Annotated in this window: 39 protein-coding genes and 10 pseudogenes (2 of these 49 running past the window's edge); 24 read left to right on the top strand and 25 right to left on the bottom strand. The window is 69.3% G+C overall.

Features of this window, described 5'->3' with window-relative positions:
- The 7 genes and pseudogenes from OG456_RS04225 to OG456_RS04200 form a co-directional block, all read left to right on the top strand.
- Nucleotides 1–3,608, top strand: the 3' portion of a protein-coding gene (locus tag OG456_RS04225; protein ID WP_266557311.1) for a S8 family serine peptidase. 253 nt of this gene lie to the left of the window's left edge; only the last 3,608 of its 3,861 coding nucleotides appear in the window; the start codon falls outside the window, past its left edge; it ends in the stop codon at nucleotides 3,606–3,608.
- Between the two features lie 937 nt (nucleotides 3,609–4,545).
- A pseudogene (locus tag OG456_RS50420) lies at nucleotides 4,546–5,019 on the top strand (TauD/TfdA dioxygenase family protein); the annotation flags it as partial.
- A gap of 115 nt (nucleotides 5,020–5,134) precedes the next feature.
- Nucleotides 5,135–5,497: a TauD/TfdA family dioxygenase gene (locus OG456_RS50415; protein WP_323136292.1), complete on the top strand. Its 363-nt coding sequence runs from the start codon at nucleotides 5,135–5,137 to the stop codon at nucleotides 5,495–5,497.
- A 24-nt stretch (nucleotides 5,498–5,521) separates the two neighbouring features.
- Nucleotides 5,522–6,168, top strand: a pseudogene (locus OG456_RS04215) (transposase); the annotation flags it as partial.
- Between the two features lie 119 nt (nucleotides 6,169–6,287).
- Nucleotides 6,288–7,502: an ISAs1 family transposase gene (locus OG456_RS04210; RefSeq protein ID WP_266557274.1), complete on the top strand. Its 1,215-nt coding sequence runs from the start codon at nucleotides 6,288–6,290 to the stop codon at nucleotides 7,500–7,502.
- A 6-nt stretch (nucleotides 7,503–7,508) separates the two neighbouring features.
- Nucleotides 7,509–8,054: pseudogene (locus OG456_RS04205) on the top strand (IS3 family transposase); the annotation flags it as partial.
- A 131-nt stretch (nucleotides 8,055–8,185) separates the two neighbouring features.
- The gene (locus OG456_RS04200; protein ID WP_266557309.1) at nucleotides 8,186–8,740 is read left to right on the top strand and encodes a TetR/AcrR family transcriptional regulator; all 555 of its coding nucleotides are present in this window, start codon (nucleotides 8,186–8,188) and stop codon (nucleotides 8,738–8,740) included.
- Between the two features lie 144 nt (nucleotides 8,741–8,884).
- On the opposite strand, the gene OG456_RS04195 is transcribed toward OG456_RS04200, so the two are convergent.
- Complete coding sequence (locus tag OG456_RS04195; RefSeq protein WP_266557307.1) at nucleotides 8,885–9,871, bottom strand: integrase core domain-containing protein; 987 nt, start codon at nucleotides 9,869–9,871, stop codon at nucleotides 8,885–8,887.
- A gap of 88 nt (nucleotides 9,872–9,959) precedes the next feature.
- Here OG456_RS04195 and OG456_RS04190 point away from each other — a divergent pair, with 88 nt between their 5' ends.
- Complete coding sequence (locus tag OG456_RS04190; RefSeq protein ID WP_266557305.1) at nucleotides 9,960–11,306, top strand: IS701 family transposase; 1,347 nt, start codon at nucleotides 9,960–9,962, stop codon at nucleotides 11,304–11,306.
- A gap of 182 nt (nucleotides 11,307–11,488) precedes the next feature.
- Here the strand turns inward: OG456_RS04190 and OG456_RS04185 are convergent, their stop codons facing one another.
- Both OG456_RS04185 and OG456_RS04180 read right to left on the bottom strand, forming a co-directional pair.
- The gene (locus OG456_RS04185; RefSeq protein WP_266557303.1) at nucleotides 11,489–11,770 is read right to left on the bottom strand and encodes a hypothetical protein; all 282 of its coding nucleotides are present in this window, start codon (nucleotides 11,768–11,770) and stop codon (nucleotides 11,489–11,491) included.
- A gap of 507 nt (nucleotides 11,771–12,277) precedes the next feature.
- A complete protein-coding gene (locus OG456_RS04180; protein WP_266557302.1) occupies nucleotides 12,278–15,136 on the bottom strand; it encodes a family 43 glycosylhydrolase in 2,859 nt (952 codons plus the stop codon).
- 604 nt (nucleotides 15,137–15,740) lie between these two features.
- Between OG456_RS04180 and OG456_RS04175 the strand changes: the two genes are divergently transcribed.
- Nucleotides 15,741–16,772 (top strand): glycoside hydrolase family 5 protein, encoded by a 1,032-nt coding sequence (locus tag OG456_RS04175; protein WP_266557300.1) that lies wholly within the window; start codon nucleotides 15,741–15,743, stop codon nucleotides 16,770–16,772.
- 152 nt (nucleotides 16,773–16,924) lie between these two features.
- On the opposite strand, the pseudogene OG456_RS04170 reads toward OG456_RS04175, so the two are convergent.
- From OG456_RS04170 to OG456_RS04160, 3 genes and pseudogenes are all read right to left on the bottom strand, one after another.
- A pseudogene (locus OG456_RS04170) lies at nucleotides 16,925–17,861 on the bottom strand (integrase core domain-containing protein).
- A gap of 124 nt (nucleotides 17,862–17,985) precedes the next feature.
- Entirely contained in the window at nucleotides 17,986–18,651 is a 666-nt protein-coding gene (locus OG456_RS04165; protein ID WP_266557298.1) for a TetR/AcrR family transcriptional regulator, read from the bottom strand.
- A 16-nt stretch (nucleotides 18,652–18,667) separates the two neighbouring features.
- Nucleotides 18,668–19,321 (bottom strand): annotated as a pseudogene (locus tag OG456_RS04160) (SDR family oxidoreductase); the annotation flags it as partial.
- A 218-nt stretch (nucleotides 19,322–19,539) separates the two neighbouring features.
- On the opposite strand from OG456_RS04160, the gene OG456_RS04155 reads away from it, so the two are divergent.
- Complete coding sequence (locus tag OG456_RS04155; RefSeq protein ID WP_266557296.1) at nucleotides 19,540–20,487, top strand: NADP-dependent oxidoreductase; 948 nt, start codon at nucleotides 19,540–19,542, stop codon at nucleotides 20,485–20,487.
- Nucleotides 20,488–21,121: 634 nt separating this feature from the next.
- Here OG456_RS04155 and OG456_RS04150 read toward each other — a convergent pair.
- Nucleotides 21,122–21,577 carry a MarR family winged helix-turn-helix transcriptional regulator gene (locus OG456_RS04150; protein WP_116507027.1) on the bottom strand — a complete coding sequence of 152 codons (456 nt, stop codon included), beginning with the start codon at nucleotides 21,575–21,577 and terminating at the stop codon, nucleotides 21,122–21,124.
- Between the two features lie 72 nt (nucleotides 21,578–21,649).
- On the opposite strand from OG456_RS04150, the gene OG456_RS04145 reads away from it, so the two are divergent.
- Nucleotides 21,650–22,441, top strand: a complete 792-nt coding sequence (locus OG456_RS04145; RefSeq protein WP_266557293.1) for an SDR family oxidoreductase — start codon at nucleotides 21,650–21,652, stop codon at nucleotides 22,439–22,441.
- A 12-nt stretch (nucleotides 22,442–22,453) separates the two neighbouring features.
- A pseudogene (locus OG456_RS04140) lies at nucleotides 22,454–22,702 on the top strand (integrase core domain-containing protein); the annotation flags it as partial.
- 351 nt (nucleotides 22,703–23,053) lie between these two features.
- Here the strand turns inward: OG456_RS04140 and OG456_RS04135 are convergent.
- The 6 genes and pseudogenes from OG456_RS04135 to OG456_RS04110 form a co-directional block, all read right to left on the bottom strand.
- Nucleotides 23,054–23,497: a PaaI family thioesterase gene (locus OG456_RS04135; RefSeq protein WP_266557291.1), complete on the bottom strand. Its 444-nt coding sequence runs from the start codon at nucleotides 23,495–23,497 to the stop codon at nucleotides 23,054–23,056.
- Entirely contained in the window at nucleotides 23,494–23,979 is a 486-nt protein-coding gene (locus OG456_RS04130) for a molybdopterin-dependent oxidoreductase (protein ID WP_266557289.1), read from the bottom strand. The genes OG456_RS04135 and OG456_RS04130 overlap by 4 nt, the downstream gene beginning before the upstream one ends.
- Before the next feature lie 96 nt (nucleotides 23,980–24,075).
- Nucleotides 24,076–24,747, bottom strand: coding sequence for an enoyl-CoA hydratase-related protein (locus OG456_RS04125; protein ID WP_266557287.1), 672 nt, complete (start codon nucleotides 24,745–24,747; stop codon nucleotides 24,076–24,078).
- Between the two features lie 47 nt (nucleotides 24,748–24,794).
- The gene (locus OG456_RS04120) at nucleotides 24,795–25,406 is read right to left on the bottom strand and encodes a TetR/AcrR family transcriptional regulator (RefSeq protein WP_266557285.1); all 612 of its coding nucleotides are present in this window, start codon (nucleotides 25,404–25,406) and stop codon (nucleotides 24,795–24,797) included.
- Nucleotides 25,407–25,700: 294 nt separating this feature from the next.
- Nucleotides 25,701–26,180: a hypothetical protein gene (locus OG456_RS04115; protein WP_266569563.1), complete on the bottom strand. Its 480-nt coding sequence runs from the start codon at nucleotides 26,178–26,180 to the stop codon at nucleotides 25,701–25,703.
- Nucleotides 26,181–26,280: 100 nt separating this feature from the next.
- Nucleotides 26,281–26,543: pseudogene (locus tag OG456_RS04110) on the bottom strand (hypothetical protein); the annotation flags it as partial.
- Between the two features lie 202 nt (nucleotides 26,544–26,745).
- Here OG456_RS04110 and OG456_RS04105 point away from each other — a divergent pair.
- From OG456_RS04105 to OG456_RS04085, 5 genes are all read left to right on the top strand, one after another.
- Complete coding sequence (locus OG456_RS04105) at nucleotides 26,746–27,012, top strand: hypothetical protein (protein WP_266569562.1); 267 nt, start codon at nucleotides 26,746–26,748, stop codon at nucleotides 27,010–27,012.
- A gap of 244 nt (nucleotides 27,013–27,256) precedes the next feature.
- A complete protein-coding gene (locus OG456_RS04100) occupies nucleotides 27,257–30,970 on the top strand; it encodes a S8 family serine peptidase (protein ID WP_266557283.1) in 3,714 nt (1,237 codons plus the stop codon).
- A 92-nt stretch (nucleotides 30,971–31,062) separates the two neighbouring features.
- Nucleotides 31,063–31,362 (top strand): DUF488 domain-containing protein, encoded by a 300-nt coding sequence (locus OG456_RS04095; RefSeq protein ID WP_266569028.1) that lies wholly within the window; start codon nucleotides 31,063–31,065, stop codon nucleotides 31,360–31,362.
- Nucleotides 31,363–31,502: 140 nt separating this feature from the next.
- A complete protein-coding gene (locus OG456_RS04090) occupies nucleotides 31,503–31,670 on the top strand; it encodes a VOC family protein (protein WP_266557281.1) in 168 nt (55 codons plus the stop codon).
- A gap of 193 nt (nucleotides 31,671–31,863) precedes the next feature.
- Nucleotides 31,864–32,862, top strand: a complete 999-nt coding sequence (locus tag OG456_RS04085) for a helix-turn-helix domain-containing protein (protein WP_266557279.1) — start codon at nucleotides 31,864–31,866, stop codon at nucleotides 32,860–32,862.
- Nucleotides 32,863–33,007: 145 nt separating this feature from the next.
- Here the strand turns inward: OG456_RS04085 and OG456_RS04080 are convergent, their stop codons facing one another.
- The 8 genes and pseudogenes from OG456_RS04080 to OG456_RS04045 form a co-directional block, all read right to left on the bottom strand.
- Nucleotides 33,008–36,385, bottom strand: coding sequence for a S8 family serine peptidase (locus tag OG456_RS04080; protein WP_266557278.1), 3,378 nt, complete (start codon nucleotides 36,383–36,385; stop codon nucleotides 33,008–33,010).
- A 484-nt stretch (nucleotides 36,386–36,869) separates the two neighbouring features.
- Nucleotides 36,870–37,352, bottom strand: coding sequence for a hypothetical protein (locus OG456_RS04075; RefSeq protein WP_266557276.1), 483 nt, complete (start codon nucleotides 37,350–37,352; stop codon nucleotides 36,870–36,872).
- Between the two features lie 439 nt (nucleotides 37,353–37,791).
- Nucleotides 37,792–38,019 (bottom strand): annotated as a pseudogene (locus tag OG456_RS04070) (transposase); the annotation flags it as partial.
- A 141-nt stretch (nucleotides 38,020–38,160) separates the two neighbouring features.
- Nucleotides 38,161–38,471 (bottom strand): annotated as a pseudogene (locus OG456_RS04065) (DUF5996 family protein); the annotation flags it as partial.
- 327 nt (nucleotides 38,472–38,798) lie between these two features.
- Nucleotides 38,799–40,013 (bottom strand): ISAs1 family transposase, encoded by a 1,215-nt coding sequence (locus OG456_RS04060; RefSeq protein WP_266557274.1) that lies wholly within the window; start codon nucleotides 40,011–40,013, stop codon nucleotides 38,799–38,801.
- A gap of 269 nt (nucleotides 40,014–40,282) precedes the next feature.
- Nucleotides 40,283–41,140, bottom strand: coding sequence for an MBL fold metallo-hydrolase (locus tag OG456_RS04055; protein ID WP_266557272.1), 858 nt, complete (start codon nucleotides 41,138–41,140; stop codon nucleotides 40,283–40,285).
- A gap of 785 nt (nucleotides 41,141–41,925) precedes the next feature.
- On the bottom strand, nucleotides 41,926–42,531 hold the full coding sequence (locus OG456_RS04050; protein ID WP_266557270.1) for a CGNR zinc finger domain-containing protein: 606 nt from the start codon (nucleotides 42,529–42,531) through the stop codon (nucleotides 41,926–41,928).
- Between the two features lie 724 nt (nucleotides 42,532–43,255).
- On the bottom strand, nucleotides 43,256–43,723 hold the full coding sequence (locus OG456_RS04045; RefSeq protein WP_266557268.1) for a helix-turn-helix domain-containing protein: 468 nt from the start codon (nucleotides 43,721–43,723) through the stop codon (nucleotides 43,256–43,258).
- Between the two features lie 298 nt (nucleotides 43,724–44,021).
- Between OG456_RS04045 and OG456_RS04040 the strand changes: the two genes are divergently transcribed.
- The 7 genes and pseudogenes from OG456_RS04040 to OG456_RS04010 all read left to right on the top strand — a co-directional run bounded on the left by OG456_RS04040 (nucleotide 44,022) and on the right by OG456_RS04010 (nucleotide 51,431).
- On the top strand, nucleotides 44,022–44,447 hold the full coding sequence (locus OG456_RS04040; protein ID WP_266557266.1) for a nuclear transport factor 2 family protein: 426 nt from the start codon (nucleotides 44,022–44,024) through the stop codon (nucleotides 44,445–44,447).
- A 321-nt stretch (nucleotides 44,448–44,768) separates the two neighbouring features.
- Nucleotides 44,769–45,503 (top strand): flavin reductase family protein, encoded by a 735-nt coding sequence (locus OG456_RS04035; protein ID WP_266557264.1) that lies wholly within the window; start codon nucleotides 44,769–44,771, stop codon nucleotides 45,501–45,503.
- 149 nt (nucleotides 45,504–45,652) lie between these two features.
- Complete coding sequence (locus OG456_RS04030; protein WP_266557262.1) at nucleotides 45,653–46,054, top strand: tautomerase family protein; 402 nt, start codon at nucleotides 45,653–45,655, stop codon at nucleotides 46,052–46,054.
- A 476-nt stretch (nucleotides 46,055–46,530) separates the two neighbouring features.
- Nucleotides 46,531–47,718: an NADP-dependent malic enzyme gene (locus OG456_RS04025; RefSeq protein ID WP_266557260.1), complete on the top strand. Its 1,188-nt coding sequence runs from the start codon at nucleotides 46,531–46,533 to the stop codon at nucleotides 47,716–47,718.
- A 217-nt stretch (nucleotides 47,719–47,935) separates the two neighbouring features.
- Nucleotides 47,936–49,144, top strand: a complete 1,209-nt coding sequence (locus OG456_RS04020) for an alpha/beta fold hydrolase (protein ID WP_266557258.1) — start codon at nucleotides 47,936–47,938, stop codon at nucleotides 49,142–49,144.
- A 19-nt stretch (nucleotides 49,145–49,163) separates the two neighbouring features.
- Nucleotides 49,164–50,063: pseudogene (locus OG456_RS04015) on the top strand (alpha/beta hydrolase); the annotation flags it as partial.
- Between the two features lie 627 nt (nucleotides 50,064–50,690).
- Entirely contained in the window at nucleotides 50,691–51,431 is a 741-nt protein-coding gene (locus OG456_RS04010; protein ID WP_266557256.1) for a hypothetical protein, read from the top strand.
- Between the two features lie 245 nt (nucleotides 51,432–51,676).
- On the opposite strand, the gene OG456_RS04005 is transcribed toward OG456_RS04010, so the two are convergent.
- The 4 genes from OG456_RS04005 to OG456_RS03990 all read right to left on the bottom strand — a co-directional run.
- Nucleotides 51,677–51,799, bottom strand: coding sequence for a hypothetical protein (locus OG456_RS04005; RefSeq protein WP_266557254.1), 123 nt, complete (start codon nucleotides 51,797–51,799; stop codon nucleotides 51,677–51,679).
- 100 nt (nucleotides 51,800–51,899) lie between these two features.
- Entirely contained in the window at nucleotides 51,900–53,108 is a 1,209-nt protein-coding gene (locus tag OG456_RS04000; RefSeq protein ID WP_266557252.1) for a cytochrome P450, read from the bottom strand.
- A 39-nt stretch (nucleotides 53,109–53,147) separates the two neighbouring features.
- Complete coding sequence (locus tag OG456_RS03995) at nucleotides 53,148–54,767, bottom strand: FAD-dependent oxidoreductase (protein ID WP_266557250.1); 1,620 nt, start codon at nucleotides 54,765–54,767, stop codon at nucleotides 53,148–53,150.
- Nucleotides 54,768–55,642: 875 nt separating this feature from the next.
- Nucleotides 55,643–57,671 carry the 3' portion of a SpoIIE family protein phosphatase gene (locus tag OG456_RS03990; RefSeq protein ID WP_266557248.1) on the bottom strand. It continues 329 nt past the right edge of the window, so the window shows 2,029 of its 2,358 coding nt (coding positions 330–2,358); its start codon lies off the right edge, out of view; it ends in the stop codon at nucleotides 55,643–55,645.

Here is a 57,671-nt window from a genome sequence, read left to right as displayed (position 1 = left end):
TCCAGCTCATCAGCGGCCGGAACGGCGACATGTACGTCTATCCCGAGGACGCGCTGACCGCTATCGCCGCCGGCACCGTGGACCCCGAGTTGTTCAACGTCACCCAGATGCTCAAGGACGGGAACGGCGACGCCAAGGGCGCTCAACTGCCCGCTATCGTCAAGTTCCAGGGCAAGCCGACCCCGGCCGCGTTGAACCAGGACGCCAAGCGTCTGCCGAGCGCTCGCACCCAGAGGGTCATGCCCAAGCTGGGCATGACCTCGGTGGACATCGACAAGTCCAGGGCGAAGAAGTTCTGGCAAGCCGTCAAGCCGGTGCGAAGGGCCGGCGGGGCCAAGAGGGGAGCCCCGGCAGTGGTGCCCGGAAGCGCCGGAGTGGCCAAGGTCTGGTACGACGCAAAGGCGAAAGTCTCGCTCGACCAGAGCGTGCCCCAGATCGGCGCGCCGCAGGCTTGGGCCGAAGGTTACAACGGCAAGGGGGTGAAGGTCGCCGTCCTGGACACCGGGGTCGACCTGACCAACGCCGATGTCGCGCCGAGCATCACGGCCAGCGAGAGCTTCGTGGCCGGGCAGACCGTCCAGGACGGTTTCGGCCACGGCACCCACGTCGCGGACATCATCGCGGGCAACGGCGCCAACTCCGACGGCAAGTACAAGGGCGTGGCCCCCGGCGCCGACCTGCTCATCGGCAAGGTGCTCAACAACTCCGGCAAGGGCACTGACGCCGACATCATCGCCGGAATGGACTGGGCGGTCGCGCAGGGCGCCAACATCGTCAGCATGAGCCTCGGAGGCACCGCCCGCCCGGGCGGGGACGTACTCAGCCAGGCCGTCGACTCGCTCAGCGCCTCCTCCCACACCCTGTTCGCCATCGCCGCCGGCAACACCGGGCCCGGCACGTCGACCCTCGGCACCCCCGGCATCGCGGACTCCGCGCTCACGGTCGGCGCCGTGGACCGGTCCGATGCGCTGGCGGACTTCTCCAGCCGAGGTCCGCGGCTGGGAGACAACGTCATCAAGCCGGACATCACCGCACCGGGAGTGGACATCGTCGCCGCCCGCGCAGCCGGCACCACTATGGGCACCCCGGTGAACCAGTACTACACCTCGGCAAGCGGCACCTCCATGGCCACACCGCACGTCGCCGGCGCAGCGGCGATCCTGGCCCAGCGCCATCCCGACTGGACCGGCAAGCAGCTGAAGGACTCCCTGACCGCCCATTCCAAGGCCTCCGCCTCCTACACCCCCTTCCAGCAGGGCTACGGCCGGGTCGACGTCCCCGCAGCAGTGGACTCCCAGCTCGGGCTTTCGGGCCGGGCCGACTTCGGCCTGATCGCCTGGCAGAAAGACACGTACTCCCCGCAGACCCGCACCCTGACCTTCCACAACTCCGGTTCCGCCGAAACCACGTTGAACGTCGCCACCACGATCGAGGACAGCAGCGGAGCGGCCCCGGCCGACGGCGCCATGACACTGTCGGGCGCAAACCTCAGCGGCGGCAAGCTCACCGTGCCGGCCGGCGGCAGCGCCGACGTCACCGTGACCCTCGACCCCAACGGGCTGGCCCCGAAGCAGTACTCCGGATCCATCACCGCCACCGCCGGCAGCGGCGAGACGGTACACACCCCGGTCGCCTTCAAGATGGACGTCGAGCACCACGATGTCACCGTCAACATCAAGGACCGCTTCGGCAATGCCCCGTCCATTGCCAGCCTGACCATCCACGGCATCGACAACGACAGCTGGCAGCACGTGTACGTGTACGGCGGCCAGACGAGCACGACGTTCGCGATGCCGGTGGGTCGCTACTCCATCGAGGGCGCGGTGTACACCGCTGTTCCCGGCGAACCCACGCGCGCCTACGCGGAGGACCTTTTCGCCCTGCCCAACATCGACGTCGCCCACCAGGACCAGACTCAGACGGTCGACGGCACTACCGCGACCGAGGCCACCGTCAAGGTCACCGGCGAGAAGCGGCCGCTGGAGCGGTCCTCGTACATGACGATGATCTCCCGCGACGACGGGGCCGGGGGCCACGGGAACTTCTTCGGCTCGGCCGGCCTGCTCAACGGGGCCGAGAGGGGGGTCGGAGCCATCCCCAGCCAGACGGCCACGACCGGCACGCTGCGGACGTACACCTACCTCACCGAGCGCCAGCCGCTGCTCCAGGTGTCGGTCACCAGCCCCGAGCGGTCCAGCATCCCCGTGGCCGGATCGGCCCTCAGCCCGCGCTTCGAGGGTACGAAGAAGGTGCAGCTGGTCGACGCCGGCACCGGCACAGCCGAGGACTTCGCCAAGATCCACGCAGCCGGCAAGGCAGTCCTCATCTCCGCCGCCGACCTCGATGCCGTAGACGCCCAGGTCACACGTGCCGCAGCCGCAGGGGCAGTCACCGTGCTCGTGGCACCCACCAAGGCGAATCCGTTGGGCGGCGGATCGATCGCCGCGGACCTGCCCATTCCCGTCACCGACACCAGCTTCGACAGCGGCCGCGCCCTGCTCGCGATGCTCGCCAAGGGCAAGGTCACCGTCACGCTGACCGGCGTCCTCGAATCCGGCTACACGTACTCCACGCAGTTCGCCTCGGACGGCCGCATTCCCGCCAGCCTGGCCAAGACCGTGAGCACCAGGGACTTCGTGAAGGTCCGGAGCACCTACCACGCCGACCGGATCCGGCACCTGGGCTACGAGACGCTCAATGTCTGGAGCCCTCACCAGCCGACATCGCTCAAGGCCTCGCAGTACGTCTCCATGGGCGGCAGCATGGACGACTACGTGCTGGCGAGCCCCGAGCTGGCCTACGCGCAGACCGTCAACCCCAGCATCCTGTCCTCCGCGTTCATGACCGAACCCGCCGTCACCTACCCCACGCCGGGCAGGTCCTACCGGAAGGACTGGCTCGCCGCGCCGATGCACCCGTCGGTGGACGATCCTGCGGTCTGCGCCTTCTGCCGCAGCAACCTCTGGGTGCGGACCACGAGTTCCGCCGGTGGCGACGCCGAACCCGCACACCAGCTCGTCAACGGGCCGACCGCTGCCTGGACCTTCTTCCGCGATGGCCGGCAGATCACCGACACCAGCCAGTTGATGGTCCCGCAGAAGGCCCCGTACACCTTCGTCCAGGACGTGTCCCGTCCCACGGACCACCCAGGCGTCACCCTGGGCGGCAAGGTCCACACCGAGTGGAACTTCACCTCGGCCGCCCCGACCACGATGGACGTCAAGGACTGCGACACGGGCGTGCTGCCCGAAGCAACGCTGTGCGAGTCCATGCCAGTGGTGACGATCGGCTACCGCATGCCGCTCGACGTCCTCAACCAGGCACCCGCCGGCCAGGCGTTCGTCTTCACCGTCGACGGTGGCCGGGCCAAGGGCTGGAGCGGTGGCAACACCGCCATGGCCGGGGCCAAGGTCTCGGTTTCGTACGACGAGGGCGCCAGCTGGAAGCCCACCACCGTCCTGCGCAAGGGCAGCCGCTCCTTCCAGGTCGTGGTCAAGCACCCCGAACTGGCGAAGACCAGCGGGTACGTAACCCTCAAGACCGAGGTCTGGGACTCCGCGGGTGACCGCACCGTTCAGACCATCACCCGGGCGTACGCCCTCAAGTAGGGCTCACCCGACACACCGGCACAGCCGCAACCCGCAAAGTGCCCGGCGGCGGAGGTCTGTCCGACCTCCGCCGCCAGCGGCTGCCCGTCCTGGTCGCCCGCCCGAACCGCACGCGCCGCGGACGGGACACCGCGAGTCCGCCGGCGGACTTCTGGAGGGCGGGACAGCCGACCACTGGCGCCCTGGTCCTGCCGGGTGAGCGGCCGGTGCCCATCGTCCCTGCCCCGCGCGCCGGCAGATGCGCTTCCCGCGCCCGGCAGCGCCTGGACATGCCAGGGGCGCTGTTGCTGGGCATCGCGCTCGGCGCTGCCCTGACCGGGGTCGGGCGGAGTTCCTCCGTCGGCTGGACCGCTGGGGAGGTGCCCTCGTCGCTCGCCGCGGCGATGCTTCTCGGCGTGGTCTTCGTGCGCCGGGAACGGTGCCTGGCGCGGTCCGGTGTCGAGCCTGCCGTGGACCTGGGGCTGCTGACCTCGCCGGGCATGCGCACCACTCTGCCGCTCGCCGTGCTCGGGTCGGCGGTGGTCGCCGCCGTGGGGCTCCTGCTGCCGCAGATGGTCCAGGGCGAGCAGCACATCGGGGCGCTTGCCTCAGCGCTGTGGACCTTTCCCCTCGGCGTGTCCGCTCTGGTCGGCGGGCCGCTCGGCGGCATCGCGCGATACCTCCGGGCCTGCCACCCCCGCCACGTTCAGCCTCGCCTACCTGGCCCGCACAGCCTGCGGCGCACTCGCATTCACCACGGCCGCGCTGATGCGCCACGGCCGAACTCCGGCGACCGGCGGCACCGGTGCGCCGGCGCCCCGCCAAGACCTCGCCTCTCCCGCCACGCACGCCCCCTCGCCCACCACGAAGGAGACCCCCGCATGACCACCACACCCTCCGGCTCCGCTCCACCGCCGCGGTGCCCGATCCCGACGAATTCCCCGTCCACACCGTCAGCATGCCCCCGGCCTCACGGAAGTTCCGCCCGGGTGGAGCCGGCAGCACCCCGCACACGTACGGACACATCTGTCTCACTCCGCAGACCCGGGTGATCGGCGCTCAGGTGGATGGACTCGATCCGACCGCACATCTGGACGCCGTGACACGCGCCGAACTGCGGCAGGTGCTGCTGGAACGGAACGTGCTGTTCTTCAGCGGACTGAAGCTGACGGCCAGCCAGCAGCGTGTGTTCGCCGCCGTCTTCGGCACACCGGAACGCGACCACCGGTTCTTGCCCAACGTGGGCGACCCTCATGTCGTGCGTCTCGCGCACGACGCGCGGAACCCCGGCACCGAGAACATCCGGCACAGCGACATGACCTTCTCGCCGCAGCCGCCCCTGGGCTCCGTGCTGCGCGCGGTGGGGGTACTCGCGACCGGTGGTGACACCCTGTGGGCCGACATGGCCGCCGCCTACGACGGGCTGCCCGACACCGTACGGCGGCAGATCGCGGACCTGCGTGCCGTGCACGAGATCCCGCAGGGCCCCCGGCGATGTCGGCGCCGCACGGGCCAGGCTGCGACCGGTCGAGCACCCGGTGGTGCGAATGCACCCGGAGACCAGACGTCAACTCCTCCACGTCAACCGGGGCTTCACCTCTCGGATCGTGGGCCTCTCCACGCAGGCAAGCCGGAAACTGCTCGACTTCCTCACCCGCCAAGCCGACCACCCCGAATACCAAGTACGCCTGCACTGGGAACCGGGGACGGTAGCTGTCTGGGACAACCGGGCCACCCAGCACTACGCGGTGTCCGACTACTTCCCCGACCACCGGGTCATGGAACGCGTCACGTTGGTGGGCGATTCGCCCCGCTTGACGATTCGCGACGATGCCGGCACGAGGGTGCGGGTGAAGCATGATGTTGGGCGTTTCCCCTTGAGCGTGGACACCCTGATCATTGGATCGTGATGATCCATAGGACAGGAGTTCCCGTTGGGGACGTCGAAGTACTCGCCTGAGTTCCGGGCCGATGCCGTCGCGCTGTACCACTCGAGCCCGGGTGGGACGTACGCGTCGGTGGCCAAGGACCTGGGCATCAACCACGAGACGCTGCGCACGTGGGTGCGGGATGCCGGGCAGGCCGCCCGGCCCGGGGCGGTGGAGGCCACCGCGATGGAGAAGGAGAACCGGCAGCTGCGGGCGCGGGTGAAGGAACTCGAGCTCGAGCGGGAGATCCTGCGGAGGGCCGCGAAGTATTTTGCGGCGGAGACCAGCTGGTGAGCAGCCGCTTCCAGTTCGTCGAGGATCACCGTGGCGCCTTCGGCGTCAAGCGGCTGTGCCGGATACTCGCGGTCTCGCGGTCCGGCTTCTACCAGTGGCTGGCTGGCGCATCGGCGCGGGCCGGCCGGGCGAGGGCGGATGCCGAGCTCGCCGAGCACATCAACCGGATCCATCAGGAATCGGACGGCACCTATGGGGTTCCGCGCGTCACCGCCGAGCTGAAGGATGCCGGGAGGCCGGTCAATCACAAGCGGGTCGAGCGCGTCATGCGCAAGTTCCACATCGTCGGGCTGCACCTGCGCAAGAAGGTCCGCACCACCATTCCCGAGCCGTCGGCGACACCGGTGCCGGACCTGCTCCCAGGGCGGCTTCAAGTTCCGTGGTTGTGCTGGTTGTTGCTGTGAGGGGTGGGTAGCGGTGCAGGCGCGGGCTTCGTGATCATTAGGGTGTCTACGCCTCGTGATCATGAGAAGGTCCCGTGCCTGCTGCTGCATCCTCCCCGATCCCTGCCGTACTTGTGAAGCTGGGTCCGCTGGAACCCGGCCAGGTCGCTGATCTGCGCCCCTACTTCGACTCCATCCCCGACCCGCGCTCGCGGCGGGGCCGGTGGTACTCGCTGACGGCGATCTTGATGGTGTGTGCCTGTGCGGTCGTCTCGGGCGCCAGGAGCATCGACGAGCTCGCCGAATGGGGCGCCCGGGCCTCGGGTGGGCTGCTGGCCGCCCTCGGTGTACGCCGCCATCCACTGCGGTGGCGGCGTACACCGTCGCCGGCGACGATCGGGCGGGTGCTGATCGCCGTCGACGGCGATGCCCTGGACGCCGCGGTGGGCGCCTACCTCACCGACCGGCACCGCACCGTCGTGTCCACCGCGCACCGGCGGGCCATCGCGGTGGACGGCAAGACGCTCAAGGGCTCAGCGCGTTTGGACGTGACCCGCCGTCACCTGCTGTCGGCGGTCAGCCACACCACCGTCGTGACACTCGCGCAGGCCGAGGTCGGCGCGAAGACCAACGAAACCACGCACTTTAAGCCGCTGCTGGCACCGCTGGACCTGGCCGGCACTCTCGTCACCTTCGATGCGCTGCACTCGGTCAAGGCGAACATCACCTGGCTGGTCGAGACGAAGAAGGCCCACTACATCGCCGTGATCAAGACCAACCAGCCCACCGCCCACAGCCAGCTCGCCACGCTGCCGTGGCGTGACATCGCCGTCCAGCACACCCACTCCGAGGTCGGGCACGGCCGGCGCGAGTCCCGTTCGATCAAGACCTGCGGCATCGCGGACGAACTCGGTGGCATCGCCTTTCCGCACGCGAAGCTCGCCATCCGCGTCCACCGCCGCCGCCGGCCGACCGGCAGCCGCGAGAGTCGCGAGAGCGTCTACGCCGTGACCAGCCTCGAAGCCCACCAGACCAGCCCCGCGGACCTCGCCGCCGCGATTCGCGGGCACTGGGGAGTGGAAAACTCCAGCCACCACATCAGAGACGTCACCTTCGCCGAGGACGCCTCCACCGTCCACACCGGGGCCGCACCCCGAGCCATGGCCACCTTCCGCAACCTGGCCATCGGCGTGCTGAAGACCCTCGGCGCCGAGAACATCGCCAAAACCACCCGGGCGATCCGCGACGAACCACGACGGGCACTCCCGATCCTGGGCATCATCAACAACCAGGACACCCACGGAACTTGATCAAGCCCTGACCTGCTCCAGCGGGACTTTGCTGCCCAGGTGCCGAACACCAAGTACGTGGGCGACATCACCTATCTCCCGATCGGCAACGGCCAATTTCTTTATCTGGCAACGGTGTTGGACCTGTGCTCGAAACGCCTGGCGGGCTGGTCGATCGCCGACCACATGCGGACCTCGCTGGTCACCGACGCGCTCAGGGCCGCCGCGAGGGCCCGCGGCGGGGACGGTCTGCGCGGGGCGATATTTCACAGCGACAACGGGGCGCAATATGTGTCGAAGGAGTTCGCCCAGGTCTGCTCGGAGCTGGGCGTGACCAGATCGCGCGGCGCGGTCGGCACGAGTGCGGACAACGCCGCCGCGGAGAGTCTGAACGCGACTATGAAGCGCGAGACGCTACAGGGGCGGAAGCGGTGGAACGGGGCGCGTGAGGCCCGCCTCGCGGTCTTCCGCTGGGCGACCCGCTACAACACCCGCCGACGGCACTCCCGCCTCGGCCAGATCAGCCCGATCACCTACGAGCATCGATCAACTACGCTGGCCACCGCCGCATGACAACCGGTGTCCACGATCACGGGGAAGGCCCCGTTTTCCATCACTGATGGAAACGTGGAAGTGCCCTGCTCTGCTGGAGTCATGGCCACCGATTCCACCCGGGCGGCACTGCGCGACGCCGCCGAGCGCCCTTGCCTCGCACCTCGGGCTACGAGCGTGTCCGTCCGTGCGGTCAAGGCCGCGGCAGGGATGAATCCGGCCGCCGCCCATACCGCTTCGGCACCAAGGAAGACCTGGTCGCCGCGCTGCTGCACAGCAGACTCGGTCCGTTGTGGGCGAAACCGCCGGCGAAGGTGGAACGGCGGGCGGCTGAGAGTCGCCCGCCGGGCATCGACGAGCTGGTCGACGTATCGGTGCGACCGCTCGACGAGCCGGCTGGGAATCCGCGGGGCCGGTTGCTCGTGCATCTGCTCACACGAATCGTGCTGCGCCGTCGCGAGCTGCCCTTCGACGCGCGCCGGTTCGGGTGCGCCCCGTGGCGCGAGCTGCTGAGCGCCGCACGGCCCGAGCTGTCCCAACGGGAGGTCGGCCACTGCTGGCACATGACGTTCGGCGTGCTGCTCCAGGTCTACGGGGCGCCGCAAGCGGCCACCGCCGAGCTGGGCAGCACGCCTCGCCCACCGGCGGAATCGGTTGTTTCCTTCATCGCCACCGGCCTGAAAGCTCGCCCGTCAAACGACAGTTGAGGAGTTGCCCACCCGTGAGCACCGCAGACTCAGCTCGTAGCGCAGCAGACCGGAACGCCACCACCGGCGCCCCCGATCAGATCCCCGACCTGCTGGGCCCGGCCTGGTTCGGTCTGTGGGTGCCGAAAAGGTCATCCGAGCGGGTCAGGCTGCATGGTGGTATTCGTGGAGCATTCCGCTGAGGCGGTCGCGTCTGCGTATGTTCAGGTGGGCGATCTGGCCCGGATTGGTGACCGGCTCCGGGTGTGAGCGTAGAGGTGATCCTTGGCCGAGTGCACGATGCGGGCGGTGGTTGTTGTAGTGGTCTTCGAACTCTCGGAGGGCGCGGAGGAGATGGTGTGGGTTCCAGATCAGTGTGCGGTCGAGTAGTTCGCGGCGGCAGGTGCGTACCCAACGTTCCATGATCGCGTTCATCCGGGGCATGCGGATGCCGGTGAGCACCACTTTGATTCCGGTATCCGCGAGGATCGCGTCGAACAGTCGGGGATACATGCCGTCCCGGTCCCGGATCAGGAATCGCGCATGATGACCGGCGTCCTCCAGGTCTATGACGAGGTTTCGTGCGGCTTGCGTGACCCAGGCGGCGGTCGGGTGCGCGGTGGCGCCCAGGATCCGGATCCGACGACTGGCGTGCTCGATCACCGCGAGCACATGCAGCCGGGTACCGGTAAGCGTGACGGTCTCGAAGAAGTCGCACGCGAGGAGAGCATCCGCCTGTGCGTGCAGGAAGTCAGCCCAAGTTGTGGTGGAGCGCTGCGGAGCCGGATCGATTCCGGCGGCGCGCAGGATCTCCCAGACGGTGGAGGCCGCGATCTTGATGCCGAGCATGGCGAGTTCGCCGTGGATCCGTCGGTAACCCCAGTTCGGGTTCTCTTTCGCGAAGCGCAATACCAGTTGCCGGATGGAGCGCACGGTCCTTGGCCGGCCGGTGCGCTTCGGGCGTGAGCGGGCTGCGTGCCGACACTTTGTCAGGTCGCGGTGCCAGCGCAGCACCGTGTCCGGCCGAACCAGCAGCCGCATCCTGCTCAGGGCATGTCTGGGCAGACGATGGAGCAGGGCGGCGAGGAACGCACGGTCCTCGGGATCGAAGTTCGGTCGGGCTGTACCGAGCTGCCGTTCAAGGACTGTCACGGCAGCTGTAGTTCCGGCGTCTGTGCTGGTCAGTGCCTCGCAGGGGCGGGTGAGGACATGAGTACGGCCACCGCGATCATGAACGTTTGTGACGACGTATCAGGACGCGGTGGCCGTGGAAGCCACGATAGCCGAGCAGGTGTGGAGCGAGACGTTCGGGAGGGCCATGGGGGCGGTCGCGGGCTGCTTCGCGCGGCGTGAGGCGCGGGCGACGGCGGCGGAGTTGGTCGTGGGGCTGCTGCTGGAGGTGGACACGCGCAGCTGCTGGACGCTCGGGCAGGCGCTGGGGCACCCGGGCCCGCACCGGCTGCAGCATCTGCTGTCACGCGCCCGCTTTGACCACGAACGGGCCCGGGCAGAGATCGCCCGCCTGGTGGCCGATGAACTCGCCGGGCAGGACGTGATGTTGGTGGTGGACGAGACGGGCGATGCAAAGTCCTCCACGGACTGCGTGGGGGCGGGGCGGCAGTACTCGGGTGCGATCGGCGGTGTCGGTCTGTGTCAGGTGGCGGTGCATCTGGCGGCGGTCACGGCGACAGTGAAGGTGATCATCGATCGGGCCCTGTATCTCCCGGCGGACTGGGCCGCGGACGAGGAACGCCGCGAGGTGACCGGGGTGCCGGAGGAGATCGGGTTCGCGACGAAACCGCAGCAGGCGCTGGCCATGGTCACCGACGCACTCGCCACGGGGATCGAGGCACGCTGGTTCGCGGGCGACGAGGTGTACTGCGGACGCGAACTGCGCCAGGGGGTACGGGCGTTGGGACTCGGCTACACGGTTGGCATCGCCGCCACGTGCCAGGTCACCGACGGAGCGGGCCGCCGGTGGGAGGCCCGCAAACTGATCAACAAGGTGCGGCCCGGACAGTGGATGCGCCGGCAGACCGGACACGGCACCAAGGGCACCCGCGAGTACGACTGGGCCTGGCTCGACGTCCGCCACGACGACGCTCCCGACGAGAACGAGAACCGGGCGGGGACGAGCGTTCTGGTCGCGCGTCGGCACCGCTACACCGGCGAGGTGTCCTACTTCCGCTGCTGGGCTCCCGGTGACGTCTCGCTCGGCACGCTCGTGGAAGTGATCTCCCGCAGGTGGCGGATCGAGGAGACCTTCCAACTCGCCAAGGGCTTCACCGGACTCGACCAGGGTCAAGTGACCTGCTGGAACTCCTGGATGCGCTGGTCACTGTTCTCCCTGATCGCCGCCGCTGTCCTCGCCCTTACGGCCGCCACCGTCCACGAGGCCACCGAGGAGCGGCCCGAGCTTGTCCCGCTGACCTGCCCCGAACTCATCCGTCTCCTGCGGGCCCTCACACTGCCCCCACCAGTCCGCGATCGCGATCACGTCCTGTACTGGACCGCCTGGCGCCGCCACCACCAAGCCATCGCGACAGCCTGCCACCAGCAACGACACCGTCATCACGACCAGCCGTGATCAAGAACTACAGCTGCCGTGACTGTGAGCTGGTGCCGCAGAGCGAGAATCTCCACGTCCTTGTCTCGATCGCTCAACGGCAACAGCCGCAGCGCGGCGAAAGCGTTCGTGACGGCCAGATAGGCCAGGCGTAGTAACACGATCGAACATCATGCCGGAGCTGAGCTGGCGGGAGCGGTCGATCAGCCCTCCGGGACCCGATTGTCCAGCCAGGCCCTTTCGCCAGCGCGGATGGACTTATCGGCACGCACAACGTCGAAGGGCAGACGGTGCAGCAGCGAAGCCAGGAAGGCCCTGTCGCTCGCAGTGAACCGCGCTCTGATGTTGCTTAGTTGACGTTCCAGCACAGTGATTTGATGGCGCAGGGCGAGGATCTCCGCGTCTTTGTCTCGATCGCACATCGGCAGCAGGCGCAGTACCGCGAACGCGTTCGTCACACCCAGGTAAGCCAGTGGAAGCAGCACGGTTGATCATCATGCCGCGGCGACCTCCAACTGCGCGAGAGTGCCGACTTGAGCAACCGAGGTCGACATCGGCGAAACCGGGCACACTCGCCCTCACCAGTGCGGATGAGATATTCGGCAAGCGCAGGGCCAGGTGGGCGCGGTAGGAGGTGGGTCCCCGTTGCGCATCACCTCACGCGTGACCGTCGAGGCGTCTGGCGATCTCCGTGTAGGCAAAGGCCGTCGGCCAGTCCCAGCGTAATCTGCTGGCGCGGCGATCGCGTTGCCGGAGAGGCGAATTGACGCCTTGATGGACCAGGGCAGTCGTAAGCGGCCTCGATCAGGAGCCTCGAACTGCGCGGTTCGGGCGCGTAGTTCCGCAAGATGCACTGTGATTAGTGCAGAAATCCCTCAACTGGGGTCAACGGGGGCGCCAACCGGCAAGGGGTCACCTCAGGTGACCCCTTGCGACCAGGCATGAGCCCACACCCCGGCGACCGTCCCCTCGGGGCGGGCGCCGGGCCGGCTTTACGGGATACGCTGCGGCCGCACTCCTTCCAGCGTGGGCGTGACGGGGCGCATCAGCCCGTCCGCCCCGAACGTCACCTTGTCGATGGTCGTCTCACGGCGCGTGCCGTCACCGTCGGGGATCGCGAAGCGGTGGTAGGCGATGTACCAGTCGTCGGTCCCGGGTACCTGGAGCAGGGAGTTGTGCCCGGTGCCGAGGATCCCCTGGGCCGGGTCCTTCTCCAAGACCACACCGCGGTAGGTGAACGGCCCGTTCGGGGAGTCGGAAGTGGCGTATCCCACGCGGTAGTTCTCGCTTCCGGTGTCGTCGATCGAGTATGTCAGGTGGTACACGTCCCCCCGCCGGACGACGAATGTGCCCTCGCGGAAATCCTCAAGTCCCTTGATCTGCTGCATCTTTGACGAGTCGAAGGACACCATGTCGTCATTGAGCGGGACCACCCACGCCGAACCGTTACCCCAGTACAGATACGCCTGCCCGTCCTCGTCAGTGAAGGCGGCCGGGTCGATGGCCTGCCCGGCGCCGTCCGGGTTGGCCGCGATCAGGACCTTGCCGGAGTCCGTGAACGGCCCGGTGGGTGAGTCGGCGGTCGCGACACCGATCTTCGCCTCGGCACAGTAGTAGAAGAAGTACTTCCCGTCCTTCTCGGCGATGGTGGGCGCCCAGGCGCGCGCATCCGCCCAGCCCACGTCCTTCCCGAGATCCAGGATGACGCCCTCGTCCTTCCAGTCGACAAGGTTCTGCGACGACCAGACGCTGAAGGTAGTGCCGCTCCAGCCGGCGAACCCGTCGGTGGTCGCGTAGATGTAGTACGTCCCGCCGAACGCGACGATGTTGGGATCGGCGTAGAGCCCCGGCAGCACCGGCGTACGCATCTCCACCGCGGATACCTTCCACGCGCGCTGCGCGCCCGCCGCCGAGGTGACGGTGTACGTCACCGGCTTGCGCAGATCCATCCGCTTCCCGCTCGCCGGGCTGATCCGCGCACCGGGCGCGAGCGTGAACTTGGGCCTCAGCCGCCGCAGGTCAGTCCCCGGCATGACCGGCAGGACGACGGTGGCGCCCTCCCCCTCGATGACGGCGGGAACCTTGAGCTCCTTCACCTCCACGCCACGGACGCGGGTCGCGTTGGCGGGCAGCGCGGCGATCTCGTCGTCCGACAGGGCCCGGTTGTACAGCCGGACGTCCCGCAGCCGCCCCTTGAGGGTGTGGTCGGAGGTGTACTGCGATCGGCCGAGGTAGTTGGCCGTGGTGCGACCGCCGCCGATGTCCGAGGGCATGAGGGTGATCGCGGTGTTGCGCGCGACGACAACGCCGTCGAGGTACAGCAGAGCGGTGTCCCCGTCGACGGTGTACGTGACGTTGGCCCAACGCTCGTGCTCCAGGCCGCTGTTGGCGTTCGTCTCCTGTTCCTTGCTCCAGTTGCCGTCGGACAGGGCGGCCCGGAACCCGCTGCTGGTGCTGCCGCCGGTCGCGAAGAGATAGCCGTTGCCGTAGCCGGTGGCGGAGGCGGTGTTCCCGAACCCGTAGAGGAAGTAGGGCGTCGCCTGATCGCTGTCCACCCACACATCGGCGGCCACGGTGACGGCGTCCACCCCGGACAGCATGTTGTCGGGCAGCTTGATGTGCCCGCTCGCGCCGCCGAGTACGAGAGCCCCCTCGGCCCAGCTGATGTCCCCGGTGGCGGTGCCGTGACAGCCGTGCCCGGAGGTGTCGTCGGCGCTGGTGTCCAGCGGCCAGTGGGCGACGAGCCCATCCGCGTCGGCCAGGACAGGGGCGACGCCCCACTTGGCGTTGACCCGGTCGAACTCGTCCTTCGTCACCGGAAGCACGGTGCCGTGCCGAGGGGCCGAGGGCAGCCGGTACTCGGCCGACTTGGTCCACACCCCTCCGGCCAGGTCCGTCGACTCGAAGGGCATGTAGCCGCTCGCGGTGTAGTCATCGACGAACAGGTACCACTTCTCCTCCGTGTTGGACTTGAAGACGAGCGGCCCCTCGCCCTGCGTCATGGCCCCGCTGCCGATGCACTCGGACACCGTGTCCCAGTCCGTGTCGAGCAGATCGGTCGCTTTCTCCTCCAGGATGAACTTCCCGCACGAGGACTGCTCCGCCGACCGCTCATCCTTCGTGAACCGGTAGTACGTCCCGTCGTGCGCGATCACCGTCGAGTCGATCACCGAGTACCCGGGGTCGTTCCACACCTTGGCCTCGCTGAACGTCACGAAGTCCGTGGTCGTCGCGTACAGCATCCGGTTGTAGGTGTCCCCGGTGTGCTCCGTGTCGTCATCGGCGTACAGCTTCGACGCCCAGAAGACGACGTACGCACCGACCTCCTCACTCCAATAGGCCTCGGGCGCCCAGGTGTTGCCCGCCGTCGCCGGAGACACCTGCACCAAACGCTCCTGGGACCAGTTCACCAGGTCCGTCGACTCCCACACCATGATCGACCGGGAGCCGTGCCGCTGGACGTAGTCCCAGCCGGCCCCGCCGTAGATCTTCAGGTCGGTGGCGATGAGAAAGAACGTGTCCCCTTCGGGCGACCGGATGACGAAGGGATCGCGTACGCCCTTGTCGCCGAGGGCGGAGGTCAGCACGGGCTCACCACCGTTCAACTCCCGCCAGTGAAGCGGGTCGTCGCCGCGGCTGAGTGCGAAACGGATCTGCTCGCCGTCGGCGGTGCCCTCACCGGTGAAGTAGACGAAGAGGTAGCCCTCGTAGGCGGCGGCGCTCTTGTCCCCCGCACGGGCGGGGGTCGGGGCGGCAAGCGTCGCGGCCCCCAGAGTGAGAGCTCCGGCGACGAGAAGGTGCCGCCGCGACAGGTTGGCAGCGGGCAGACGGGATGTTCCGTTACGGGGCATACGTACTGGTCCTCGGGGTGCGGGGGGAGCCCGTGAGGGCAGAGCTCGTGGGGGGTGGCGGTGGTGTCGGCGTTGGCCAGTGAAGAAGCCCTCAGGGGCCCGGTCAAGGTCCTGGACACGGATTGGTCCGAAAACTCGAAGGCCGATCGATATACCGAACGGCAAACAGTGGAAAGTCATCGATAAGGGACGCCTTCCGGTGGGTCTACGGGGTCAGCCCGCCCCGCGTCATCTCCATGATCTCCTCGCCGCTCAGCCCGAGTTGGCGCCCCTCTGACACGAGTGCCCGCACCTTCACTGCGAGCCGGACCAACCCCCCGGTCCCGTCCCCCGGCGGGCAGCGCGACGCCAAGCCGCCCGCGCGTCACGAGTAACGAGCGGTTCTCAACGGTCCGCCTTGCGCGAGACCTTGACGGCAGAGGGGCCGGATGTGACGATTCCGGCGCTGCGATGTTTGCGTAAACATCGGCAGCGGCCGGGTCTGCCCGCAACGCCGGGCCCACGCCTGTCCCAGCGTGTGTACGCGCGTTTCCCGCGCCCAACCCGGCGATGCGGCACCGCTGTTCACCGAGTCGCTCTCTCCTGAAGGGGAATATCCGTGCGCATGGCCCGAACCCGTCGTATCTCCTCCGCCGTGGCTGTCGCGGCGGCCGCTCTCGGCGTCGCCGCTCTCTCCGCCGGACCCGCCACCGCGGCCCCGCGAGCGGACACCACCCAGTTCAAGGGCGTCAACTGGGCCGACCCCCGGGACAACTTCGCCGACGACGAGCTCCAGCTCTCCGGCCTGTTGACCACCGACAGCTACCGCGAGACGTACAGCAAGGCGAAGCGGATCATCTCGGCTTTCCGCGCCAACCTCGGGGCCAACACCGTCCGGCTTCCCATCAACCCGTACACGGTGAACGGCAGTTACTGGGACTCCTACCAGGGGGTCATCGACGCGGCCTCCGACCAGGGCTTCAAAGTGATCGTTTCCTACTGGGAGGGAACGGGCGAGCGCAAGGACGGCCTGATCGACGACACCACCACCTACTGGCCCATGTGGAACAGAGTCGTCGACACGTACAAGAACAACCCGCGGGTCTACTTCGAGCCCATGAACGAGCCGCACGGCTACACCGAGACTGAGTGGGCCGACCTGGCCGCGAAGTGGCTGGACACCTACTCCTCCGTCCCGCGCGACCGGGTCTTCGTCAGCGGCGCCGGCTACAACGACCACGTCACCTCCGTCTGCGCCGACCCGCGCCTGGCCGGCACCTATCTGTCGCTGCACCACTACGGCTTCTGGAAGTCGTACGCCACCTACGACCAGTGGGTCGCCGACCTCAAGGAACGCATCGGCGACTGCGCCGGCCGGACGGTCGCGGACGAGTTCGGCTCCCCGATGACCACCGGCCTCGACTACAACGTGCCGACCCCGGACGACAACTTCGTCAACTACCTCCAGGCCGTCACCGACACCTTCCGCGAGCTGAAGATGGGCTCCGTCTACTGGCCCGGCCTGCGCAGCGACGACACGTACTCGCTGCAGACCCTGACCGGCACCGAGGACCGCCCCTGGCTGGCCACCACCAATCAGTCGGGTGCGGACAGGCTCGCCTGGGCGTGGGGGCGCGGCGAGGCGGTCGGGGACTGAGGGTCGCGTGCGAGCGGGGCGGGCCTCGTCGGCCCGCGCCGCTCCCCGCGCCGCCCCAGACGGTGGAGGCGGCGACTTGGATGCCGAGGGTGGCGAGTTCGCCGTGCACCCTGCGGTAGCCCTGCGCTTGCCGGAAACCTCATCCATCGAGGTCAGGCGGCGTGGTGGTACGCGTGGAGGATGCCGCCCAGGCGATCGCGTCTTCGTATGTCGAGGCGATTGAGCTCCTCCGGATCGGCGACCGTCACGGGCAGGGGACGTAGCGGGCGGGCGTTCGCAAGGCCCTGATGAGGCCGATCGGAGTTGTAGAACTGTTCGAACTCGCGCAAGGCGTGGAGCAGGTGCCGCTGATTCCAGATCAACGTGTGGTCCAGCAGCTCGCGCCGGCAGGTCTGCACCCACCTCTCCATGACTGAGTTCATCCGTGGTATCCGGACGCCGTTGAGGACGCTCTCGATCCCCGCATCTCGCAGGACGGCGTCGAACAGCTCGGGGAACTTGCCGTCCCGGTCTCGGATCAGGAACTTGGCCTTGGATCTGGCGTCTTCGAGGTCCATGACCAGGTTTTTTTGCGGCCTGCGTCATCCAGGGAGCGGTCGGGTGCGCGGTCGCGCCCAGGATCCGGATCCGTCGGGTGCTGTGCTCGATCACCGCGAACACGTACATCCGCGCTCCGGACAGGGTGACCGTCTCGAAGAAGTCGCACGCCAGCACGGCCTCGGCCTGGGAGCGCAGGAAGCCTGCCCAGGTACTGGAGTTCCGTTCGGGCGCTGGGTTGATCCCGGCCTCCTTGAGGATCTCCCAGACGGTGGAGGCGGCCACCTTCACGCCGAGGATGAGCAGTTCGCCGTGGAGGCGCCGGTAGCCCCAGTTGGGATTCTCCCGGGCGAGGCGCAGGACCAGAGCGCGGATGGAGTGCACGGTGCGCGGCCGGCCTGGTCGCTTCGGGCGCGACGCGGCAGCGTGGCGGCGTGTGACCAGGTTGCGGTGCCAGCGCAGCAGCGTGTCCGGCCGGACCAGCAGTCGCAGCCTGTGCAGCACATCCCGCGGAGGCCCTGAAACGGCACATGGTCGCGCGGCTTGTCGTATGTCTGTGAGGGGGAAGAAATTTTCCCCGGCACGCAATGCACCGGGGATCCGGTTGATCCCTCAGTGAGAAGGAAAAGCGCAGAACGGCGAAGCAAAAGCACGGGGCGCTGCATTCCCGCAGGGCTCAGCCCTCGGAGGCGTTCCACAGCTCGCTGAGTTCTGCCCAGTCTGGAGCCGGGCTCAGCAACGCGGTGGGCCCGTCGGTGGTCGACGTGCGCAGCCCGGCGAGGATCAGGTCCAGGTACCGCAGGTGGAGCGTGGTGGCGCGTTCGTCGGTGACGGGGATCCGCGCGGTGAGGTGTTCGAGCAGCAAGGGGACGTCGGCGGAAGTGAAGTCGGCGCGCAGTACGCCCGCGCGGTGCGCGCCGTCCACCAAGTCGTCGAGGGCGGTCCGGAGCCGGCTGGAGGCGGCCACGATCTCATCGGTGGCCGGCAGTCGGCCGCCCACCAGCGGGAGCAGCGGACCGACTGCACCCTGGGCCGAGAGCGCGTTCCGCAGGAAGCGGGCGAAGGCCGCCCAAGGGTCCGGCTCCTCGGCGAAGGCTGTGCGGGCCTGGGCGACGAGCTGTTCCATCCCCATGACGCGCATCCGCTGGGCCAGCAGCTCCTTGCTGGGATAGCGGCGGTAGAGGCTGCCCATGCCGATGCCGGCCCGGCGGGCGATCTCCGAGACGGGGGCGTCCCAGCCGAGCTCGGCGAAGACTTCGCGCGCAGCCTGCATGAGGCGGGCATCGTTGCGGTCCGCCTCCCGCCGGCGGCCGCGCGGTCTGCCGGTCTGCGTGTCACCCATGGACAGGTATTTTCCCCTACCGGCGTGCCACGCCGTACCCACCGTCGACGGTGAGCACCTCGCCAGTGACGAAGGCGGCTTGCTCACCGACGAGCATCGCGATCGCCCGGGCCACGTCCTCCGGTTCCGCGACCCGCCCCAGGGGGGTGTTCGCAGCCAGTCGCTGTTGGAATTCCTGCGGTATACGCGCGCTGCTCTCGGTGCGGACGTAGCCGGGTGCCACGACGTTGACGGTGATGCCTAGCGGGCCTACCTCGTGGGCGACGAAGCGGGCGAAGGTGTTCAGGGCGGCCTTGGCGGTGCCGTGGGCGGCCATGCCCGGGGCGGGCGGACCGTCGGCCACGGCGCTGGAGACATACACGATCCGGCCCCGCCCTTGGGCGCCCATGAGTTCCAGTGTCTGTTGGGTGAGCGTGTAGACGGATGCCAGCTCGTCCGTCACCTTCGTCCTGAAGTCGTCCCAGGCGAGGGCTTGAACCGGGGTGGGAATGAAGCGGGCACCGGCGTTGCAGACAAGAACGTCCAAGCGCCCGTCGACCGCGGAGCGCTCCAGCAGTTCGGCAGCCTGGGTGGGGTCGTACACGTCGGCCTGTACGGCGAAGGCTTCCCCGCCGTCGGCCTCGATGAGTTTGACCACCTGGTCGGCGGACTCGCGGCGGGAGAAGTAGTTGACGGCTACGCGCTAGCCGCGAGCCGCCAGTTCCCGTGACGTGGCAGCGCCGATTCCCCGGCTGCCGCCGGTCACCAGGGCCGTGGGTTTGGTCATGGCGTTCATATGTCCTCCCGCGTCGGGTGATCGGCTGCCCAACTTATCGGAGCGGAGCGCTCCGCTCAAAAAAGTCACCGCAATGGGGAATCGGGCCTTCCGGCACCGCGTTCTCCCCTGACATGAGCGAAGTAGTAGTAGCGCGTGCTTACGGTGGTCCCGAGGCGCTGTCGGTGATCGATGTCGCCGTAGTGGAGCCCGGGCCGGGTCAGGTGCGCATCGAGGTCCGCGCCGTCGGCGTCAACCCTTTCGACCACAAGATGTACAGCGGCGCCTTCGGACCCGATCCGGCGAACCTGCCGATGCGGCTCGGTGCCGAAGCGGCCGGTGTGGTGACCGCTGTCGGTGCCGACGCGACCGGTCCCGCCGGTCCGATCCAGATCGGCGACGAGGTGATCGCGTACCGAGCGCCCGGCGCGTACGCCGCCGAACTCATCGTCCCGGCCTCGTCGGTGGTGCCCAAGCCCGCCGCTCTCTCCTGGGAGCAGGCCGGAGGACTGATGGTCACGGGCGTCACCGCTGTGCACGTTCTCGAAGCGATCGGCCTACGTGAGAACGACTCGGTGCTGGTCCATGGCGCGGCGGGTGGCGTCGGCCTGATGGCCGTGCAACTGGCCGTCGAGCGCGGAGCCAGGGTGCTGGGAACGGCGAGCCCGGCCAAGCACGACGTACTGCGCGACCTGGGGGCGATTCCGATCGCGTACGGGCCGGGTCTGGCGGACCGGGTGCGCGCGGCGGCACCGCAGGGAGTCGACGCGGCTGCCGACCTGGTGGGCACCGACGAGGCGGTGGACGTCTCGGTGGAGCTGGTGGCGGACCGGTCCCGCATCGCGACCGTCGCAGCGTTCGAACGCGGGGCCCGAGCCGGCATCAGGCTCCTGGGCGGCGGGCCCGGCGCGGACCCCGGCACGGAAGTCCGCGCCGCTGCGCGCCTGCAGCTCACCGAAGCCGCGGGGGCCGGGCGACTGCGCGTCCTGATCGCCGCCAGCCATCCGTTGCGCGAAGCCGCCGCCGCGCATCGGCAGATCATGACCGGGCATACGACGGGGAAGATCGTCCTCGTCCCGTGACCGGGCCCCTGACTGCACCGGCAACTTCGTTCGGATGGCCGTGGCCGGCCGACGCACGAGTCCTGACGCTGGTGTGCCCGTGACGGCATGACGCAGTGAGAAGAGAGGAGGGAGCGTCCGAGGCGGAAGCGGAGGGCGAAGAAGCTCTGCCCCGTTGCTCGCGCTGGTGGGGGCCGCTGGAAGCTGCGGCACCCACCTGCTTCAGGCGGCAGGGCGCGCCTTGATCCGACCCCGATAGCCCAGGAGGGCGACCTCCTGGGCTATCGCGTGTGCACTCAGGCCGGGATCTCGAAGATCGGGCACTTTCCGCCTGCCGCCCCGGCACGGCATCCGTACGCGCCGCGCGCCGCAAACGGGCGACCTACGTCCCGGCGCCGTTCAGGATCTCTGCCGCCCTGCACGGACCGACCGTGCAGGGACGAGATCGCCGTGCCGATGTCGACCTTGAGGCGAGGGCGGTGGACTGGTCCTCGAGCGAGTGGTCGCTGCTTTCGCTGCGGGCCGACCGGTGCCGCGGTCGGCTGGAACCCCGCTGGCGGCGGCATACGATGCGCCGAGACCGCCGGGGGAGCGGGCGGCGTGCGCCGTGCCTAGGCCACCGACGCGCCAGCCTGTCCTTGACCGGCCGACGAGCTCAGGCGTTGCGCACCGTCTTGCTCACCTGGTCGAGCAGCGTCCGTAGCTGCGCGCTCTGGTCCGGTCCCAGGCCCTCGGTGATGTGACGCTCTACGTCGGCGATTACCTGGTCGGCCGCGCGCAGCGCCTCCCGCCCGGCGTCGGTGAGGTGCAGTTCCTGCACGTGCCGGTGGCGCGGGTGCTCGCGCCTCTCCAACTGGCCGCGGCCCTCCAGGCGTGCCACGAGGGAGGCGACGGCCTGAGGGGTGACGTTGAGGCGGCGGGCCAACTCGGCGCCGGCCAGCCCTGGTTCGCTGTGCACCGACATCAGCAGGGTGTAGTGCGCGGCGGCCATGCCCAGCGGACGTAGCCGCTGTTCCTTGAGCGTCTGCACCGCCAGTTCCGCGCGGCGCAATGCCCAGGTCACCCGGTCAAGCGCGCCGAGCCCCACAGGCTCCTCGTCATCACGTATCACCTGCCAAGGGTACGACACTTCATAACCATCAAGCGTTTGACGCTAAGCTAACGGTTGAGGCATGCTCGGCGTATGACTCGCACGATCGCTCTCATCACCGGAGCTTCCTCCGGCATCGGCGCCGAATACGCCCGTCTGCTGGCGGATGACCACGACCTCGTCCTGGTGGCGCGCCGCGCGGACCGGCTCGGCGACTTCGCAGAGGAGCTCCGCGCCCGGGGCGCCGCCGTGGAGGTACTGCCCGCCGATCTCGGCACCCACGAGGGCATCACCGCTGTCACCGGCCGTCTCGCCGCGGGGGACGTGCGCCTGCTGGTCAGCAACGCCGGCGCCGGCGGCTACGCCCCGCTCGTCGACGTCGACCCCGCCGACATCGACCGCCTGCTCACCCTCAACGCCGTGGCCCCCATTCAGCTGGTCCGCGCCGCGCTTCCCGGAATGCTCGCCACCGGAGAAGGCGCGATCATCACGGTGGCCTCGCTGCTGGCCTTCAGCGGCGGCCTCAACGATCCCCGCGCACCACGACGCACTCTCTACGCGGCGGCGAAGGCCGCTACCGTCGCCTTCACCCGGACCCTCACAGGTGAGCTCGCGGACACGCCCATCCGTACGCAGTTGCTGCTGCCCGGCGTCGTGGCCACGGAGTGGAACGAAGGCGTCGGCCGCGACATCCCCTGGGCGATGACCCCGCAGGACGTCGCCTCGGCCAGCCTTGCCGGCCTGCGCCTGGGGGAGACCGTGTGCGCACCCGGTCTGGAGAACCAGGCCGCAGCCCTTGAAGCCCTGCTGGCCGCGGAGTCCGCTCTGCTCACCGGCGGCAACCAGCCCACCCCCGCAACTCGCTACCGCGGCCCGCAGGCGTAGAACGCCCACTGCGAGCGAGTGATCGGAACCGTCCGACGCGAGGCTCTCGACCACGTTCTGATCATGAACGAGGCCCACGCCCGACAGGTCCTCGCCGAGTACCGGAATCACTACAACCGGCATCGGCCGCACCGATCCCGGGACCGACGACCGCCCGAGGCCCAGGAACAGCCAGCAGTCCCGCACCAGCTCGAGCCCAGGCGGCTCCTGCGCACACGCGTCTTCGGCGGAGTCATCAACGCGTACCGATGCGCCGCTTGATCTGCTGCGATGACTTTCCGAGCCCCACAGGCCTGACGCCCGACGAGATCGGCGCCGTACTGCTGCAGACCGCCGTGTGGAGTTGCAGGTCGCGCCGGTTGGCGCCGAACGCGTCGAGCCCGCCGAACCAGATTGAGCCCCTCGGCGCGGGCCCGGGACACCAACTGCTCGGCCATCTCCCGGTCCGGCTCGGCCCGTCTCGCCAACTCCGTCCCCGTCTGTGCGTTGTTCGCACTCTCGCGGGGGTGGCCGCCCTTGATCCCCATGGTGATTCTTCCCGGCAGAGACCACGTCTCATGCCATCCAGGTCACACCGGGGCATACGCAATCTTTAGGAACAGTCCCGGCGACCTAAAGGATCATGCAGGTGGTGGTGGCGTGGGCCATCAGTTTGCCCTGGTCGTCCAGCACCTTGCCCTCGGCGGTGGCGGTGCGGCGACCGGCGTGGATGACGTTGCCCTCTGCGGTGAGTATCTGTCCGTCGGTGCGGGCGGCGCGGATGTAGTTGACCTTGAGTTCGAGGGTGGTGTAGCCGGCACCGGCGGGGAGAGTGGTGTGGACGGCGCAGCCCATGACGGAGTCGAGGAGGGTGGCGGCGATGCCGCCGTGGACGGTGCCCAGGGGGTTGGCGAAGTCGGGGCGGGTGTCGAGGGAGATAACGATGCGGCCGTGGTCGACCTCGTCGAAGCGCATGCCGAGCAGGCGGCCGATGGAGGGGATGTCGGTGGGGCGTTCGGCCTGCATCCAGCGCATCAGTTCAAGGCCGGTCATGGCGGTGAGGTCGGTGGTGGTCACGGTCGTTCTCCTTGCATGGTGCTGGTGTTGCCGCCGCGCGGGGCGGGGTGTTCGTCAGGTAGGAAGGGCTGGATGCGGGCGGGCACGTGTTTGTGCCAGGGGGTGCCGGCGATGGCGTCGCGCCAGGTGGGGTCGGTGAGGGTGTTCAGGGCGACGCCGCCGTAGAAGAAGATCGATTCGCCGCCGTGGGTGTCGCGCACGGTCTTCAACCGGGCGGCGATCTCGCGTATGGCGGTGTCCCAGTCGATGGGCGTGAAGCTGCCGTCCGGCTCCCGGCGCAGCGGTGTCGGCAGCCGGGCTCCGCCGTTTTGGTAGTGGTCCAGGCGCAGGGCCTTGTTGCAGGTGTATCCGGCGGTGGCGACGTGCTCCTGGTCGCCGCGGATCTTGGTGAAGCGGCGGCCGTCGGTCTGGATCTGGATGCCGCAGTTGTTCTCGCACAGGATGCACGCGCTCTTGCGCCAGGCGGCGGTGTCGGCGGTCATCGGCCCTGTCTCCTCATGCGGTGGGCAACTGGGGCAGCTCGCGCCCCGGGGTGGCAGCGGCCGGGGCGCGGGCTGGTGCGGTCGGTGAGGTGCTGGTCAGCCGAGCGGGTTAGTGGTGTCGCGGAGGGTGGCCAGGGCAGGGGCGTACATGCGGGCCTTGATGGTGCCGAGGGTGTCGCCGGCCTTGTTCACCTGCGTCTGGGCGATCTCGATGGCGGTGGAGCGCACGGCGTCCTCGGCGATGGCCTGGTCGACGATGCCGGCGGCCGCGGCGTCGGCACCGCCGTAGCGGCGGGCGGTGAGCATGGCCTCGTGCGCGGTCTGCGGCGCCAGTCGGGACTGGATGAGGGCGGCCATGCCGGGGGTGAAGGGGATGTTGATGTCCGCTTCGGGCAGGCACCAGTAGCCGCGGTCGGCCCGCATGACGCGGAAGTCGTGGGCGAGGGAGAACATCGCGCCGGCGGCGAAGGTGTGTCCCTGCAGTGCGGCCACCGTGATGACCGGCAGCGACAGAATCCGCGCGAACAGTTCATGGACGGAGACGACGTAGTCCTGGTGCTGGTCGGCGTGGGCGAACAGCCAGTCCAGGTCGAGCCCGTTGGAGTAGAACTTGCCGGTGGCGGCGGTGACCAGGGCGCGAGGGCCCTCCGCCTTCTCCACCTCGTCGAGCGCGGCGCCGACGGCAGTGAGCCAGTCGGGGTGGAAGCGGTTCTCTCCGTCTCCGAGGTCGAGGACGAAGACGTTGTCCTGACGGTCGAGCGAGGGCATGGCGACTCCTTCGAGCTATGTAGGTGAAGCGGCTGGGCGGTTGCGGGCTACGGCCGGGGCCCGGTTTCGGCACCGGGGCGGTCGCGCAGGGCGTACAGGAGCAGGTCGTGGATCTCGGCGGCGGCTGCCTCGATCGGAGCGGTGCTCTGCTCGGCCCGGCACATGATCATCGCGCCTTCGACCGCAGCGATGATGAAGGCAGCGAGTCTGCGGCTGCGTTCCTCAGTCAGGCCGTGCCGCAGGAAGAGGGCCGCGAAGGCCTCCTGCCACCGGGCGAAGACGGCAGCGGCGGAACGGGCCAGCTGGGGTGCATCGTCGTTGGTCTCGACGGCCACCGCCACGATCGGACAGCCGGCCCGGAAGCCGCTGTCCACGAGCCGGTCGCGCCACAGCACGACGAATGCGTCGACGGCCTCCACCGGATCATCCGCCTGCATGGTGGCATCGATCAGGCCCGCGACGAAGTCCCCCGCCAGCGCCACCGCTTCGTCGATGAGCTGCGTCCGCCCGCTGGGGAAGTGGTGATACACCGAGCCCCGAGGGGCTCCGCTGTGCGCCAGCACCCGGTCGATGCTGGTCGCGCTCGCCCCGTACTCACGCAGCAGAGCAGCAGCACTGAGGATCATCCGGTCACGGCTTTCACTCCTGCGTGGGCTCACCCGCACACCACCTTTCCCATGACAGTGCAGCCCACCAAGCGGGCTACCTGTAAGTAACTTATGGGGTATGCCATAGACCATGCAAGAGGGGCTGCGGCGGTCATTCATCCGGTACCGACAGTCGCCGCTCGGCCGAGGTGCGCGCCAGCGATGACGGCGCCCCTGGGCGCGCTCAGCTCAACACGCTGAACCTGTCACCCAACCCTGCATCAGACCGGGCGGCGCAGCCCCAATGGGCGGAGGCAAGTCAGCGAGCGCTGTACATCGCGCTCTCCCCCAGCTGTCGGAGGCGGCTCAGCCCAGGTAGAAGTCCTTTCGGGCGGCCACGAACGCCTCGATCGTCTGAGCCGGGATGCCCGTCACGCGCTCGACGCCGTCGGCGGTGCGGTTGTATCGGTTGTCCCTGTGCAGCTGGGCCATGGTGGCGACGTGCTGTTCGAGGTGCGGCGGCATCCCCAGCTTCGGGAGCTGGGCCTCCCACCTCTCAGGGGGTACGTCCACGTAGGACACCGGACGGCCCAGCGCCCGGGAGAACTCCTCGGTCAGCTCCGTCATATCGACCGAGCGCGGCCCGGTCAGCTCGTAGACCTTCCCGATGTGCGGAGCCGGGGCGCGGAGCACGGTGGCGACGACCCGGGCGACGTCGTCCACGGCAACCGGTGAGGTGCGTCCGGTGCCGAACGGCAGCGCGATCGTGCCGTTCTCCTGAATCGACCGCGCCGCCATCGTGGTGAACAGCGGAGTGTCCAGGAACGCCGTCGGCCGGATGTGCACCACGGGCAGGCACGCGGACCGCCCCCCGCGCGCCCTGGCCGCGGGGGCCACCCGTCAGGAGTAGCCGCCTTGGGCGGTCGGCGCCGCAGATGGGCCCCTGGTCGGGGTGGCAGCCGGTGAGGCGGGCGACGCCGATGACCGCGCCCAGGTGCAGTTCGCGGCCGCGGATCGCGGTGGCGATCAGCGGATCACGCAGGGCGGGGCGCTCCAGCTTCTGCCCGGCGTGGATCAGGACCCAGCCCCGCCACAGCCAGGGCCGGGGTTTGTTTTCCGGGTTCTGCCCGGCGAGGATGCAGGTGGCATAGGGCTGGCGAATCGTGAGGCCGCGGATCCAGTCGCCCCGGGCAGGGTGGCGACGCTCATGCGGCTGGCCCCCCTGATTCCGGTTCCGTGGCGGCCGACGCGGCGCCCGTTGATGGACGGGTGAGTTGCGTGCCGGGCGTCGGCGAGGACTGCGTGGCCGGAGTGCTTGCCGTCGTACAGGGCAGCGTTGGCGGCTCCCCGGTCATCGAAGGCGCGAAAGGCGGCCGCGGGCCGGTTCTCCGCTGCGGGTCGTGGACAGTTCGTGTCAGGGCAGGCAGCAGCGGGGGAGGGTGCCCTGCCGCCGGAGGATCTGCGGGCTGTCCTGGCGCCGGTCGACCTGGTGTGGGCGCGCCTGGACCGTCCGGCCGCCCGCCGCCTGGTGGAGGCCGCGGCCCGCAGCGAACTGGCCCGGGTGAAGGGCTTCACCGGTCGCCCCGACGTGCCGCAGGTTCTCGCAGACCGCCTCTCGAGGCGCCTGGAGGATCAGATGCGGCTGCACGGCCCGATCAAGGACCAGTGGGCCGGCTGATCGGCCGGGCCCTGCCCCAGCGCCAGTTGTGTGCCGAACCCCGGTGCGACGAGGGCACGTTGCTCGATTCCGGCCGCGTCCGCCGCCGTCCCCCCCCGGACGCGCGGTGGCCGACGACCCCGTCTGCTCGCGGCGTAACTGTGCCATGGCACAAGAGCGACATGTGTGACCCCTTGAACGACGGCGGGGGGAGGCCGGAGGATCCAGTGATCTTTCGCTCTTCGCCGCGTCTCAGGAGTCTTCCTTGTCCAAGGTTCCCATCCCCCGGCCCGGGCCGATCGCCCTCGCCGTGGCGGCCGCGCTGACACTCGGCGTCATACCGGCGACTGCCGCTGTGTCCGCGTACTCCGCCGGTGAGGTGTCGCACAACGACACCGGACACCAAACCGCCGGCGATGCCGGCACGCACACCGTCACTCTGATCACGGGTGACAAGGTCACTATCGGGACCGCCGCCGACGGCACCGTCGTGCGCTCCTTCCAGGCCGCGAGCGGAGCCACCACCGGCTTCCACCGCGCTGTCGTGGACGGCGCCACCTATGTCTACCCCGACGCCGCCCTGCCGTACGTGAGCGCCGGCAAACTCGACAAGCAGCTCTTCAACGTGACGCGGCTGATCACCGAGGGCTACGACGACGCCCACAGCTCCCGACTGCCGCTGATCGTGCGCTACACCAAAGCCGCCGCCAAGGCTCACACTCGGACGAAGATGGCCGGCTCGACCGACGTCCGCCGCCTGGACAGCATCCAGGGCGCGGCCTTCGCACAGAACCACCAGCAAGCACCGGAGTTCTGGTCCTCGCTCACCGGGGGTTCCGGCGCGACGGCCCGGTCCGCGAAGCCGTCCTTCGCGGGCGGCGTCGCCAACGTGTGGCTCGACGGCAAGGTGAAGGCCGACCTGGCCGACTCCACCGCCCAGATCGGCGCGCAGAAGGTATGGGCGCAGGGCGACACCGGCCAGGGCGTGAAGGTCGCGATGCTCGACAGCGGCGCGGACACCGAACACCCGGACCTGGTCGGGCAGGTGTCCGACAGCGCCAGTTTCGTCCCCGGCGAGGACGACATCGCCGACTACAACGGCCACGGCACGCACGTCGCCTCGACCATCGTCGGCACGGGCAGTGCCTCCGACGGCAAGGAGCGGGGTGTCGCCTCCGGCGCCCGGCTGGCCGTCGGCAAGGTGCTCAACTCCGAGGGCAGCGGCCAGGAATCCTGGATCATCGCGGGCATGGAGTGGGCCGCCCGCGACCAGAAGGCCAGGATCATCAGCATGAGCCTGGGTGGCGGCGGTGACAAGACCGACCCGATGAGCCAGGCCGTCGACGAACTCAGCCACGACACGGGCGCGTTGTTCGTGATCGCGGCGGGCAACGGCGGCCCGCACTCCATCAGCAGCCCCGGTGCCGCAGACTCCGCGCTGACCGTCGGTGCCGTCGACTCCACCGACACGCTCGCCGACTTCTCCAGCCAGGGCCCGCGTGACGGCGACGGCGGGCTGAAGCCGGAGATCACCGCGCCCGGCGTCGACATCGTCGCGGCGCGCTCGCACTACAAGCGCGGCTCCGGCTACTACACCACGATGAGCGGCACGTCGATGGCGACGCCGCACGTCGCCGGTGCCGCCGCGCTCCTCGCCTCAGAGCACCCCGACTGGACGGGCACCCAGCTCAAGGAGGCGCTGGTCAGCAGCGCCAAGGCAACCCCGGCGTACACCCCGTACCAGGCGGGCGCCGGCCGGCTCGACGCGCTGGCGGCCGTGCACACCACGGTCTTCGCCACCACGACCGCCTACTCCGGCTTCCACACGTGGCCCCCGAAGCCGGGGCAGACCGACGTCCAGACGGTGGCGTACACCAACGTCGGCGACGCACCGGCCAACCTCAACCTGGCGGTCAACGGCACGGTCCCGGCCGGGTTGTTCAGGCTCTCCGCCGACCACGTCACCGTGCCCGCCCACGGCACCGCCACGGTCACCCTGACGGCGGATCTGGACAAGCTGGGCGGCGACCAGTCGGTCAGCGCCATGATCATCGGTACGGACGGCAGCGGAGCGGTCCGCGCCCGGACGCTGATCGGCGCGGCCCGCGAGGGCCGGCGGCAGAATCTGACCGTGGTCGCCAAGGACCGTTCGGGCAAGCCGCTGGAGGGCCGGGTCGTCCTGACCGCCGAGCACCTCTTCACGGTGATGGACCTCGACGCGTCCGGCACCGGCACGGCGCGGCTGCCCGTCGGCAGCTACAGCGGCTGGCTCACCGGTGACGTGCAGGGCGCCGAAGGCCCGCACTCGCGCGGCATGGTGCTGCTCGCCTTCAACGACGTGAAGCTGGACCAGGACCGTACCGTCACCCTGGACGGCCGCAAGGCACGCCGGATCCTGGCGCGCGTGCCGCAGCAGACCACCGCCGTCGCGCCGCGCCTGGACGCGCACCGGTCCTTCACCGACAGCCTGGTGGAGACGTCGATGCTGCCGGACCCGTCGTACGACAGCATCTGGGCGCTCCCGACCGGCAAGAAGGTCACCGATGGCGAGTTCGAGACCGGCGCCCGCTTCCGCCTCGAGCAGCCCGCGCTGACCGTGAGCACGAAGTCGACGACCTTCAACGACCCGCTGGTCAAGCGCGCGGCCACGCCGCTGCCCGCCGGTAGCCGGAACCTGACGGCGGTCTTCGCCGGTGACGGCACGGCCGAGGAGCTCGCGCGGCAGAACGTGCGCGGCAAGGCCGTCGTGGTGCGCGGCGCCGGCACGGAAGGGATCAAGGCCCAGGCGGAGGCCGCCGCGGCCGCCGGCGCCCGGCTGCTGCTGGTCGTCACCGACGGCGTCGGCCGCCTGAAGCCCTGGGACGAGAACCCCTGGAGCCCGCAGAGCCCGGCCCCGGTGACGGTGGCGACGCTCAACGCCGACCAGGGCGCCGACCTGCTCGGCCAACTCCGGCACGGCGCGGTCTCGCTGAAGGTCACCTCGCACCCCACGACCGACTACGTCTACGACGTCGTGCACCACTGGACGGGCGCCGTTCCGGCGGACCCGACCTGGCGTGAGGAGTCCAAGGACCTCGGCCGGGTGAACGTCTCGTTCCGGAACTACCGGCAGGGCAAGGCGATGGAGTTCCGTCCGGACGTCTGGCGCGGCTGGGCCGTCGGCAACCAGCTCACCGCGCCCGCCCAGGGCGAGCGCACCGACTGGGTCACAGCCGGCACCACGTGGCTTGACGACGCCTTCATCCGGGGCGAGACCGGGCAGCACTCGATCGACCCGTTGAACTACCCGGCGCGCAAGACCGGCAAGGTCAGCTGGTTCGGCCCGATCCAGCGGCCCCGCATGAGCCCGATCAACTATCAGCCGGTGCGCTACCTCGACACGATGTACATCACCGCGCCCGGCTGGGGTGACTCGGGGTCCGGCCACGTCGGTGAGGCCGGCGCGAACTTCGACGTCAAGGACTGGATGTCGCTCTACCAGGGCGACCAGCAGCTCGACTGGGGCAACGCCGAGTACCTGCAGGTTCCCGGCCTCGGCGCCGAGCGCCTGCCCTACCGGCTGGTCCTCGACAACGACCGCGGCACCTGGGCCAACCCGTACTCGACGCACACGCTGACCGAGTGGGACTTCACCTCCGCGGTCACCGGCAGCGATGCGGCGGTGTCCCTGCCACTCATCCAGCTCGACTACGGCGTGGACACCGACACGTCCGGCCGTGCCGACCGGCACGCCGGCCTGACGGTGACCGCCTCGCACCTGCCGGGCACCACCGCCACCATCGGGAAGCCGGCCGTCGAGGTGTCGTACGACGACGGTGCGACCTGGCAGCGGACCGACCTGAGCCGGTGCGACGACGGATGGCGGACGCGCCTGCGCGCGCCGCGGTCCGCCGACTTCGTCACCCTCCGGGTCGGCGCCCGGGACAGCGCGGGCAACACCGTCTCGCAGACGATCACCCGGGCCTTCGGCCTGCGCTGACGTCACACCCCGGGAGGTCACCCGGGACAGCACCGCGTGGGTGGGACCGCAGCCGGCGGCCCCGCCCACGCGGCGTTCCCAGTTGTCACAGGATCTATGAGGACACCTCGCCGCGGAACGGCAAGCGAGTGCTCGTGGACCGCCTGTGGCCCCGCGGAATGAGCAAAGAACGGGCCCACCTGGACGAATGGCTCCGCGACGTGGCCCGGTCGGCGGACCTGCGCCCACGAACTCGTCACCCACACGGTGTGCGAGACCTGCGGCGAGCGGCCGCCCGCGTCGACACCGGAGGAGGCGAGGACGTCGCGGATGAAGTCGCGGTCGGCCCCCGCGTCCTGGTTGTAGAGGATGACGTGGGCGCCGTTGATCACGCCGGACCTTCGTTTCGCTGAGGTGGGGACCGTTCGGTCTACGGGGTGGTCACAAAGCCCTACTGGTCCCAGCCGGGTACGAGGCCATCGGTGGACATCGTCCCCGTGGAAGATCGCCGTACACCCCACCGAGGGCGCCCCCCCCGCACGAGTTCTGTCTGATGTGCGACGACCTCGACGCCCAGCTCGGGGAACTACGTGCGCGGGGCGTCGAGATCACCCGCCCGGTCGGCGAGCAGCGCTGGGGCAGGCTGACGGCGGTGCGTTCGCCCAGTGGCGCCGAACTGCCGCTGTACGAACCTCGCCACCCCGTGGCCCACAGTCTGTGACACTCGAGCGGCCCCCGCCCCGGGTCCACCGGATGTGCTGACGGCAGCGCCCCGTCACGGTGAGCCAGATCGCCGGTGACAACCGTCGTGGTGCCTGGTCGCGGGGGCTGGTGGAATCATCCGCCAGGCCGACCGCGTTTGCCCCCACGCGAACCCGGGCCGAGGCGGCCCGGATGCTGAGAAAGGTGGCGACATGCTGGAGACGGTGGGCCTGACGGCCGACGAGAGCGAGGTGTACCGCCTTCTGGTCGCCACCGGGACGGCGTCCGCTCAGGACATCTGCGGCCGTTCCGACCTCGACGTCGTGACCGCGCGGCTGCTGCTGCGTGCGCTGGAGCACAAGGGCCTGGCGTCGGCGGCCGAGGACAGTCCCGAATGGTTCACGGCCGTGCCGCCGCAGGTGGCCCTTATGCCCCGGCTCCAACGCCACTTCGACGCCCTGGAACAGACCCGGGCCGCCGTCTACGAACTGGCGGAGACACACCGCCGCAGCGCATGGGCCCGGAGCACGGACGAGGCCGTCGAGATCATCACCGGCGCGTCGGCACTGCGCCAGCATCTGCGCCAGCTCCAGCACGGCGCCGGCCGCGAGATGATGTGGTTCGTGAAGGCCCAGTACGTGGCCATGTCCCCGGAGAGCAATCAGGAGGAGTTCGACGCGCTGGACCGGGGCGTGCTCTACAGGGCCCTGTACGAGCAGGCGTACTTCGACGACCCCGACTCGGTGGACTACGTCGTCAAGGGCGTGTGCGCCGGAGAGGTCGCCCGGGCGGTGCCTCTGCTGCCGCTGCGGATGGCGATCGCCGACCGCTCGGTGGCCATCCTGCCGCTGGCCGCCTCGGGCACGTCCCGCAACCCCCGGGAACTGCGGGCCGCGGTGGTGCGGGAGAGCAGCCTGCTGGACGCGCTCATCGCCCTGTTCGAACACCACTGGGAGATCGGTGCCCCGCTCCGGGTGACCGAGGAGGGCCAGATCGGTGGCGCCGGCACCACGGATGCCGCCTCGCCGGTCGGGGAGGACCGGCACCTGCTCTCCCTGATGGTCGCCGGAATGACGGACGAGGCGATAGCCGGACAGCTGCGGGTCAGCAAGCGCACCGTCCAGCGGCGCATCCAGGGCCTGATGAGCCTGGCGGGCGTCGCGACCCGTATGCAGCTGGGCTGGCACGCGGCCCGCCGCGACTGGCTCTGAGAGTACGGCGGACGCCGCAACGCACACGAACAGGGCCCACCGGACGTGTCCGGCGGGCCCTGTCCCCGTTCGTCCGGCCGCTGCGGCCGGGCTGCGCTACTCGCGGAAGCAGCTACTCGAGGACGTGGCTGCTCCGCGAAGGCGGCTACTTGAGCAGGTAGCCCTTGATGACGGTCTCCTTGAAGGAGTTGCCCGCCGCGTCCTCGACGTGGACACGCAGGCTGACCGAGCCGCCCGCGGCGCGGCGCGGGTGCTCCACGGTCACGGTGCGCTCCATACCGGAGCCCTTGACCCGCACCGACTGCCAGGTCTTCCCCTCGTCGAAGGAGACCTCGGTGGTGAAGACGCGGATGGGCGACGCCCCGGCGCCGGCCGTCCTCTGGATCAGGACCGGGATGTCGAGCTTGCGGCCGGCCTCGGCCCGGTTCCACTCGTCCAGCTTCGGCGACATACGGACCGCGTACAGCGGCAGCGCCTGCCGGGTCGCCGTGCTCTGCGACCGGAACCGCCATTCCGCCCGCACACTCGTGGAGACGGAGCTGGGGGCCATGTCACGGTTGTGCTCGACCGTCAGACGGTAGTCGGCGGGGCTGGCGTCGGCCGGGACGTCGCTCATGCTCCAGTCCTGGGAGACCAGCTCGCCGTTGCGCCACAGCTTCACCTCGGGCAGGCCGGACGTGGTGTCGGCCACCAGGTCGAGGTTGCCGTTCGCGGCCGATTGGAAGGGCCGGTACATCGTGTCGCCCTCTCGGAAGGCGGCCATCTGGGACGAGAGGCCCACGGCCTGGATCCCGCCGTTCCAGCGCTCCTCGACCTGGGAGCCGGCCTGGTAGCCGTGCAGGTCGCTCAGGTAGCTCTGCCCGTGCGCGTCCGGGTCGAGGAAGCTGTTCTGGTCGAAGGCCGTCTGCCAGCGCAGGCCGTCGGCCGCCGAGAAGTAGTCGACACGGCGGGCCGGGACCGGAATTCCCTCCATCGCCCGGCCGCTGAAGCGGACGTTGCCGACGTACGTCCACACGATGCGCGTGGCCGTGGTTCCCGGCGTGGTGGCGGCGAACGTGGTGTTCACCCTGGCCAGCTCCGACTTGCGGGGGGTGTAGGCGGGATCCGCCGGAATGGCGCCGTGCACCGGTCGCGTGAGGTAGTAGACCGAGGCGGGGTTCCCGTCTGCGCCGGCCGGGTCGCCCCAGACGCTGGTGACGAGGTACGTGAACTTCGAGTCTTTGTACTGGGCAGTCGGCACCGCGTACACGCCGTCGATGTGGTCCGTGCCGATCGCGTTGTACATGGCGACCGAGAGCAGCTGGTCGGCCATGCTGATCGTGCCGATCTCGGCCGACATGATGCGCGCGGAGCGGCTCGGTGCCGACACCGTGACGGGCTTCGCCTTTCGGGCGTCGATGGTCACCTGCCGGTCGGCGCTCATCACGACCTTCGGCACACCGACGATGGTGCCCTCGGTGAAGGAGGCGTCGAAGTAGAAGCCGCTCACCGAGTAGGTGTCCTTCGGCAGTCGCACCACCGTGCTGCTCTTGCCGAGCGCCTCGACCTCGTACGCCTTGCCGTCGGCCGAGTTGACCAGCAGGTAGGCGTTGTCGGGGGCGGCGCCCGTGCGGCTCTTCATGCCGATGCGCAGGTCGTAGGACGGCTGCTCGACGTCCGCGCCGAACGGGACGCGCACCGACACCTGGTTGTCCGCAGTGCTCGCGGTCACCACACCGCTGTAGGCGGCGTACGTCGTGGTGGCTTCCGGGGTCGCGGTGAGGGTGACGGCCGCGGTTCCGTGTGCGGGCACGGTGACCGTGTCGGCGCTGAGCCGGAACAGTCCGGCGGGAGCGGGCACGTCCTTCTTCCCGCTGCCCGGGTTGTCCTTCAGCTGAAGGGTGACCGGCGCCGCGCCCGGGTTGCGGTAGGTGATGGTCTTGGTCACCGGGGGACGCTTGCCGTCCCTCCAGCGGATCAGCCCGAAGTCCAGTGCGGTGGTGTCGGCGGTGACGTCCTGGTCGACCGCCCGGGCGACGTCGACGCGTCCGGCGCCCTGGAAGTAGGCGCCGTGCTCCTTGGCGCCGGTCGCCGACTGCATCAGCTGGCGCTTGACCTGCTCCGCCGTCCAGTCCGGGTGCTGCTGGAACAGGATGGCGGCGGCTCCGGTCACATGGGGCGTGGCCATGGACGTGCCGCTCATCGCGACATAGCCGTCATCGGCGGTGGTGCCGCCCGCCCTCGCGGCGACGACGTTGACGCCGGGGGCGATGATGTCCGGCTTGAGGCCGGAGTCGCCCACCCGCGGGCCGACCGAGCTGAAGACGGCGAGGTCGTCGTCGTCCTCGGCCGCGCCGACGGCCAGCGCCCGGTCGTCGGAGGCGGGCGAGGAGACCTTGTCGGGACCGCTGTTGCCGGCAGCGGCCACGACCAGCGTGCCGTAGTCACGGGTCACGGTGTCGACCATGGCCTCGAGGGCGTCGGTCTCCGGTGTGTCCGTGTCGCCCAGGCTGAGGTTGATCACCTTGGCGCCGTGCTGGGCGGCCCAGGCCAGGCCCTCGACGATGTCGGAGTTGTCGCAGTTGCCGTCCGCGGTGCACACCTTGCCGGACAGGATCTGCACACCGGGTGCCACACCCTTGTAGCGGCCGTCGGAGGCGGCGCCGGAACCGGTGACCGTGGAAGTCACATGGGTGCCGTGACCGTTCAGGTCGTCGGTGTTCGGCTCGGTGGTGAAGTTCGCGGACTCGGTGACGAGGCCCTTGAGGTCCGGGTGGTTGGGGTCGTAACCGGTGTCGAGCACGGCGACCTTGACGCCGGTGCCGGTGTAGCCCTTCTCCCAGGCGTGCGGGGCCCCGATGCGCGGCACCGTCCTGTCGAGCTGGATCCTTGAGTGGCCGTCCAGCCAGACCCGGCGCACACCCGCTCCGAAGGAGGTGGCGTCCGCCCGGCCGGGGGCGATGCCCTTCCAGAACCCGGCGGCGTCCGCGCGGTGTTCGCCGAGGGTCGCGAAGGGGGTCCCGCCGATGGGGCGGACGGTGTCGGCGCCGGCGGCGGTCAGCTGTCGCCGGGCGGTGCCCGCGTTCCCGGCATACTCGACGATCAGCGGCAGGCTCGACCGCTGCGCGTACTTGCCCCGGACCAGGGCGGAGACGTTGAACAGCGCCTTGTCGAGGCGACCCGTCGCGAGCAGCGGGAGCGTGTCGGCGGGTATGACCGTCCAGTCGCGACCGGCCTGGCGCTTGATGAACGCGACTCGTTCGCGGCCCTCGGCGGGCTCGACCGACACACTCTGCTTGCCCGAGGTGTCCGTCTCCAGCGTGACGCGGTCGCCGGTGATCAGGGTGAGCTGATGCCGGGAGATGATCGGCGACCGGGCCGCTCCGGTCTGCGCTGCGGGTTCCGTTCGCCCGGTGTGCGTGCCGAGGTCCTGAGCGGCGCCGGGGGCGGCGGTCAGACCGGCCACGAGCGCCACGAGGGCGGCGGCGGACACCGTATGCCGAGGCCGGGGAGGGCGGATCCCGCGGCGCCACCTGTTGTTCATGTCTCTCATGGGAGGACAGCGTGGTGCCGTCAAGTGCCGAGGTCAGCAGTTTGCCCTGTCCACCAGGCGTCAAGTCACCTTTACGCCAACCCCTATACTTCATAAAGAGGGCAAAAGTGGCCAGGTTGGCGGCTCATGGACGAACCGAGCGAGCTGTCCGATGTCGAGTACGCCTTAGTGCTCAATGCAGAATGGAGGGCCGCCCGTCGCAGGCGTGCGGGCTCAAGACTCCGTGCCGCCGGCTCAACTGAGGCGGCGTGGGCCGTCGGCAGCTGTTCGAAGACAGCGTGACCAACTTGGAATTCACGCAGGTTCCGTGAGGGATGCAGTGCGCGAGAATGTGCAAGTGAGCAGGTGAGAGCCCTCATTCTGCCTGCCACTCGTGCATGGCGACTTCTCCGAGTAACTGGCAGAACCTGCGAGTTCGGCCAGCGACTTGCGAGGCGATGCGGGATTCCGGAAGTCGCCGCCGTCCAGCGCGGGCTCAAGAGGCGCTGGAAGAGATCCAGTCGTCGTTGTTCCGATGTCGGTCCAGTCCCACAGCTTCGAACTCATCCTCGCCGAGACTCCGCCTCACGCCGAGTTGCCGAAGAGCCTGCGAGATCGGGCTGACTGCTCGGGAGAACCACTTCTTCGCCGGGGCATCCAATGGCCCCACTGCCAGCGCTCCATCAGCCCAGACGGCGGCCCGTTGCTCTCCGACGCCACCGAAGTAGTCGGCCTCGACATAGGCGACGGGCCCTGTAGTGGACCACTGGGCGAGTAACCTCTCGAAGCCCCCTGGCAGCTTCCAGAATCCCAGAGCGCTCTCGGCGGTGCCGTCCGTGATCTCGTCGAGGACTTCATCCGTCATCGGCATCAGCGACAGGTCCTGCCGGAGAAGCACCACGCGGGCACTAGGAATGCCCCGTGCTGCGGCACGCAACAGCTCGTCTCCTGCGATCACCGCCTGCAATACGTAACCCACCCCAGTGCCCTCCCCGATTGCAGCCCTCATCCTGCCCGACCCGTCGCGCACGAACCCGCGTGCCCCCACCCCAGAATCCGCAACCCACCAGCGAGTTTCCTGTCACCGACGCCACGAGATTCCGCGAACCCGCCGGTTTCTCCCTACGGGCGGGCAGCGTCCCCCCGGGGCGTTCACGAGCTGTCCAGCACGGACCGTGCCGGGCCCGCGCCGCCGGGATGAACTTCCAGGTCTTTGGCACGGTTGACCAGTACACGGCGTCCTGGGTAGGTCCGCTGGGCGATTTCGATGTCCCGCTGGTCGAACTCGCCGTAGAAGTAGATGACTCCGTCGATGCATCGCCTCGGAGTGGTGCAGACCGGGTTTTGTAGTCGCGCATGGTTGACCTTGTGGACGATCCGGATGTCTTGCGAGCGCGTAGGGATGGGGGGTATGCCGACTGACGGTGACAGTAGCCCTCGGGCTGCCCGCCCCGGCCCTCCAGCCAGGACGGCGTGGGCAGCAAGGGCCGGATGGCCGCCCATTCCGCGTCCGTCATGTCCGACGGATACAGGCGTTTCCGGTCGGGACGATCGGCAGCATTGCCGTACACATGCGCGAGACAATCACACGATGGGGCGGCCGAGTTGAACTGAACGGGATCGGACGCGTACAACAACGACACCAGGGCCTCCCGGCACTGCTCGGTTGGATTCGCATCCCCGAGCTACTGAGAGGCCCTGTCTTCATGCGCGTGCAAGGGGAAGATCACCCCGGCGGGAAACCTGTTCGCCCCGCACGTTCCACGATCGGTTGAGATACAGCTACTCACCCAGTCCGGCACGTTGGGGACACCGCCGGGCGGATGCGGTGGCGCGGGACGCCCGGAGAAGCGGGTGCAGGCCAGGTCCATCGACCCCCAGAAGAGATGCACGGGGCTGTCCTTGCCGACGAAATGGGACCGGAACTCCCCGAACACCCGGCTCGCCTGGAGCAGCTGGCCCCAGAACAGGCGTGCAGCGTGCGGGTCGTAGAAGGCGTGGCGGGAGTCGTCCGCGAACGGGATGGCGGCTCCACCTCGTTTGGCTGCGGGTGTATGCGCGTTTGATTGCCAAGCTCTCCGAGCGCGCCCATGGTCTCGGCGCCGGCGTCCCGCAGGAGTCAGCCCACCCCCATCCGCATACCTCCTACATCACGGGATACAGACAACACTCCAGGCTCGGCCGGGACTTCGAGAAAGATCACCCTAATGAGCCGAAGCCAGTAACCGCGGACAACAAGGGCCAGGGGCACCGCTGAGTGCCGAAGTAGGCCACCTGAATAGGGCGGTCCAGTCGCTGGTGCCCGGCTGCTCGCGATGATCAGGGACCGGTCCTGCCCTTCGCGATCCGGAGAAGCCTCGCCTGATCGCCCAGGCCAGGTCAGGTCCGTTCCGGTGGGCCCGCGGCCCTCGGCTTCAGGGCTTGATCAAGTTCCGTGGGTGTCCTGGTTGTTGATGATGCCCAGGATCGGGAGTGCCCGTCGTGGTTCGTCGCGGATCGCCCGGGTGGTTTTGGCGATGTTCTCGGCGCCGAGGGTCTTCAGCACGCCGATGGCCAGGTTGCGGAAGGTGGCCATGGCTCGGGGTGCGGCCCCGGTGTGGACGGTGGAGGCGTCCTCGGCGAAGGTGACGTCTCTGATGTGGTGGCTGGAGTTTTCCACTCCCCAGTGCCCGCGAATCGCGGCGGCGAGGTCCGCGGGGCTGGTCTGGTGGGCTTCGAGGCTGGTCACGGCGTAGACGCTCTCGCGACTCTCGCGGCTGCCGGTCGGCCGGCGGCGGCGGTGGACGCGGATGGCGAGCTTCGCGTGCGGAAAGGCGATGCCACCGAGTTCGTCCGCGATGCCGCAGGTCTTGATCGAACGGGACTCGCGCCGGCCGTGCCCGACCTCGGAGTGGGTGTGCTGGACGGCGATGTCACGCCACGGCAGCGTGGCGAGCTGGCTGTGGGCGGTGGGCTGGTTGGTCTTGATCACGGCGATGTAGTGGGCCTTCTTCGTCTCGACCAGCCAGGTGATGTTCGCCTTGACCGAGTGCAGCGCATCGAAGGTGACGAGAGTGCCGGCCAGGTCCAGCGGTGCCAGCAGCGGCTTAAAGTGCGTGGTTTCGTTGGTCTTCGCGCCGACCTCGGCCTGCGCGAGTGTCACGACGGTGGTGTGGCTGACCGCCGACAGCAGGTGACGGCGGGTCACGTCCAAACGCGCTGAGCCCTTGAGCGTCTTGCCGTCCACCGCGATGGCCCGCCGGTGCGCGGTGGACACGACGGTGCGGTGCCGGTCGGTGAGGTAGGCGCCCACCGCGGCGTCCAGGGCATCGCCGTCGACGGCGATCAGCACCCGCCCGATCGTCGCCGGCGACGGTGTACGCCGCCACCGCAGTGGATGGCGGCGTACACCGAGGGCGGCCAGCAGCCCACCCGAGGCCCGGGCGCCCCATTCGGCGAGCTCGTCGATGCTCCTGGCGCCCGAGACGACCGCACAGGCACACACCATCAAGATCGCCGTCAGCGAGTACCACCGGCCCCGCCGCGAGCGCGGGTCGGGGATGGAGTCGAAGTAGGGGCGCAGATCAGCGACCTGGCCGGGTTCCAGCGGACCCAGCTTCACAAGTACGGCAGGGATCGGGGAGGATGCAGCAGCAGGCACGGGACCTTCTCATGATCACGAGGCGTAGACACCCTAATGATCACGAAGCCCGTGCCTGCACCGCTACCCACCCCTCACAGCAACAACCAGCACAACCACGGAACTTGAAGCCGCCCTGCCTCGGCTTGGCTTGCCGGAGGCGAACGTCGCAGAGTGGACCGGTCGGTGCGATCGATCCGCTCCGTGGCGTTCCATACGTGTACGGCGGCAGCACCGTCCCGTCTTGGGAGGCGCCGTGCGACCCGTGTCGTTCTGGTCCCCCCGTTCCGTCAGGCTCCGAGCAGGCCGACCGCTCCGTACCAGACCGGGCCCGGGTTGAGCCGGTCCGGGTAGAGGGTCGTCATCTGGTCGAAGTACTCGCGGGCGGTGGGGTTCTGGCCGAGCAGGCGGACGGCGTCGAGGAGGTACTGGCGGGTCTCCCCGATGATGGCCGGGTCGTCGGGCAGGTCCTTGTTCTTGTGGCCGGCCACGACGGAGCGCGGCTGGAGCGCGGCGACGCGGTCGAGGGCCTGGAGCCATTCCTGCAGGCCGCCGTCGCCGCCTTCGAGGATGTACTGGTGGACGCCGTTGTAGACGACGTCGCCGGCCACCACGAGGCCGATAGACGGCACGTGCAGGACCGTGGTCTTGTCGGTGTCGGTGTGACCGACCTCGACGGCCTCGACGAGGTTGCCCTCCAGCAGGAAGCCCTCGGCGGGGACGGGCTGGGCCAGGACCGGGGTGTCGGGGATCAGGCCGGGGAAGCGCTTGTCCCACAGCTGCTCGCGTCCCTCGGTGGCCTGCTCGTGCATGACTTCGATGGTCCCGGGGGTCGCGTAGACGGTCACGCCGGGGAAGCGCTTCACGAGATCGGCGGTGCCGAACCAGTGGTCGCCGTGCCCGTGGGTAGCGTAGATATAGGCCAGACGCTTGCCGGAGCGGTCGATCCAGTCGCCAACTCGCTGGGTCTGCTCGATGGTGAGAGGCGGGTCGACCAGCACGGCGTCTTCGTCCCCGAAGATCAGCGTCGACGTCAGGGGCGAGGAGACGAGCCCTTCACCGTTGGGCAGCCGCTCGCCGCCGGCCCGGGGGGTCCCCTCCTGGACGAGAACCTCGTACGCCAGGGGCCTGGATGCGGATGCGGTCATTGTGGTGCCTCCTTCAGGGGCGGAATGTGGCTTCTCGCGGCTGTCTGCTCCGGGGCCAGGTCGCGAGCCGGGCACATGCCGGGGTGGGCAGCGGATGGGATCTGATCCGATGGGTGCGGTACGCCCGGCACCGTGGTGAACCGGCACGGCAGGCTTCTCGAAGGCGTCCCGCCGACCCTGGTTGTACTCGCCCGAACGTGGGCGACAGGCCGCTTTCGCATGACCCTTATGAAATAAGCGTAGCATGTTTACTTATGTTGCATCCGGGTGATGGAGGAGTCTCCCTCGGGCGAACGGGGCGCGCAGACGGACTCCGGATGCGACGACCGGCCGCCGTCGGCCGTCCGGCGTCCTCGGACACGGGCGGACGCCTCCTGCGGTCCGTGCGTCGGCGCGGATGAGGGTGTCACTCCGCGGCGGTGGATTCCCGGGGGCCGCCGCGACGCCTCCGGCGGGCGCGTGCTCCCGGTCATGAGCCCGGATGTCGGGTTCCGTCCCGAAAGCCGGCCCCGTCGAGCGGTGCCGCCACCTGTGCGGGACCGTCGCTGTGGGCCCGGCTCCGGAGCAGGCACACGCTACGGCCATGCAGTACGGCCGTCCGTTCGCGACCACACCCCAACCCCGGCCCCGGGCGGATCAGGGCGGTGGTACTCATGAACGCCGCGCTAGGGGCGACCTGTGACGCGGCGGAGCCGCCGGAAGCGGCGGCCGGCCGTGCGTCACCCGCGGGTGTTGTCCGCGGCAGACGAGGGGTGAGGACGAGCCGGCTTGCGGGGTGCGGCCGGTCAGGTCGTCTCGGCGGTCGCCCGCTTGCGGGCGCGGTGGTTACGCAGGTTGACCGCGTTGCCGCAGATGCGGACGTCGTGCCAGACGCCGCTGTTGTTCCGGGAGCGGTCGAAGAAGACGACCGCGCAGCGGGTGTTCCGGCAACTCTTGAGACGGCGCAGGGAGTCGGTGCACTGGGCCTCGTAGGCCTCGATCATGGCGAGGGACGTCACCTGGCGCCATCCCGTGCCCCGCGCCTCGGCGCGGATACGGCCGTCAGCGTCGAGTCGGAGGGCGGTCGGCGCGGCCGTCAGCGAGGCTACCGGGTGCGACTGCGGCGAGGCGTCCGTTCCCGCTGCCTGCAGGTGCCGGCGCAGGTCGTGTCGGAAGTCGCGCAGTCCCTGTAGCTCCTCGGCCGTGATCTCGACCACGGGTGCGGGTCTGCGGGCTTCGCCGCTCCAGTTCGCGAGCGCTTGGGCGAGCCATGTCTGCGCGTCCTCGACATCCTCCAGGAGGTCGGGCTCGCGCGGCTTGCCCGCGGAGATCGTGTTGAGCAGGTCCTGGACAAATGCCAGGCCGCCCGGGGCGGGTTCCAGGCCGTATCGGTCGGTCGCAGGCCAAAGCATCCTCGAAACCGCCTTCCCTGCGAGACGATGAACGACATGTGCACAAGCACTTTACCTCTTCCGGTGAGCACCTGGGCGGCGGAGACGATCTCACGTGTCCTCGATCGAAATCGTATGCACTGAGGAGAGTTACCGCTTCCAAGGATCGGGTTCCTCCGAAGAGACGCCCGGTGAATCTGCATGCGAACCAAAAGAGGCATCGCATCGTGATATATGCCATGCCCATGAGCTGTTCGACGTGACGGCACTCCCTCACGTCATCGCATGCGGAGGAATACCGCCGATCGGCGGCTCGTAGAGGGCGTGCCATCGGGGCTGCCGCCGCCCTTGATGGTCACCTGCGCCTCCGCGTCGTGGCGTCATCGATCGCCCTGGCGACCTGGCGGGACCACGGGCTCGACTCGGCACTTTCGAGACAGAAGCTCAAGCTCTTGTCTGCCGTTTCCACTTGTCCAGTCGGTCCGGATCCGCGACACCGGCACCGGCACGGGTCAAGGGATCGGCGCGGACGACGTCGTACAGCAGACGCATCGTCGCGGCGCTGCGCCCCCCTTGCCTCCCGGATCCGCGTCGACGGCAGCCCGTACCGAGCGTGACGCGACCGAACGCACGTGGCTGAGCGATAGGCCCACCAGGCCCGGACCCCGGCGGGAACGCCGAAGACGCCGGTCGCCCAACGCGGCACGGCTGGGATGCGGGAAGGCGGACGGGGGGCGGGCTGTCGTCAGGGGGACGTACTGACGGCGCCGGGGCCGGTGATCGGCTTCACCTCGGAGCCGGTGACCTTCTGCCCGCAGGAGCAGCGCAGTTCGACGTGCACCTCGCCGCCGCAGCCGACGTGGTCCAGCAGTGCCGGTGCGCCCTCCGGGCCGCCGAGGTGGGTGTCCCCGTACTGCAGGAGGGCGGCCAGAACCCACTGCAGGTCGTGGGCGGGTGACGTGAGGTGGTACTCCTGGCGGGCGCGCTGTCCGGCCTCCCTGTAACTACGGCGCTCCAGCAGGCCGGCGTCGACGAGCTGTCCCAGGCGTTCGGTCAGGACGCGACGTGAGATCCCGAGGTGGTCGGCAATCTCGTCGAAGCGGTGCAGCCCGGCGAAGACCTCGCGCAGGACGAGAAGGGTCCACCGCTCGCCGACCAGCCCCAAGGTCGCGGCGACGCTGCAATTTCCCAGATCAAGTTCACGCCACTCCATAGCGTCAGGATAACCCCAGGGTTTCCATCCAGAACCCAGCCCTTGACTTCCTGAGTTCCGAATGGAAACTTAGGTCACGGCGGACCGCTGACAGACACCACTGCGCCGCGGCCCCCGAAGCCCACCCGGTAGCTGCCCCAGCCCGGTCAGGCTCCCCGAACCGCCGTGCGGCCTCACGAGCCGATCGATCGGCCCGATCACTTGGCCTCCGGTCCCTCCGCACATCACCGGACGGGAGCCGGAGCGGGTGGAAACGTGTTCACCCAGCACCGCACTCAGCCATGAGCATGGAGGAAACATGTCGAGCAACCAGGCGATCGTTGATGCCTGCCACCGCGCCTACACCGGATTCGAAAAGAACGACTCGTCCGACCTGGTGGCTCTGATGTCGCCGGACGTGGTCTTCCACTTCCCCACCTCCCTGCCCTACGGCGGGACGTTCCACGGCCGGGACGGCTTCGTGGCCTTCTACAAGGACCTCTTCGACCACTACTACGAGTACTTCGACTACGACCTGTACACGGTGCTCGACGCCGGGTCGCACGTAGTGGTCCCCGTCCGGGCCCGCGCAAAGGCGAAGAACGGCCGCACCATGGAGAACGAGCACCTGCTGCTGTTCGCCGTGACCGACGGACTGATCACGGAGGCGCGCCTGTACGCCGACACCGCCAAGGGGCGCGACGTGCTCGAGGGCCTCGAGTTCTTCCCCTCCGCTGCCGACTGAGTCTCGGCCGGCACCGGGAATCCACTGGGAGCGCTGTTCCCTTCCGGTCGCCACCGGTAACTACATCCAGTCGCTCGCCAGTACACCGATGTACGCAGCCTCGTCATCAACGACGCGGCCCACCTTCCCCCATGGAAACCCCAGCCCGCACCGTGACCCTGATCGCGGAGCACTTCCTGGGCGACACCGAGACGGCGGACGGCTGACCAGCGCCGAGCCGTTCCGGGGCAGTAAGCAGCATCCGCCGCGCCGGGCTGACCGTGGCCCCGCTGCCCTCCCCAAGCCCCGCACCCCCCATACCTCCACCGGCGGAATCCCGCCGTGCACGCCCGAGAGGCCATCAACGTGATCATCAACAGCGACGAACTCGACGCGAGGTCCGCGTACAAACTCCTCATCGGGGCTGTCACGCCGCGCGCGATCGGCTGGGTGAGCACCCTGTCATCAGCCGGTGTCGCCAATCTGGCGCCGATCTCGTTCTTCACCGTGGTGAGCCGAATACCCCCGATCGTGTCCCTGACCGTGCAGCCGCGGGCGGACGGGACCTTGAAGGACACACTCATCAACATTCAGGACACGGGTGAGTTCGTCACCAACCTGGTCACGCTTCCGCAGGCCCACGAGATGCATCGCAGTGCGGTCGAGTTCGACAGCTCCCAGGACGAGTTCGACGAGGTCGGCCTGGCCAAAGAGGCCTGCGAAGTGGTGAAGGTGCCGCGCGTGAAGGACTCCCCGATCGCCATGGAATGCACGCTGGACCGGATCATCAAGGTCGGCGACGTCAACGACCACGTCATCTGGGGCAAGGTCGTGCGGTTCCACATCCGGGACGACGTCTACGCCCAGAACGGACGGATCGACACCGGGGCGATCCCGGCGATCGGCCGCCTCGCCGCCGAGTACACCCTGGCCGACAACGCGTTCGTCACGCCCCTGCCGGAGGACGTGCTGAGCGCGCGTCTGGGCAAGCGCAGCCACCGCCTCGACGAGCGCCCGGACGGGTGGTCGCCGGTGGACAGCGCCGAGTGGTCCCCCTCCGGAGCCACCAAGGCCTGACGGCACCGGCACCAACGCCGATCCGGCCGCACCCGCAGGCTCGCGCCGTGTGCCGCGGGTGGCCAGAGCGGCAGCGCCGTCCCCGGAGGCCCGGATCAGGCCTCCGAACGGTCGGACCCCGCGACACCGCACTCCCCGAAGGAGCCCCCATGCCGGTCTTCAACGCCCACATCCCCGCCAACCGCTTCTCGTCGCAGCAGAAGCGCGCGCTCGCCGACGCGCTCAACCAGTCGCTGGTGCAGGGGCTCGGCATCCCCGAGGGCGACCGCTTCATCATGATCAGCGAACACGGCGAGGACGAACTGTTCCTCGACCCGACGTTCATGGGAATGCAGCGCAGCGCCGAGGCCATGATCATCACGGTTCTCCTCGGGGCCCACCGGCCCCTGGAGGACAAGCGGGCGGTGACCGCGGCCATCAACAGGCTGGTCGTCGAGGCCCTCGGTGTCTCGCCCGACGACATCTTCATCGCCCTGATCCCGGTCCCGAACGAGAGCTTCTCGTTCGGAAGGGGCGAACTGCAACTGGCCGAAGAGGTTCCGCGCTGGTGAACCCCACGTCCTCGCCCGCCGTCCCGGGCTTGTCCGACGAAGACCAGGTCAGGCCGAGGACCAGGGCGGGCCGGGCACCGGCGCAGGTCGGGGAGCGGTGCCTGACGCGGGTGTACGGCCGTCGCCGCCGGAGTGTTCCGGTCACCGGTGCTGCCAGGGCGTTCCCGCATCGCCGCGAAGCGCCTCGCCATACGCCGGGAACCCGCCACGATCCGCCGGACGCACCCCGGACCGGGGATGCCGGCGCGACCCGTGCGTCGAGGGCCACCTCAGGAAACCACCAACCCACCGAAAGCCAGCGCCGACCTGACAGCGCCCGTGGCGACCATCCCCGGCCCGGCGGACGACGGCACTTTCGCCCGAAGCCACTCTTGCCCGGCGGCGCTCCGCACGGGATCACGGCACACGGCAACGTCGGCCGACCTCCCGCATCGTGCCGAGCGAACGGGCACGGCACGCCAGCAAAGGAATCAGTTGTGGAATCAGAAAGCGTCACGTCGGCGCAGACCCGCAGGTCCGGAGGACTCGACGAGCCCGTGTTCGCGCTCCACCGCGGGGGAAAGATGGCGATCACCCCGACGGTGCCGCTACGTGGCCCTGACGACCTCTCACTTGCATACACGCCCGGTGTCGCCGAGGTGTGCACAGCCATCGCCGAGCAGCCCGATCTCGTACACGACTACACCTGGGTCTCGCACACCGTCGCGGTGGTGACGGACGGCACCGCGGTGCTCGGCCTGGGCGACATCGGCCCGCAGGCGTCGCTGCCGGTCATGGAGGGCAAAGCGGTTCTGTTCAAGCAGTTCGGCGACGTGGACGCCGTGCCCATCGCGCTCGCCACCACGGACGTGGACGAGATCGTCGACACCGTCGCCCGCCTCGCACCATCCTTCGGCGGCATCAACCTGGAGGACATCTCCGCGCCCCGGTGCTTCGAGATCGAGCGCAAGCTCCAGGAGCGCCTCGACATCCCGGTCTTCCACGACGACCAGCACGGCACGGCTGTCGTCACCCTCGCGGCCCTGCGCAACGCCGCCCGTCTCACCGGGCGGAATCTCGACGACCTGCGCGCGGTCATATCGGGCGCGGGAGCGGCGGGCGTCGCGATCGCCAAGATCCTCGTGGAGGCAGGCATCGGCGATGTCGTGGTCACCGACACGGTCGGCGTCCTGCACTCCGGCCGTACCGGCCTGACCGACATCAAGCGGGACATCGCCGCGAACACGAACCGGACGGGACGGACCGGCACTCTGGAGGAGGCCCTGGCCGGCGCCGATGTCTTCATCGGTGTCTCCGGCGGCACGGTCCCCGAGACCGCGGTCGCCACCATGGCGGAGGGAGCATTCGTCTTCGCCATGGCAAACCCCACGCCCGAGATCCATCCCGATGTCGCCCACAAGTACGCGTCCGTCGTGGCGACCGGCCGCAGTGACTACCCGAACCAGATCAACAACGTCCTCGCCTTCCCCGGCATCTTCGCCGGCGCCCTGCGCGTCCGCGCCTCACGCATCGCGCCGGGCATGAAGATCGCCGCCGCGGACGCCCTGGCCTCCCTGATCGTCGACGAGCCGCGTCCCGACCACGTCATCCCGTCCCCCTTCGACCCTCGTGTCGCCCCCGTGGTCGCCGAGGCGGCCCGGCGCGACGGCGTGGCCCGGGTGTAGGCGGCGTACCACGCCCTCCCGTGATCCGAGGACAGCGCCGCGTCCTGCTCCTCGAACGCGTCGCCTCGCGAATCCGCAGGTCACGGGAGACATCTTGGCCACCGGATGCAGCGCTTGAACGCATGTCCAACCGAATACCCCCCTCGACTCCCCCCATCCAAAGCCAGGACTGGACCCCTTCCGGGGCGACGTCCGTTCCCGGACAGTAAGGACCTACATGAAGACGGAACGCGTCACCGACACCGACGTACGGTATCGGCGCAGTGGCGACGGAGACCTGGCCGTGGTGTTCGTCCACGGTTTCCTCGATGACCAGTACGCCTGGGACCGCCTGATCCCCCAACTCACCACACCCGGCATCGAGTGCGTCACACTCGACCTGGCCGGCTGCGGCGACCGCGACACGGCGGACGGCCCCTACGACTACGACCGGTTCGCCGACGAGGTGGGCGCGGTGGTCGACGCCCTCGGCAAGCCTTTCGTGATCGTCGGCCAGAGCATGGGTGCAGCCGTGGCCGAACTCGTCGCGGTCCAGCGGCCCGACCGGGTCCGCGGACTCATGCTGGTGACCCCGGTCTCCCTCGCGGGCGTACATCTGCCCGACGAGATGATCGAGCAGTTCCGCTCGCTGGGCGGCGACGCGGACGGGCAGCGGGGCGTACGCAATCAGCTGTCCGTGGCGTTCCCGGAGGCCGAGCTCGACCGGCTGGTGGCGACCGGCCGGCGTCTGCGTCCGGAAGTCGTCCGCGCCCTCGCCGACTGCTGGAACACCGGACACCCCCTCGGCGAACGGCCGAGTGCCTACCAAGGCCCGGTGCTCATCGTCCGCGGCGAGGGCGACGGGTTCGTCACCGAGGACATGGTCAACAATGCGATCGCGCCCCGATTCACCGACGTGACAGCGGTATCGGTGGCCGAGGCCGGGCACTGGGCCCACATCGAGCAGGCGGCCGACGTCGCCACCCGCCTCGACCGTCTCCTCGCCGAGGCCCTCGGTTCCGAGGGCGTCCCCGCCGCGAACACCCCGCGTCCACAGGGGTGGACGAACGCCTTCGCGCAGAAGTCCGCCGACGCGTTCGGTGAGGCGTTCACCGAGGACGTGGTCCTGGAGGCGAGCGTTTTGACCCGTCCGGTGGAAGGCCGCGACCAGGTGAAAAAGGTGATGGGCACGGCGAGCGTGATCTACGAGTCGCTCCGCTTCACTGAGGAGACCGTCGACGGTCCGCGAACATACCTGGCGTGGGAGGCCACCGCGTTCGGCGGTCTGCCGATCGAGGGCGTCACCATCCTGACCAAGAATGCGGACGGCCAGACCAACCGAGCCGCCATCCACCACCGGCCGCTGGGCGCCGTGCTCCGCTTCTCCGCGGAACTGCGTACCCGACTGGCCGGCGAGATCGACGCCGACTACTTCCACCAGGGCTGAAGGCCCTGCCTATTCAGAAGGTTGTTCCATGATTCAGCGCAAAGATGTCCAGTTCGAGGCCGACGGCGCGGTACAACTGCGTGGCTGGCTCTTCCTGCCGGACGGTCCGGGCCCGCATCCGGCGATCACCATGGCCCACGGCTACGCCGGGGTCAAGGAGCACGGTCTGGAGCCGTTCGCGCAGGCCTTCGCCGAGAACGGCTTCGTCGTCCTGGTCCATGACCACCGCGGCTTCGGGGGGAGTGACGGCGCGCAACAGGACGTCGACCCCTGGCGGCAGATCGCCGACTGGCGGCGGGCCATCTCCTTCCTGGAGAGCCTCCCCGAGGTCGATCCGGAGCGGATCGGTCTGTGGGGCACCAGCTACGCCGGCGGCCACGCGATCGTGCTGGGCGCGACCGACCGCCGGCTGCGGGCCGTGGTCTCCCAGGTGCCGACCATCAGCGGCTTCGACCAGGGCCGGCGCCGTGTCGTCCCCGAGGCGGTCGCGGCCCTGGAGGAGTCCTTCTCCGAGGACGAGCGCGCCCAGTTGCGCGGCGAGGCCCCCCGTACCCTGGCCATCGTCAGCAGCGACCCGGCGGTGCCCGCGTCCTACCGGACGCAGGAAGCCATCGACTTCTACCTCCAGCCCAAGCCCGACGGCGTGTGGGAGAACGAGGTCACGGTCCGCTCCACCCGGGCCGCGCGGATGTACGAGCCCGGAATCTGGGCCGACAGGGTCTCCCCCACACCGCTGCTGATGGTGGTCGCGCTCAACGACACCGTCACCGTGACCGACCTGGCCCTCGCGGCCTACGAGCGCGCGCTGGAGCCCAAGCGGCTGCGGACGATCCCGGGCGGCCACTTCGACCCCTACACCACCCAGTTCGACAAAGCGAGCAGCGCCGCCGTCGAGTGGTTCCGCGAGCACCTCGCCTGAGGGGCGCCCCGCACGCCGCGCCCGGCACGACCTGGCTGCCCACGCCGCGGGTGCCCCGCGTGTGAGCAGGTGAACCCCGCGCGCCGATGCCGAGGACACGGGTCGACCGGCGGATACTCGCTGTCCACCCCGGTACCACTGGGCTACCGCGTCCCCAGGATCAGTGTCCAGGTGCGTGACCAGCGAACCAGTGAGCCATGAGAGGGTCGCCCGGCTGATGAGGGCACCGCGGATCGCCTGGCTGCGGCTGCGTCGCAGACATCGCACCGCCGTCGCGGACCCTCCCGTGGCGATGGCCTCCGGAACTGGTGGGCCTCGAGTTCACCGCGATGGAGAGGAACACGACATGCACCCGCGTCATTACCTATCTTCCCGTGGGCAGCGAACAGTTCGACTCCTGGCCCTTGTGCTCGCGCGCCTCGCCTGCCTGGCCAGGTGCCTCGCCAGCCACATGCGGTCCGAGTTCGTCGTCGAAGCGCTCGCCGCCGCCGAGCGCACCCGCGCCGGCCCCGCCACGGCGACCACGCCGACCGATTACGGGGCACATTCAGCCTCGCGGGCCTTCACCGAACGCCGCTGGCGGGCCCGGCCGCCCCATCGACGCCCCTTTGGCCAGAGACGCCCGGCATGACCGAGCAGGAGATCGACATGAACACGTTGCTCGCAGAGGTTCTCGATGCCCATGGTGGCCTCGACCGCTGGAACGCACTCACCACAGTCCGCGCCACCGTCGTCAGCGGTGGCGACATGTTCGTCATCAAAGGGATGCCGCAGGACCCTACCCCCCGGGAGATGACCGTCTGGCTGCACAAGCAGCATGCCTCCGTGATGCCGTTCGGCGCTCCCGACCAGAAGACCGACTTCACGGCCGACAGAGTCGGCATCGAAAAAGTCGACGGCCGCATCGTGGCCGAACGCAACGAACCGCGGAAGTCGTTCACAGGGCACGGCCTCACCACCCCGTGGGACCCGCTGGATCGCGCCTACTTCAACGGATACGCGCTGTGGACGTACCTCACCACACCCTTCCTGCTGTCGATGCCAGGCTTCACCGTCACCGACATCGAACCGTGGCGGGAAGGAGACGAACTCTGGCGCGGCCTGCGCGCGACCTTCCCGCCCCACATCGCCAGCCACAGCACCCAACAGGACTTCTACTTCGGCCCCGACCATCTCCTGCGCCGGCATGACTATCACGTCGACATCGCGGGCGGGTTCGCCGCGGCACAGTACGTCTACGACACCGTTGAAGCGGACGGGATCCGCCTGCCCACCAAACGCCGGGCCTACCGAAGCGATGCGGACAACCGCCCGATCCTGGACCAGACAATGGTCTCCATCGATCTCAGCAACGCTCGGTTCACCTGATACCGGCCCTGTACGCGGCGCGTGCTGAGCGGGACCGGCGGCTCCGCGCGGGGTGCGGACGGACGGCAGTGGCCTGACCCACCGGGCGGGTTGACCACTAGATCGCCCCGGTCGGTCCAGTAGAGCCAGTCGCGTCCAGGTGCAGATCGATCGGCTCGGGCACCTTCGGGAGGGAACACGCTCAACCGGGCCGCGATCCCGGCAGCGGGAGTCCGGGGGAGCCTCCGCAGATCCTGGCGCGCGGCTTAGCCGAGGCGATCGGGCTGGCTGTCGACTCTGCCGCCGGCATCGCCTACGTGGCCGATCTGGGCGGACACATCCGTGCCGTCCCGCTGCCCGGCGGCCCGGCGGAAGAGCAGGGGGCTCATGACATCACGTCCCTGCCCCATCCGCTCACGGGGATGCAGGTCTCAGCAGCCGCTGAACGCTCGGCACCGCCCTGCCTCCCTTTGAGAGCTTCTGCTGCATTTAGGGCGTGACCCCCTCGATCGCCACCGGAAGGTGGCGGGGGCCGCGGAGCACGGCGTTGGCGCGGTAGGGCGGCGGGTCCTCGAGCAGCCGGGAGAACTTGACCCGGCGGAACAGTTCGGGCACGGCCAGATGGAGTTCTATGCGGGCGAGAGGGGCGCCGAAGCAGTAGTGGATGCCGGTGTAGAAGCCCAGGTGCTCGTTGTCCTTGCGGTCGGGATCGAACCGGTCGGGGTCCGTGAAGCGCCGGGGGTCGCGGTTGGCCGCGGCCAGCATGAGCCAGACCGGGGAGCCCTTGGGGATCGTGGTGCCGGCGACGTCGATGTCGGCCAGGGCGGTGATCCATGGGACGAACTGGACCGGGGGCTCGTACCGCAGCACTTCCTCGATGATCGGGACGGCCAGCTCCGGGTCCTTCTGGAACCGCTCGAGGATGTCGGGGTGGCGCAGCAAGGTGAGGGTCGTGTTGGTGATCGCGTTGACGGTGGTCTCGTGGCCGGCGACCAGGAGCAGCACCGCGGTGGCTTCCAGGTCTGCCGGTTTCATGTCGGGGGCGAGCGCGCTGAGGATTCCGGGGCCTGGGTGGCGGCGTTTGGTCTCGATCAGGTCGGTCAGGTAGGCGCCCAGCTCCTGGCGTGCCTGCTGTGCCTTTTCCGGGCCGCCGTCGTCGCCGGAGTGGGGGTCGACGGACGACGCCAGGGCATCGGCCCAGGAGTGGAAGAGCGGTTCGTCCTCGCGTGGCACGCCCAGGACCTTGCAGATGGCGGTGACGGGAAGGGGGTAGGCAAAGTCCTCGACGATGTCGACCTGGTCCTTGCCTTCGAAGGCGTCGAGCAGCTCGGTGACGACCTTGGCCAGCTCTCCGCGCAGGCCGTCGAGGAATCTGGGGCTGTGCGGGGGACCGAACGGCCGGTTGATCGTGTCGCGCAGCCGGTCGTGCACGGGCGGGTCGGTGAAGATGAAGCTGGGCGGCAGGCCACTCTCCGCCGCTGGTTGCCCGGGGCGGCCATGGCCGGCTGGGCGGTTGCTCGTGTCGTTGCTCAACCGCGGGTCGTTGGCTAGGCTCCGCACCTCGTAGTAGGTGCTGACCACGTAGGTGCCGTCGTCCTCCCGCCTGACCGGAGTCTTGCGCAGCTCCGCGTAGAGCGGGTACGGATCGGCCCGATTGGCGTAGTCGGTGATCTGAGCGACGATGCTGCCGGACGTCATGGTGACTCCTGAGGGCTCCGGGCTGTACAGGGCCGGTGATCAGGCATGCGACGGAACGAACGCGACGCGCCGCTCGCTCGGCGAGTGACCCGTCAGCGTGACCGTGGCCCCATGGGTGGGCAGATGGGGGTCGGGGAAGGCCGGGTCGATCGGATGCAGCGTCTCGGTCCGGCGGTCGACCGCGCGGTACTCCGGCGGGAACGGGGCGCCGGACGCGATCTGCTGCTCGTAGAACCCCAGCCACTTGGCTCCGTCGAAGGCGGCCGCGGCGATGATGCGGCCGCGGTACCCGTACACCGCGACGAACCGCTCCTCGGCGAGCGCCCCCTGGGCGACGACCAGCTGGTCGCCCAGCGTGGGAACGCCCACCGACTTGATGTTGACACCGAACTGGGTGGACCAGAACATCGGCAGCCACAGGTGCGGACGGCGATCCGGACCAGCACAGATCATGTTGTGGGCGGCGATCTCGGCCTGTTCGACCGCGTTACCCCAGTGCTCCAGCGCCAGGAACTGGTAGTCGAACAGCGGGTGGGGGCTGCGTGCGACATCACCGGCGGCGTAGATGTCGTCGGTGACGATGCCGTTGACGTCGAACACCCGGCACCCTGCGTCGCACGCGATGCCCCGGGGACCCGCGGCCACTCCCGAGCCGGCGAGCCATTCCGTGTTCCGCATGGCCCCGAGCGAGACGACCGCCACCTCCACGTCGATCACCGCACCGTCCGACAGATGGGCGCGCTTGAGCCGTCCCACATCGTCGCCTTCGAGGGCGGTGACGCTGACCCCACAGCGCAGGTCGACTCCGTGCTTGCGCTGTAGCCGATCCGCGACCGCGCCAATCACTCCGCCGAGCGCGCCCACCAGCGGCGCCGGGCCGCGCTCGGCGACCGTGACCTCGAGGCCGAGCTCCCGGCAGGCGGAGGCGACCTCAGAGCCCGTGAAACCGGCGCCGATCACCAGCACCCGGGACACACCCCCGGTCAGCTTCCGTAGGAGGCGGGCGGAGTCGTCGCGGGTACGCAGCACGAACACCCCGTCCAGCGCGGCCTCTTCCGGGTGGAACCAAGGCCGCGCTCTGGTCCCAGTGGTGATCAGCAGGCGGTCGTAGGAGACGGTGTCGCCGTTCGTCAGGCGTACCTGCTTGGCGTCCCGGTCCAGGCCCTCGGCGGCGACGCCCAGACGCCACTCGGCATCGATGTCCCGCCGCCGCGGAAGCGCGGTGTCCTCAGGCCGTGCCCGCCCGAGCAGTGCCTGCTTGGACAGCGGCGGCCGGTCATAGGGCTCGTACCGCTCGTCGCCGATCATGGTCAGCGATCCGGTGAAGCCCTGCTCGCGCAAGGTCTCCGCCGCGCGCAGACCGGCCAGCGAGGCACCGACCACGACAATGCGGCCCTCGCGCCGCAGGACCTCGACGTCCGTGTCAGCCGACATGGGGCTCCACCCGCTTCGTCGGCTCGTCGGCTCGTCGGAGTAGTCGACGAGGATGGCCTGGACCGGGCAGGCGGCAGCAGCCTTCTCCACCCGGTCACGCTGTGCCTCGTCGAAGCGAGGGGAGAACAGCAGCGCCTCTTCCCCGTGCAGAGCGAAGACGTCCGGGGCGAGGAAGACGCACTGCGCGAACCCCTGGCACCGGTTGAGATCGACGACAAGCCTCATTGGAATCGCTCCCTGCACGGGCCGCGGTAACCGAGCCCCGCAGCCGTCTGCGCTCGGTCCATGTGGTTTGTAGGCACGCCTCATCACCAGGTTCAGCCCTACGTCCGGGTCTCGCAAGGGGACGAGGCGCTGGAAGACCAGGGCTCGCTCGAGGCGCCGATCGACCGATCCCACCCGGGGAAGAGCGAAGCGGACCTCGCCGGCTGCGTGTCTAACCGTGTGACAACGCCGACGTACATCGGCGAACAGACACGGACGTCTGCAGACCATCGGCGCTGGTAAGCGGCGTACCAGCCCAAGGCCAGGTACCCACCCCAAGTTGCTTCGGGACGAAGAGGTTGTGGTCTCAATGGTGGTCTCAAAGCCGCCGATGAACTCCTGCCGCAGCACGACACCCCGCTCGGCTTCTTCCCTGCGATGCGCGAACGCTTCCCGGACCGTCGCCTGGGGACGCTCACCCTGTGGTCCAGCTCCCGGGCACTCATCAACGCGCGCCAGGACCCCGACAACGCGGTCCGCCACATGCTCGAAGGCATGGGTGAAGGTCTACCAGCCCTGACAGTCATGCCGATGCCTCATGCATATGGATGAACAGCACTCTTATGTGATCGCAGTGATCAAATCCGCGGGCTCAAGGTTCCTCGCCGGGCGAGCCGAATTGTGCGGTGTTGGCTGCCCGCTGGAGTGAGCAAGGGCGTGTCGTGCCCGGGCAGGTGGACCGGGATTGGGTCAAGCTGGCAGGCAGCTGCCCGTGGCCCAGCCAATGACCAGCGTGGTGCGGCCGCCCCACCCGACCCGCTGTACCGGCCGGCAGCCTCGAGGCCCCCCGGTCACCCGAGGCCGCCGGACGGGCCGGTCAGAACCCCAGGGCTCTCTCACCCGGGGTGTGGTGTCGCCGTGGGAAGCGACTGTTCCGTCCAGACGGTCTTGCCGTCGGACGTGTACCGCACACCCCAGTTCTGGGCCAGTTGGGCGACGATGAACAGGCCGCGTCCGCCTTCGTCAATGGTCCGCGCATGCCGCAGGCGCGGCGTGGTGGGGCTGGTGTCGTGGACCTCGCAGGTGAGGAAGCGGTCCTTGATCAGTCGCAGGCTCAGCGGTGCGCTGCCGTAACGGACGGCATTGGTGACCAGTTCGCTGACGATCAGCTCGGTCGCATAGCCCACCTCCTCGTCCACGCCCCAGTCGGTGAGTCGCCTGTGAGCGTGGATGCGTGCCGTGCCTGCGGCTGTGGGGTCTTGATCCAGCGGCCAGGTGGCGACGTGATCGGCGGGGAAGGTGTGGGTGCGGGCGAGCAGGAGGATGGCGTCGCCGGGGTCGGTGTTGCCCTTCAGGCGATAGAGAACCTCGTCGCACAGTTCCTGCAGCGACCGGTCAGGTGCCCATGCCTCAAGAGCCTGGAGGAGAGCGTCCGGGGTAGGTGCGAGCACGGACGTGGGCGTGGACGCAGGAAGGATGGCAGGGGTACCGAGGGCGAGGACGTCGCCTTCGGAGAGGGTGACGCAGGTGGTGGCGAAGGGTGGTCCCTCGGCGCTGCCCAGCATGGGTCCGCCGCAGCTGGAGTCGACCTGTTCGGTCGAGCCGTCGGAGTGGGCGATCACGGGCGGAGGCTGGCCGGCGCGGGCGATGGTGCAAGCGCGGGCCAAGGGGTCGTAGACCGCATACAGACAATGCGCGGCGAGCTCTTGGCGGCGCATTGGGTCGCCGGGTGGGCGAGCGGCACGTTCCTGGGCGAGGAACAGGGTGGCGTCGTTGAGTCGCGCGAGCAGTTCGTCGGGCTCCAGGTCGAACGCGGCCAGTGAGTGGAGGACCGTCCGTAGCTGCCCCATGGTCGTGGCGGCGTGGAGGCCCTGCCCGTTGACATCACCGACTACGAGGGCGGTGCGGGCACCGGGCAGGGCGAAGGTGTCGTACCAGCCGCCTCCGCCCTGGTCGCCGAGCGCCACGAGATGGGCGGTTTCGACTGCGGTCTGTGAGCTGGGGTGTGCCGGCAGCAGGCCGCGCTGGAGGGCCACGGCGATGGTGTGTTCACGGGTGTAGCGCCGCGCGATGTCGATGCTCAAAGCGGTATGAGCAGCCAGATCCAGGGTGAGCTGTACATCGTCCTCGGTGTACGGATCGGTCTCATCGGTGCGGTACAGGCTCAGCAGCCCGAGGACCGTCCCTCTCAATACCAGGGGCGCGGCGAGGAGTACCCGGGCACCCGATGCGCGGATGGCGTGTGCACGCGCGGGGTCGGCTGCGAACCACGGCGCGTCGGAATCCAGAACGACGAGGCGCGGCTCGAGATCGGTCAAGGCCTGCGCATAAGGCGTCGGATACGTCACGCTGCGCACGTCCCCGACCGGATGCGCCGGGGCTTGGCGAGCACCGCCACCGCGCGCAGCGACACGGCGGAGGGGCACGTCCCGCCCCAGGGGGCCCAGCGGGGGTTCCTCCTCCCCGCGTGCCACGGAGTCCACCACCTCCACCACGGCGACATCGGCGAAGCTCGGCACCAGGCAGTCCACCAGGTCCTGGCAGGTGGTCACCAGGTCCAGGCTGTGGCCGACCCGGTCGCGCACAGTCCGGAGGACACCGACGCGGCGGCGAACCTTCTCACGGGCAGTGACATCGAGGGCCACCGCCAGTACTCCCAGGACGTGCCCGTCCGGATCATCCAGGCGGAATGCCGAAACCGAGAACACGTATTCAGGCCCCGGCGCATGCTTGGGGCGCACGCGCACCAGGGGCTCGCGGGCGGGCGCGCCGCTCTCCAGTACGGTGCGGAGCAGGTTCTCGGTTCCGGCCGGGTCCGACAGGTTGTACACGTCGGTGAGGCGACGGCCCACGAGCTGTTCGGGAGACTCGTCGCCCAGGATCGGTGTGGTGAAAGTGGCTCGCACAATGCGCAAGTGCTGGTCC

Origin of the sequence: Streptomyces sp. NBC_01446, from assembly GCF_026340095.1 — a bacterium.
Classification (GTDB): domain Bacteria; phylum Actinomycetota; class Actinomycetes; order Streptomycetales; family Streptomycetaceae; genus Streptomyces; species Streptomyces aureus.
The sequence above is the reverse complement of the archived record's forward strand: the minus strand, read 5'-3'. Positions and strand labels throughout refer to the sequence as shown.

What these genes read in the sequence shown, in the direction of transcription:
- OG456_RS50415 (WP_323136292.1), top strand. Translation starts at nt 5,135, where the DNA reads ATGCACCCGGAGACCAGACGTCAACTCCTCCACGTCAACCGGGGCTTC.
- OG456_RS04180 (WP_266557302.1), bottom strand. Translation starts at nt 15,136, where the DNA reads ATGCCCCGTAACGGAACATCCCGTCTGCCCGCTGCCAACCTGTCGCGG.
- OG456_RS04175 (WP_266557300.1), top strand. Translation starts at nt 15,741, where the DNA reads ATGGCCCGAACCCGTCGTATCTCCTCCGCCGTGGCTGTCGCGGCGGCC.
- OG456_RS04165 (WP_266557298.1), bottom strand. Translation starts at nt 18,651, where the DNA reads ATGGGTGACACGCAGACCGGCAGACCGCGCGGCCGCCGGCGGGAGGCG.
- OG456_RS04155 (WP_266557296.1), top strand. Translation starts at nt 19,540, where the DNA reads ATGAGCGAAGTAGTAGTAGCGCGTGCTTACGGTGGTCCCGAGGCGCTG.
- OG456_RS04145 (WP_266557293.1), top strand. Translation starts at nt 21,650, where the DNA reads ATGACTCGCACGATCGCTCTCATCACCGGAGCTTCCTCCGGCATCGGC.
- OG456_RS04130 (WP_266557289.1), bottom strand. Translation starts at nt 23,979, where the DNA reads ATGACCGCCGACACCGCCGCCTGGCGCAAGAGCGCGTGCATCCTGTGC.
- OG456_RS04125 (WP_266557287.1), bottom strand. Translation starts at nt 24,747, where the DNA reads ATGCCCTCGCTCGACCGTCAGGACAACGTCTTCGTCCTCGACCTCGGA.
- OG456_RS04090 (WP_266557281.1), top strand. Translation starts at nt 31,503, where the DNA reads ATGTGCGACGACCTCGACGCCCAGCTCGGGGAACTACGTGCGCGGGGC.
- OG456_RS04085 (WP_266557279.1), top strand. Translation starts at nt 31,864, where the DNA reads ATGCTGGAGACGGTGGGCCTGACGGCCGACGAGAGCGAGGTGTACCGC.
- OG456_RS04080 (WP_266557278.1), bottom strand. Translation starts at nt 36,385, where the DNA reads ATGAACAACAGGTGGCGCCGCGGGATCCGCCCTCCCCGGCCTCGGCAT.
- OG456_RS04055 (WP_266557272.1), bottom strand. Translation starts at nt 41,140, where the DNA reads ATGACCGCATCCGCATCCAGGCCCCTGGCGTACGAGGTTCTCGTCCAG.
- OG456_RS04050 (WP_266557270.1), bottom strand. Translation starts at nt 42,531, where the DNA reads ATGCTTTGGCCTGCGACCGACCGATACGGCCTGGAACCCGCCCCGGGC.
- OG456_RS04045 (WP_266557268.1), bottom strand. Translation starts at nt 43,723, where the DNA reads ATGGAGTGGCGTGAACTTGATCTGGGAAATTGCAGCGTCGCCGCGACC.
- OG456_RS04040 (WP_266557266.1), top strand. Translation starts at nt 44,022, where the DNA reads ATGTCGAGCAACCAGGCGATCGTTGATGCCTGCCACCGCGCCTACACC.
- OG456_RS04030 (WP_266557262.1), top strand. Translation starts at nt 45,653, where the DNA reads ATGCCGGTCTTCAACGCCCACATCCCCGCCAACCGCTTCTCGTCGCAG.
- OG456_RS04020 (WP_266557258.1), top strand. Translation starts at nt 47,936, where the DNA reads ATGAAGACGGAACGCGTCACCGACACCGACGTACGGTATCGGCGCAGT.
- OG456_RS04010 (WP_266557256.1), top strand. Translation starts at nt 50,691, where the DNA reads ATGACCGAGCAGGAGATCGACATGAACACGTTGCTCGCAGAGGTTCTC.
- OG456_RS04005 (WP_266557254.1), bottom strand. Translation starts at nt 51,799, where the DNA reads ATGAGCCCCCTGCTCTTCCGCCGGGCCGCCGGGCAGCGGGACGGCACG.
- OG456_RS04000 (WP_266557252.1), bottom strand. Translation starts at nt 53,108, where the DNA reads ATGACGTCCGGCAGCATCGTCGCTCAGATCACCGACTACGCCAATCGG.
- OG456_RS03995 (WP_266557250.1), bottom strand. Translation starts at nt 54,767, where the DNA reads ATGAGGCTTGTCGTCGATCTCAACCGGTGCCAGGGGTTCGCGCAGTGC.